Below are 57,671 nucleotides of genomic sequence, written 5' to 3'. Positions count from 1 at the left end.
CCCTTAGTTCAGTATTCACAGCGGGTACGTAACGTAGTGCTTCAGCAACCGACTTAACTCCTCGTAAGTCTAACGTATCTCTATCAACATCAGAGATTGCTTGAGGTGTATCCATAGGCGCTAGGGCTGTTTTTGTCGCTGTATTTCGATAAGCTTTACCAAAGACAGTCATTTGCTCTCCAGTATTATCGCGACTAGACTGCTCGGCAAAAGCTGAACTCGATAACGCGCAAATAATGGAAAACGCCACTGGGGATAATATACGGGCAGGTTGGTGCTTCATTAGGTCTCCAAACTTTAATTTATGCAAATGATAATTATTATCGTTTGCATTGTATAGAGAGATTTAGAGAAAAAATTAACAATTTGGTGCAATAATTAAAAAATTCAAATTATTTTAGCTTCTAGCTTCGATTGGTAACCAGTATTCCATATAAGAAGATGAGTCCTCAGGGTCATAATTTACCGGATAGATCTCTAATTCATAACCATCAACACTGTCATAATTTGAATCAGGTATCCAATGTGAAAACAACCAAGCAAGTACTTGTTCTAATTGTTTAATCGGACCTGTAAATGGAATAACGGCATACTCTTGTGCAGGTACATCTATAGTATCTAGTGACGTGATACCGAGTAAAGCACCCGCAGTGCTGCCCGCCCAATAAGGGATCGCATCTATATCATCATTGGCTTTAATCACTCCGATAACACCAATCAACTCTATATCCGAAGCCAGTGATGAGCTTTCACTCAATACGGACTGCATTTCAGCTTCAGGCAAGTTTTCAACAAATTCAGACCAAATGAGCGGGACTTGCTGTTGATAATTAGGTGTTAATGAAAACAATCCTGAAATAATGCCAGATGTGCAGTGAAGCGTAAATTCAGGGCGGGTTTCAATACGAATTTGTAATAATCTAGCCTTCAAATCAAAACTATCTAACACTCGAGAACAGAGTTTAATTGGGGTGCGTAAGCCAAGGCGTTTACCACGTCGTCGATACGCCATTGGTGAATACGAAAACATATTTTTAAACGTACGACTAAAGCTAACTTCAGAGCTAAAACCTAACGCCAACGCGATATCAACAATCCGAGTTTTACTGCCTAATAATTGCTCTGCCGCTAAACTCAGCTTCAGCTCTCGCACATACTGTGCAAGATTCAGTCCCGTTTCAAGATGAAATACACGCTGTAATTGCCAACGAGACCAGCAACTTTTATCCGCTAGTTGTTCAACTGATAACGGTTGATCTATATTTTCATTGATAAAATCCAACAACTTTCCGATGCGAGTAAAACGGCTAACTTGTTTTTGGTTTTCTTTTTGCATCGTACGCACAATACCTTTGGTAAATAACCGAGGAGAATAAGAGAATTCAGATAATCCATTATAAGAATAATTCTCATTTGTGCAATAAAGCGGAAGGATAAATGGTGATTGATACACGCATTAAAATAGATACACTAAAATGGGATATAAATACCGTACGCTCAAAACTTAACAAAGCGTACGGTAAATTAAGAGAACTAACTATCAAAGTTAATGCTGCATACACAAGTATCCTTTTCTGTATAAACATACATACTTTAGTCACTCTTAGTCAGTTTAACATTAACCACACTCCACTCGTGGAGTTTCGACGCAGGCTCTGTCGCACCTGTACACGTTGAGGTGTCGGTATGATAACAACCACCATAAGGTGTCGGCATAAACAGATGATCGGAATGGCGGTAAACTACAAAAGGCGTCACTACTTCCCAGTCTCCAGAGGTGAGAGCGTCAGTATTAAAAGGTATAAATGTAAGGTAACGGCTAGTCTCCGAACCAAAAGAAGGAGAACAACTAATGTCTTTATCCATTGACACAGCTTTTGCCGAACCATCCATAATACTTTCTCGAGAATACTCCAAACTGCAACCATCAAAACGTTGGACATAGAACAGCACTTGTTTAATATTGTCGCTACTGACTTCCTCTCCGACCGGTTTCATATTAATGAACAGATTAAGCCCTTTGCCTAATTTACTTAACTGGTCAGTTGCCGCTTTAGCGGTTCCTACTCCAGCAAAACTAACTCTAGTATTTTTCAAATATTTAAAAGAGGGGCCGTTGAGACGACTGCTGTAAAACGTTACAGTTGTCATATGGAAATCTACTCGTGAAACACTCACATCCAAATCAGCCTCACCTGGCGGTTTGATATTAACCCATTTAATGGCATCGTCCTCAAGGGCCTTGTAGTTTTGGCTTGCTGCTTCACTGATATTTACTACTAGTTCTCCCCCTTTTTCTAATCCACCAGCATAATTCAACAGGGTCAATTCACCTGTATTTGGATCGACTTTTGCCCAGATACTCCCTTGGTTACTCAAAGAAAAAACACGATTACCAATCGCTGCTGGTATATCCTGATTCAAATTGTATTTTTTCAATGGCCTATAGGTGAGATTAACTGTTGATGTTTCGATACCAGGGTGGGGAGCCTTTTCTACATTCCCATTAAAAATAATCTTAGTTTTCTTGTAGTTACGAGACCAGGCTGTAACGTTCAGACTGTACTGCCCAGCACCTTTAATTTTCAGCTCGCCAGTACTCTTCTTAACTAGCTCTACCGTTTGATAGCCACCAGTTAACACGAAAGACATATTCATGCCCTTCACATTATTGTCAACCTTGGGCAAGAAGCTCTTATTCGCGCTAAACACTTCTGCTAGATATTTAATCTCTAGTAGGTTATCAGCTTTTTCAATTGTGACGTTGAAAAAGGCAACGGCACCCTTCTGCTGCTCGGAGCCACTATCTGTGACTTGGATCGTTGCAGTACCCGCATTGAGCACTTTCATCTGACCACTAGATCCGACATCATCTAATCCAACAACGTCTTCCGCTGATCCTTTTGCAAATTCAAACAAAAGTGGACGGGTAACAATACCGCTAATTACCGGCATTGCTACAAACGCCTGACTCACATCGTAGACAGCAGTAACATCATTAGCCGTAAGAGTTCCATCTATTTTCTTGACGATCACAGGCAGGTTTACAGACTTAGACTGCTTATAGTTTACACTCACTTTACTATAGACAGTTAGTGTTGTGGACCCCGCCTTAAGCACATTGATACAACCCGATTCTTTATTATACTTAGCAACATTAGAATTGAGGTTTGTTGTTACCGTAAGCTCGCCTTTGTTACCTTTTACATAATCACTAATAGGAAAACAACGTTGTGCATAATCGGTAGTCAGTGAAGTCACCTTAAGCGCAGGATGCTCACCAGGAGTAATATCTAAAACGAGTTGTACAGTGTTAGAGTCAAAATAAAGATCATTACCGAGATCCTTGACGGAAAGTTCAATTTTCCCTGCCCTTTTGACCGTAATTGTCTCACCAGAAATCGATACCGCTGAAGAATCGCCAGTGATTTTCAGACTCCCCTTCTGTCCGACAATATCCAGATTAATTTTTAATCCATCGGCATAACTATGTTTAATTTCAGTACTTAACTTAAGTCCGGGATGTACAGCTTTAGTAATGTTATAGATAAATTCATTATTTGAACTTTCATAATTCGAATTGCTATCATCGATGACACTCAGATTGGTGGTACCTACGCCGATTATCTGCGGGTAACCCAATGTTTCGTTGATTTCAATAGCGTCGCTGTCACCTTTAACCCTATAACGTGGATGACCAACTTCATGCCTGACATCCGGCGTAATAATTTGCCCCTCGGAATAGGGAAACTCCTGATTTTCAACACTAACAGTCTGACGCTTTCCCTTCAAAATGTTGACATGAAAATAAACCATTTCAGGGTCTGTATTATATATATCGTCATAAATAACCGTAACTTCAACAGTTGCTTTTCCAACTTTTAGGGCCGTGATCAACCCGCTATGCTTGTCGATATCAATCACGTCTTTATGGCTACTAGAAGCCACTTTATAATTATATTGGACATCATCACTACTCATGCATTCAGCCGAGAAGGTATGTCCTTCAGAATATGGAACACCTGTGAAATTACTACATTGAGGTTTACCTGGAGTTAACGCCTTAATCTGAACATCAACACGAACGCTCGCAGCCGCATATTTTTCATTACCAGCATCTTCAATGATAACAATTGCGTCTCCCACACTCAGGGGCTCAAGTTTGCCACTTTCAGAATTGATATTGAGTCTGCTGAGGCTTTCATCAGCAACACTATAAGTCACTTTCCCTTTATAATTTTCAGCCTTAACGAAGTCATCGTTACTATTGACAGATATATGTTTAGGATCAGCACTCAATTTAGAGTTAATCCCCTTATTGATAGTAATAATAAAACGGTCATCTGAGTTTTTATACACCGTGCTGCTATCGGTTACTTCAACAGTGAGTACTCCCGGAGAGAACACAGTGATTTGACCGTTCGGATCAATAGACGCCATATTTTCAGGGATGCTGTCAATGACACTATAAGTAAGTGAGCCCATGACGTTTTCGATATGCGGGTGAATGATCATCCCATCATCATAGTTTTTTGTAGTATCTTCAGCTTCGAGTGCGTGGCGTTGAAGTTGATCAGGTTTTTTAGGAGATGAAGAACTTTCCTCACCCCCACTGTGACAACCAGATAATATAATCGCAGCCAGCGCAACAGCTAAATAAGGAATCATCGAGGTGAGTTTTTTATGCATTATCATACACAGACCCTAGTAATAGCGCTCCGTGCTAAATAAGTTGAACCATCTTACAGACATTAAAAGTATAGACATAACAAACACCACATCAAGTATTTTATCGCAACAGTTTATTTCGTAAAATCAATCATAGCCGATACGCACCAGTAATATGTTAACTCAGCAATAACTATTACTCATTTAGATAATAAGGTCGATCAATTATCATCCCTATTTATGCACTTTCTATTATGTATCGTTTTCATTTTTATGTTCAGCACCCGCTTTAGCGCGATCTAATATCTTAAAGGTTTCTCGAATAATAGCCTCAACATGGGATCTACTTTGAATTTTTTTAGGTAATGCAGCACGGTCTGCTTCAACACCTTCAATAAGGTTATTGATTAACCCTTGATTGTCCTCTTCGAGTCTCTGGATTATCATCGTTATCAAATATGAGCACGCATCTGCTTTGGGGTTCTTCATACATAGCCCTTTTTAACTTTAAGCTGGAAAATTAGAAACATAATTCGATATACAGTCTAAATGAAACAACCGCACCTGCCCAAGCATACCATGTAAAAACAATAACTTAACACACTTTGGATTTACGTATTTAATCTGATATATAAACGCATAAAATCATGAATTATCAGCATTAAAAAATATGTAAAACCTTAAACCGTAATATATTCTAATGGTGATTTACCCATTATTTTACGAAAGGCTGCGATGAAAGCACTCGGTGTGCTATATCCTAATTCTAGTGCGATGTATGTTACCGATTTTCCATCGTGTAATTGCTCAATGGCATAAAATAACTTTACTCGCATACGCCATTCTGTAAATGTCATACCGAGCTCTTTCTGGAACATTCTTGCTAATGTCCTTGGACTAACATGAATCGCCTTAGCCCATTGTTCAATAGTGCCTGTATTACTTGGTTCTTTAGTCAATGAAAATAGAATATCATTCAATTTATCTCTATTTGACCATGGTAATGATAATAAAATATTCAGATAAGGAATAAACAATGCGGGATCAATATATAAATTGGATATATCTAAAGCACTTGGGGAAACTAATTCATGGGTGACATTCAGAGGACGCTAGCATACTTGCTAGGGTGGAAGCCCACCCTCAGTATAAGTATGGCCTAATCACCTTTTGGCATATCGAAACTAATACCTTGCGCCAAGGGTAACTCACAGCCGTAATTAATGGTATTAGTGGTGCGACGCATGTAACTCTTCCATGCATCGGAACCACTTTCTCGACCGCCCCCCGTATCTTTCTCGCCGCCAAACGCACCGCCTATTTCCGCACCAGATGTACCAATATTAACATTCACAAGCCCACAATCAGAACCTCTTGCACTCATAAAAATTTCGGCTTCAGCCATGTCTTTAGTGAAGATAGCGGAAGATAAGCCCTGACTTACGCTATTTTGAATAACAATAGCTTGCTCAAGTGAATCATAGCTGTGCACATAAAGTAAGGGTGCAAATGTTTCTTGCTGAACAATCTCTGCCGTCGGTTCAATATCAATAATGGCAGGCCTAATATAAAAGCCGCATCCTTTTGTACCTTTGCCCTTTGAGTACTCCCCTTCATCGCCACCCGTAATGAGTATCCCTCCTTGCTCAATGCCCGTACAAATACTTGCTTTCATCGCATCAATGGATTTCTGGTTAATCAAGGGGCCCATTAAATTATGTTCATCAAAGGGGTCGCCAATACTCACTGTTTTATAAATCGCTTCAAGCTTGCTTAGTACTTGATGTTTAAGGCTACTATGCACAATCAACCTGCGCAACGTTGTACAGCGCTGCCCGCTCGTGCCCAATGCTGAAAACGTGATAGCCCGAATAGCTAACTCAAGATCCGCACTCGGACACACAATCATGGCGTTATTACCGCCAAGCTCTAGTAGTGTACGCCCCATTCTCGCAGCGACACGGCAATTAACCGCTCGCCCCATGGCGCATGAGCCTGTCGCTGATACCAAGGCAATATCCTTATGATCAACCAATTGTTCAACCTGCGTTTTCTCACCGAACACGATACTACTAAGTTCCTTGTGCCCCCCAAATTGTTTAATGGCTGACAATAATAATTGGTGGCAAGCTAACGCACTGAGTGGGGTTTGACTTGATGGTTTCCAAATAATGCTATTACCACAAATCAAACTCAATGTGGCATTCCAAGCCCATACCGCCATGGGAAAATTAAACGCAGTAATGATCACAACAGGGCCAAGAGGATGCCATTGCTCCATCATTCTATGATTAGGTCTTTCGGTCGCAATGGTTAATCCATAAAGCTGTCGTGATAGACCAACAGCGAAATCACACACATCAATCAGTTCTTGCACTTCCCCTAGGCTTTCTTGAAATGGCTTACCCGATTCAAGGCTAATCATGGTGGCTAATTGATGCTTTGCTGCCCGCGCTTTTTCGGCAAACAGTCGCACTAATTCACCACGCTGTGGAGCTGGGACACTACGCCAATGATAAAATTCGGTTTTAGCACTGCTAATGACCTGTTTGATCACATCGGGTTCTGCGTGACTTATTGAAGCAAATGATTGACCATCATTAGGGCTAACGACCTTCACACGGCTATCACTATCAAAACGTTGACCACCAAGATAAGCACTACCGTAGCACTTATCGTGAGCATAAAAACGACCAAGTACTGTTTTCAAAATTGCCTCATGCATGTGATTCTCCTCGTCATTACCGTTAAATACTTAATTCCGCGTCTCGATAAGCTTTCGCAAACTCATTGCCCAAAAAGTCTTCAATGTCTAACGTCTCTTGTTCAACGAAACCCTGTCTTGGTTCACTACTATTTAAAATTAAATCCACCGTGGTCACTGCAGCGCTGGCTGTCGATATTTGGATCGCACTTTGCTCTGCTGTGTGTCGAAGTAAAAATGTACGACTACACTGTCTTAATTTTTCGTCGACATAACCAGTCGCTACCACAGAGATCAGTACTAGATCTTGCATTGTAGTCGCGACAGAACTTTCAAATATCTCCATTAACATGTCTCGACGTTTACCCTCCTCCCCTAACCGTAAGTCATGAAATAAGAACTTCATCAGCTTACAATGCCCAGGGTAGCGGATTGTTTTATAAGTTAATTCTCGCAGTTGACCGTCTAAGGTATAACAAAGGTTTGCCAACCCTCCGGAAGTATTAAACGCTTCATATTCAACACCTGAGATAGAAAATACCTCTCTGCCTTCTAACGGTTCTGTTAATGTCGGAATATGATTTTTGATGGATTCACAGGGATTTGCATATTCGTTAATTAACCCTTCTGTTGACCACGTCAGGTTATACATCATTTGATTGGATGGATATTCAGGTAAGGCACCTACGCGTAATTTCAGACTATCTAGACGGTCAAAATTATGTCTAAAACTGTAACCCAAAATACCAATAAAACCCGGTGCTAAACCACATTGAGGCATGAATACCTGCCCCGGCGCTGCGGCTAATGCAATCTCTTTAATCGCTTGTGTACAACGTACATCTTCGGTTAAATCAAAGTAGCTACAACCATTGGCTAAGGCTGCCTGTGCAACGTAAGGATTATCATTGAATGATAGCGCTGAAATAACCGCGTTTTGCCCTGCAAGAATGTCATTATAATCGCGTATTTCAGAGGATGTTTTTGATAATAATTTAGTGGGGAATTGATGACTAAAACGAGCCACGGCATTCGGGTTTATATCTGCCCCTGTGACCTCATAATCGTCATGACTATGTAAAATTTGGGCAATTGCACCACCAATACGTCCAAGCCCTAAAACAACAATTCGTTTTGCCATTTCTAACTCCCTATGACTGACCTCTTATTGATAAATTAGTACAGTCTTATCCGTGTTCCATTTTTACTGATTCAACCTCGTTACCGATGAAATTACTTTTCTGATAAAGCAAGGCTACGAATAAATAAGTACGCTGTTCACGCCTAACTTTTATCATCGGAGGTACCACTGCTAAGTATCGATTTCATATTCGTCGATTCAAATATTTTATCTGCACTCATTGGTACAAACCCTTGGTATAAGTCGCCATTTTCTTGGTTAAAGCGCTGTGCAAATTCGTAATAACAACTACTTATTACTTGCTCTCCCGCATCTTTAAAATCAACCATGCAAGTATCAGCCATGGTTGATGCTTGAATTAATAAATCCGATGGCGTGCCTTTGATCAAGCCACCAGCATCATTAAGTTGATAACCTTCTTGCTGTAATAACGCCACGACTTGTGACAATTCAGGGGAACTTTTTAAGTGATTTACAAATAGAGTGAAATGGTTAGCACGTAACCCCCAGACAGATAACCAAGCGGCATATTCCGATTCCGCCAATAAGGTTTGATAGTCTGCATAACTGGGTAACAGCCACAACCGGCCTGCACTTAATAATGGGCTGAGCCCCTTGCTCGATTGCTCAAGTAAAGGGGACTTTAATGTCGCTTTTACCTGTTCGATAATGTCTTGAATAATGGCCTGAGAAGTCTCGGATAAAGACTGCCAACGCAGTTCACTAATGAATATTTTGGTCGGTGACTTGTCATGCACATAACAACGAGCATCTAACTTTTTAACGTCGAACTGGTATGAGTCAAGGTGCCGATAACCGAGTGCTAATATCTCATATTCTAATATATCTATGCCGATATGCGAATCGGCGAAGGTACGGAAAGCAACATGATCATTCACTAACTCTTCACCTCGACTTTCAAACAACTGATGTATATCGACGGCTTGTGGGCTTATGACGCTGTACTGCTGCCAGAGTTTGGTAAAAAATGCATCTAAAACAGACATGGGTTATCCCCTTAATTGCATTACCGTTATGAGAGGTGGTGTAATACTAAGATAGGTGATGAAGTCAGCTTTAGCTAGCAAGCAAGACGAGGTAAGAAACCTAGGAAGGGCTATGAACTTATTCTACGAATAAACAGTCTACAACGAAAAGTAGACTGTATTCGCTATCAAGGTTTTCGATTAACGCAGCAGGTCGAGGAATTCCACTGGTGCAGGCGCTTCAAAAGTCAGTCGTTTACCAGTATTTGGTCGCGTAATACTTAGGCTCAACGCATGCAGCCCCATACGCGGACCATCAGTGCCATAACGGGGATCACCAATCACCGCATGTCCTAACCAAGACATATGAGCACGGATTTGATGTTGTCGACCGGTCTCGAGTTTAACTTCAACCAGTGTCCGATCTTTTACAGTGCGCAAAGTTTTAAAATGCGTGACGGCATTTTTGGCTTCCGAATGTGGGCCAACAATCATTTGATACTTCTCTGGATCCATTCTCAAGGGCTGGTCAATGCGCCCTTTACTTGGCTTAGGGCTACCTTCAACGACTGCAAGATAGGTTTTTTCAGCCTCTGACCAACCCGCATTAACGGCTTCACGCATCTCACGAGACGTTGCAAACATCAACACACCCGATGTATCACGATCGAGGCGATGAACAGGCCATAAAGCAACAGAGTTTTTTGCATGTGAGAGTTGCTTGCGAAGAATAGCAAGCGCATGCTGTTTGTTTTCATTGGCTGATGCCACAGACAACAGGCCTGCAGGTTTGTTAATAACAACAAGATCATTGTCCGAATACAAAATTTCGAGGTGCCGAACACCCTGTTGCGTGTTCTTTCCCGCTGCTCTAACCTCTACATTGTCGCCAACTTCAAGCTCATGGTCATGCTTCATGATCTGCTGTTCGTTGACCAGTACGCAGCCTGTTTTCAGTCGCTGTTTTATGTTTTTTCGACTCCAGCCTTTTAGCTGAGTATTGAGGAAAGTCAGTAGACCAGAGGCCTCTTTCACTCGAAATCTATCAGACATAGTAAGTTATTCTCCAACCTGCTTTTTCCAGTAATGTTTTGAACATAATAACCATCACTTGACATTTATATAGTAGACGTCTCGATTTGATAAAACGAACCGACCTGTAAATTATTTGTTAATCTTTTAGGTTATACACTCAAGTTACTTGAGCATATGCAAGACTAATTATGAGCCTGAGTATATTGATATTAATTTTCAGCACAAGATAAACATGAGTGTTTGTCCAGAATACGAATAACACTGTATAAAACAATCCCACTCAGTATTATACGAAGGCACAAGCTTAACCCCTTCATCAATCATTCAGTGCCAAAACACCCACAAATATCAAGTGTATGAATTGAAGTTCACCCAGCTAAAGCAAGGTAATTCTTGTCGTCAACGGTTTAAGCATTGTGATATTAAATGACTAAAAAACACTGAGTAGTGTGTTGCAAAAATACCCACGTGAATACAGTATTCACATGGGTATTTTTATTTTAAATAACCGTTTCACTAAGCTTGAAGTGCGATGGAAGCCATTTTCATGATGCTTTCAAATGATTCAGCACCCGCAATAAATAAACCGTTATGACAGAACATTGCATCATCAATACCAGTCACTTCTTTAAACGCCTTATCAGACAAACCAGCCCATGGTTTAGGCAGTGACTTTCTGTCTTCAAATGAACCGAGTTCAACAGGTACAGCTTGAATTATCCATTTGCCAGATTGAGATGGGTAAACCATAAATAAAGCTTCTGGCGCTAAATTTAAAACCGTTGTTTTCCACGGCGTATATTGCGCTAATACAATCACTCTTGGATCGTCGGCATTATCAATTGCTTTAGCGACAATATCTTTCGCATTAATGCCACCAGCCGCAGATGCAATGAATCGCGTTAAAATGCGCGACGCAAAAGCAACCGCTTCATCAAAGCATGTATCCAAGTCACTGTCTTCTTCCCAAGTAGGGTTAAACATTGAAATAGTTTGGCTAAGGCTAATACCTTGAGCGACACCTTCAACATGACCACAATCAACCGCGTCAATAGTAGACACTAAACCAGCATCCACTGCATCTGCGATTTCTTGGTTACCTTGGCATATTTCGAGGCCGTACTTCTGCCAAATTAGACCAAATGATGAATAAGGAATACCATTTTCGCGCTCACCCGCTCCACCACGCTGGTGATGGTCAAAACGCCCTGTATCTGGATCATATTCACCACCTACATCGACCACAATATCAGCTTCGCCGATTATCTCTAAATCACGTGTGCGCACTAGCTTAAAAGCAGGCAAAATGTTTTTAAGTGCAGCGATACTAAAAACATCATCTGCATGAAACTTACCATTGTGCGTTACTATCGTTTTATCATTCATTTTTTATGTCATTTTAGAAAGGGATAAGAAAATGTTAATCAGTAAAATTATATGGCGGATTCTATACGAAGACGGCTAACAAAAATAGCTGATTTTTCCACGGACGCCATTTTTAGCTACGTAATAAGGCGCCACCTGGAAAACAACCTATTTTATTTCTTCTATCTCTGAATTATCGGAAATAGAGCCTCTGTACTGAGCAAAAAAGCACTGTACACACAACACTTCGAATCAAGTCCATTTTTTCAGGCGCCTAATATGAATGAATAAATTACTTGGCTAAAATACGCTTTGTTATGACTGACTTTCGAAGTATCCTGAATTCACCAAGTCATCTGTTTCCGACACACCTGGAACGATTGTAGCCCAGCCTTCCGTGATACTATTTCGAAACACCGAAACCGCTTGATGTTCTTCGGAATAATACCACTGTTTGGCAGCCTCAAAACTCTTAAATTTGTAAATAACCATACCTGGTAAAGTACTACCTTCAACGGTTTTTACTGGACTACCAACAATAACTTCTGCTTCATATTTTGCATTGATAGGTTTGACTAATTCAGTTAACTCATCGATTTTAGAACGATCTAATATTTTATAGTTGAACACTACATATGCAGACATAATTGATTCCTTTCATGTTTATGGGATATAACTCCGTGCCCAGCTTGCTGAGTATTAAATAACTGTACCCTGCCGACCATCTCGTCAATATGTTTCTGTTGATGCTCCATAGCATCATTAGGTAATGTACTTTGACATGACAGCCGTAATACGCCCAGTGCTACATTGTCCGTTTAAATTTCTTGTCAGCTATTACAACCGTTTTTCTAAAAAAACTATCGTTGTACTACCGAGTTTTTTTTGCTTAAACGGTTTGTAGCCTCTATGGCTGTACATAGTCAAATTTGCGGTGCTGTTTATACCTGTAAAAAGTTCAATCCGGTTTGCTTCACGAAAAGATAATTCCAATTCAGAAAGTAACGTAGAACCAATCCCCTTACCTTTAAGTTGAGGTGTTACAGCCATGCGGCCAATTTGACAGGTTGAATTAAATAATGTTGCCTGACCACTCGCGACAATTTTACCATCAATAACAATTTTGACTATTCGTCTCTTACCAAACTCAGCCTCTAACTCTGCTAAAGTTTGTGTCAAAGGTGGAATCTCAAAGTCATCATGCAGCTGAGCCTCTGAAATGTATGCTTCTTTTTGAATTGCGAGAATTACAGACGCATCTTCAACAGATGCTTCAAATACTTCCATGTTGATTTATATTCCTTTTGGCCGTTTGTTATTAAGTGTCAACGATAAAGATAGGAAGTTCCCATCATTTTCAACCACTCCATATCCAAGTCTTTTATAAAACCTCACCGCCTTATTATTACGAACAAAGCTTGATAACGTAACACTATTTCGGTGCTCACTTTGTGCAACTTTATGAACATAATCCATTATAGTTTCACCTAGTTTCTGATTTTGAAAGTCTGGAAAAACAACCAACAAGTGAACATGATAAGAATTATCGTATGGTTTGAAACACAACATTCCAACACGTGTTGATGCAGCGTAAACCCAGAAAAACCAATTGGGTTCATAATCTGCAATTAGACGATTTCGCTGATAATCATCACACCAACCAAAAACCGAATCTACATGAGAATACAGGCCTTCTTTTACCACCAAAAACAGCGACTCAAACTCACCTTCTAATATTGATTCTAACTTGATATCCATATGCGCCATAACGTTGTGCTTGCCTTGTTAAGCTTGTACATTTTGACCGAAACGCCATAGCACACCGCTTGGGTCGTAAAGTACGAAATCTAACATCCCCCATGGCTGCTCACTAATTTCAGAAAGCGTGATGCCGTATTTTACTTCGACGCCTGAACTTTTTACAGCTTTATGCCAAGAAGCAATATCCTCTACCAGTAGGTGCATAATTAAGTTTTCAGCAAATACTTTCTCGTAGAAGTCTTGAAGTAAGAAGCTACAATTTCCGTAGTGAAAATAAGCGATACCAGCTGAATCAGATGCTTTGGTAAAGCCTAAATCTAAATAGAACAGCTTAGAAATTTCGAAATCCTTTGCTGGAACAAACGCTTTAAGTTCAATGGTATTTAGATTGCTCATGTTATTATGCCCTTGAAAGCCTAACGCTCTAATCATGGCTAAAAAATGTCGACTAAAATGATAAAGCATAAGTGCCTTACCTAAATATTAATCACGCGGTACAAGATCACTGGTCACTTAAAGCTAGCTGTACTGCTTGCGCCGCGTGGATTTCAGTTGTGTCATACAAAGGCACATGAGTATCGACTTGTTGGACCAGCAATGCGATCTCTGTACAACCAAGAATGACGGCTTCAGCGCCCTGCTCATACAAGCTATTAATAATACTAATGTAATGAACTTTAGACTCTTGACGAATAATACCTCGGCATAACTCATCGTATATAACGTCGTGAATAATGGTCTGTTCGTCTGTATTTGGAACGACGACTTCAATACTAAAATTGTCCACTAAGCGGCTTTTATAAAAGTCCTGCTCCATCGTAAAGCGAGTACCCAGTAGACCGACTTTCGTAATACCATCGGCAACTAATTTACTCGCCGTCGCATCTGCTATATGTAAAATAGGGATTGCTATTTCACATTCAATTTCGGGAACTACTTTGTGCATGGTATTGGTACAAATAATAATAAAGTCTGCACCACCAGCCTCGACAGATTTAGCCGCTTGCGTTAGTATCTGCGCAGTTTTGTCCCAATCACCTTGATGCTGTAACTTCTCAATTTCGTCAAAATTGACGCTATATAAACAGATTTTTGCTGAATTGAGGCCACCAAGTTCTGATTTAATCCCTTCGTTAATGGCTTTGTAATAACTGGCTGTAGATTCCCAGCTCATTCCACCCAACATCCCAATTGTTTTCATTTTGACAGCCCTATTCATTCGTGTTTAAAAAGACAACATCACATAGTATTACGATTACAATAAGTCGCTTTTTCAAACTCAGCTACATTCATTGTTATGTGTGAAAAATCGGGGAACAGTTCAATAAGCCGAGTGACAACAAGGCGTGATAATGCGGCTTTTTGCTCTGTTGTTCGCCCTTGCATAATATGCGAAAAAATATGGATAAAATCTTCTCGCTGATTAGCCACTAAGTAAGTAGAAAACAGATTCATTCTGACTTTAATATCCTTTTCATTAAACAACCCGGAGTTATTAGCTAACACATGGATTTGTTCAAGAATATACGCTTCGCTGTAGTGTTCTAAAATGCTTTCCGAACAATCAATTACAAAATGTGGCATTACGAACCCCTTAAATAATAAAATATAAGCAAGTCCCAGCCTAACCTAATTAATAATTAAAACCAATAACTTAGTAATAAATCACAGCCGTTTACTACACCAAGCATGGATAAGTAATGTTTGTAAAAATAATATCGGTGAATCAAAACCACTTACGGCAAGCATTTCAGTTATCTCCTGTTGCGATAAGACAGCAATATCTTTACCAAAATTATCCTGATAACCTTGAAGTTGCTCTGCTGACATACCTGAGTATGCTAACATTTTCAGCCATACTTCAAATAAGCGCTTAAATTCAATACTTGCTGTATCTCCCGATAAATCTGCCGACACCAAAATCCCACCTGGGTATAACCGTTCCGCTATGTTCGCAAATAACGCCCTACGTTCTGTTTTGTCTAATATAAATTGAGAAACTAACAAACAAGTCGCGGCATCAAACAGCTCGTTACTCGGTAAAGATCCCAAGTATCCAAGATGGAAACAGCATCGAGAAGTAATACCGTTAACCTCAGCTCTTTGACGGCAGATATCTAGCATTGCTGGAGCAGGTTCCACGACAGTAAAACGCCATAAAGGAAATGCTTGCGCAAGATACATTAACTCCGCACCAGTACCAGCGCCAACACAAAGGATATTCGCGTTTTCAGGAAGATCTGACAGTAAAACTTGAATACTCAAATGAAGCACATCTTTCATCGGCGCTAATTTTGAAAATTTTTCATCATAACTCGCAGCTAAGTCTTTACTGAAAATAGCGGATAGTGGTCCATCACTCATAATATGATCCCTTTATACCTGTAATATATTAAATAAACATACGTGAATAAAGAATATAACAATTTATAATCAATCATATAGGTTAAAAAAGTATGGTTAAACTTACGATTTATCCGCCTAAATGACTTTGGTCTTTTGCTATGAGAACGTTGCTAAATTCTATTAAAGGTAAGGTAATTTATTGTTGAACACTATTTAGTATTAATGTCTACTGACTTGCTTAATTTCAGCTCCCTATCCTATCGGTTGTTTCTCTATGGTTGTTAGCTCTGTATTTTTGTTATTTTATATCAAACATGGGATGTTTGATAATTATCACCCTTGTGGTAGTTGTTAAGCATAATAATTAAATTTAAAAAACGTAAGCAATTGCCATACTGTAGCTGGTTAATCACGACTCTCGCCTCCCTCAAAACAACGCTAAAAATACCAATTAAGTATAGATGAAACGGTAGGACGCCAACCAAATGTTACACCAATGTTAACAACTTGTTGTTGAACTGGTGCATTATGTTTGCTATATTTTTTGGGCTTTCTCTTTAAAATCAACAGTAAATGGACGATTTACACTATCACTACTATATGGAGTAATAAATAATGGAAATACGCTATGCAACATATTTAACCACGTTTACATGTATCACACCTGAAGATACTATATCCGATAATACAAAACTTGCTTGTAGAATCGATGGCGGTGAGTGGGTGAATATTTTCGACCACGATATGGGCCCAGGTATGGTATGGACGTTAGACAAAAAATTAGTATTTAAGCACCAAGTTGAACTTCGACTTAGAGATTACGATTTCATAGGTTACGACGATGAACTCGGTACTGCTGTCATCGACCCAGATGCTTTCGAGGGACAAGTAGCGTTTACAGGCGACGGTGCTCACTACACACTTGACTGGTCCACTGAACCGTACCTAATCGAAGAGCTGGAAGCGGGAGAAGAAGACTTTAATCGCCGCCCTCTTCAACCGGATGCTATGCAAACCGAAATAGAAACAATGACGGATTTGAATAAAAAGGCATTGAATGCGTTACCATCCCTATTTTCAAATGGGTTTGTGGGCACACTTACATCACTTTTAGCAACGCACGCAAGAATGGGAGCCGGGGAGGAGGGTCTAGAACCGAGTCGTTTGGAACAGGCTAGAACGTTGCTTAGTAAACTTGAAATTAGTCCAATAAGAGGACTTATCAAGGAGTTTAAAAAGGAACAATATGGGACAATCATGCTCTGCGGGGATATAGATACTAGTACACTCCTCCCTGCCCGTATGGGTATGGGCTATGGAATAGCCATTAGCATTGATTTAAAATGGTACCGCGTGTTCGTAGACGCGGGTATCGGATTTGGTACGAATGTGGGGGCAAGTGGTAGCTTTTGGTTCGGGTTTAATCGTAACACACCAGATAATGTGGGGGGAGCAACCTTTGACGTCGTTAGGGGTTTCAACTGGGGGGGACTAAATGGGTCAATTGCTACGTCCTTTGACTTAGCTTTATCAGCTCCAAATATCCAAGAGGTGTGCTACGGTATGCAGGCTGGATCACCAATGGAGAGAAGTGGCGGCTTAACATATTGCTATGTATTTACTAAATACCTTATGTAACAAACACCTGATCGTATAACTTATTAATTTAAAATAAAAAAAGCCAGTTTCTACTGGCTTTTTTGTTTTGTTATTCTGACAGTACAACTTGAATACTCAAATGAAGCACATCTTTCATCAGCGTTAATTTTAAAAATTTTTCATCATAACTCGCAGCTAAGTCTTTACTGAAAATAGCGGATAGTGGTCCATCACTCATATAGGTTAAAAAAGTATGGTTAAACTTACGATTTATTCGCCTAAATGACTTTGGTCAATTACTTGAGTAAAACACTTGGTTATAGTGAGTAGGTATTTTACTTAACACTAAATTAATCGACTAAAGAGGATATTATTATGAGTTGTTGTGGTGGCTGCGGCGGACAAGATTTAGAAGACACGAAAAAAACTGAAGAGACTGAACAGGATTCAGAATAGTCAGTAATACTGACTCGCTCAATAAAGGCCTTACTTAACATCATTAGTAGGGCCTTTTGCTATAAGAACGTTGCTTAATTTTAATTCCCTATCCTACCAGTTGTTTCTCTATAGTTGTTAGCTCTGTATTTTTGTTGTTTTATATCAAACATGGGATGTTTGATAATTATCACCCTTGTGGTAGTTGTTAAGCATAATAATTAAATTTAAAAAGCGTAAGAAATTGCCATACTCTAGCTGGTTAGTCACGACTCTCGCCCCCTCAAAATGACGGTAAAAATACCTACTAAGTATAAATAAAACGTTCAAGCGTTAACCATGCGTTACTCACAAGCTGACCACGCGCCAACAAAATGCCAACCAGATGTTAATTAAATGTTAACAGCAAGTTATTGTACCAGTGCGTTATGTTTGCTATATTTTTTGGGCTTTCTCTTTAAAATCAACAGTAAATGGACGATTTATACTATCACTACTATATGGAGTAATAAATAATGGAAATACGCTATGCAACATATTTAACCAAGCTTACATGTATCACACCTGAAGATACTGTATTCGATAATACGAAACTTGATTGTAGAATCGATAGCGGTGAGTGGAAGAATATTTTCGACCACGATATGGGCTATGGTATGGAATGGATATTAAAAATAAAATTGGTATTTAAATACCAAATTGAACTTCGACTTCGAGATTACGATGATATAAGTGCCACCGATGAACTAGGTACTGCTGTCATCAGCCCTGATGATTTCGAGGGACAAGTAGCGTTTACAGGCGACGGTGCTCACTACACACTTGACTGGTCCACTGAACCGTACCTAATCGAAGAGCTGGAAGCGGGAGAAGAAGACTATAATCGCCATCCTCTTGAACCGAAGCTAATACAAACCGAAATAGAAAAATGTAAAAGTTTGAATAAAAAGGCATTTTTAGATTTGCCATACCTATTTTCAAATGGATTTGTGGGCACACTTACATCACTTTTAGCAACGCACACAAGAATGGCAGCCGGGGATGATAGTCTAGAAACGAGTCGTTCGGAACAGGCTAAAGCGTTGGTTCGTAACCTGCTCCCAGTAAGAGGACTTATCAAGGAGTTTGCAAACGAACAATATGGGACAATCATGCTCTGCGGTGATGTAGATACCAGCACCCTCTTTCCAGCCCGTATAGGTATGGGCTATGGAATAGCCATTAGTATAGATTTAAAATGGTACCGCGTATTCGTAGACGCATCTGTCGGATTTGGTACGAATGTGGGTGCAAGTGGTAGCTTTTGGTTCGGGTTTAATCGTAACACTCCAGATAATGTGGGGGGAGCAACCTTTGACATCGTTAGGGGTTTCGACTGGGACTCACTAAATGGGTCAATTGCTACTTCCTTTGATATTAACCTTGATTTCACTTTATCAGCTCCAAATATCCAAGAGGTGTGCTACGGTATGCAGGCTGGAGCACCAGTGGAGAGAAGTGGCGGCTTAACATATTGCTATGTATTTTCTAAATTCACTATGTAAGAAACACCTAACCTTATAACTTATTAATTTAAAACAAAAAAGCCATTTTCTACTGGCTTTTTTATTTTGTTATATAGGGAGTTCTGTAGTGATATTACTTTAATGCAAATAACTGTTGTAAACGCGCAGGTTCTCGATCAATTTGTTTTAATGCTTGCTTGAAATTCTGTTTTAAATAACTTTTCAAATTACGTGTCGCGTCCCCTATTGGAATACCTTTCAGTCGACAAAACAGCGCCAAGGCAAAGATGACATAGTCTTCAGATAAGGTTGCCTGTCGATTTGCTTGCGCGTTATAGCAACTGCCACATCCGCCTCTAAAAGTATAAGCTGAATTAGCCATCATCACGCCGAAACCCATAAAAATGGCAACAATTTCGGTACTCGCATTAAAATACTCAGCCCCACCAGGAGGGCGTTGTTGTGATTGTGCCACCACATGCTGGGCTAAATGATGCGCATAACTCGAAGCTAGATCGCCCGGTTTAGCAGCTTGCTGTGGATTATAAGTCATTGCTAAAGGCTGAGGTGCAACTAACACAGGTAAGGTATTCGCAGCTGAAGAATCTCGTTGTACTGCGGATAAATCAAGTAATGCAGGAGGTTGACCATTAAAAAACTGGGGCGCTTGTAACTGTAGTGGCCAATGACTCAATCCGGCATATTTAACCACATGATTAAATATAGTTTCAGCCATACCGTGTCGACTATCAATATTACCGGGAAAAAAATCATTCGTTGGTTGGATTAACCGAGTACGCAGAAAGAACTCTTGATGATCAAAATGTGTTAACGCCCACGCAAATGTGTCAAACATCCATTCACAACTGGCATCATCAATTAGTGGTTTAGAACGGAAAAAATTCAGCATAGGTTCATTTCAAAATATAGGTTCAGATAGCACTATCATATCCTAACTATCAATACCCATCTATAGCCAAACAACTTCAGGATGGTAACCGATGCCACTATTTTATCAATTTACGCCCTAAAGTTGCGTTACTTTATAACCAGCCGCTTCTAATCGTTGTAATAATCCATCCTTTCCGACTAAATGCAATGCCCCCACAAGTACGAACTCCGTACCTTTACTGTCAAACATTGCTTCAATCTGAGGTAACCAATTATTATTACGTTGCACTAATAATGACTGATAAATATCAGGAAAATCTGTAAGCAAAGGGGTAATCGCAAGATCAATAAGTGCTTGGCGATTACCATGACGCCAAGCTGTTTTCATCTCATGCATAAATGTGGGTAATGTTTTTATATCTTCTAAACTATAACGAATGAATTCATCTTCCTTACCTTTACCCATACCCACAATAAACGCTAACTGTTGTTCTACTGTTTCTAGTTTACCGAGTTCTTTAGCATCGATAACCGCTTTACTGTTGTAATATTTATCAACACCAAGACCCGTTAAATTAAGGCGTTGTAACTCTGCCATTGTTAACATCAACGAAATCATACTCGGTTTAAAATTATTAATAACCTGCATACCAATACCCCGTGACTCACAATACGCTGCTAACATCTTGTATGTTTCAGGTGTTAGGTTTTGCGTTAAGTCTTGCCCATCCGGGTATCTAAGCTGACTTAGCATAGAATTCTGAAATTCAGGGCTTTCTAATTTTGCCATATCCGTTTCGAATACCAAGGTCTCAGCCAACGCATACGCACGATCAAACTCTGCCGGAAACGGATAATCATCAAGCGATAAAACATGCACTGTTCCACCTAAATATAAACTGTGTTCTCCATGACTCACTTTCCATACCGACGATGTAGCATGTGCCGTATTAACTACACCCAAGATCAATATAGAAAATACATAACAAATTTTAGCCATTTTCATTGTAACCTCTATTTTATAATCGTGTTTACCGACATGCTCATCAGTATTACATAAATCTTGGTATTTTATAAATCTTGTCGTTGATAACTCATTGCTTTGTTGTCATTAGCGGCTTTATCAAAGATAAGAAAAATGCCGCAGAAATCACGGATGAACCAAACAGCATGCACATAATCATAATTTGGTATCGCACTGCAATGAATGGCGATACGCCGGATAAAATCTGGCCTGTCATCATGCCTGGTAAAGAAACTAAGCCAACAGCAAATAGTGCATTAGTAATCGGTATTAACGACGCTCTTAACGCGATACGTCGCGCAGTAAAATAGTCATCGCCACGCGTCATTTCCGCATGTAAACGTTCAGCAGACAAACTGACACTATTCATCGCATTGGCAAATGCCATCCCAGCAAGTGGCACCATATATTGCGGATTGTACCAAGGGTCTAGCCCCAGTACGCCAATACTCATCACAAATAAGGTAAACCCGCCCCCAAGTGCTACTGCGATTAATGCATATTTATACATTTCCCAGCGCTGTTCAGGCACTGCACCTAAAGCAATCCAGCTCGAGGCGACAACCATAACGATAAGCACGACAACAACAATGCCAGCACTATGTGACTCAAAAATATATGACAGGAAATAGCCAATTAACAACAATTGAATCAGCATACGTGATAACGCATACAAGCCATTTTTAATCGGTAATCGCCATTGCAACAAGATAGCCAGCGCGACTAACACAGGAATAAAGGCAAAGACCAAATGAGAAAAAGAAATCACCTGCACCGCATTACTCACCGTTTAGCCCCCCCGTCACTGATTGTACTGGTATATCAGCAGCGGCATACAAGGCGTCAATATTTACAATACGAATATGCCCTCTTTTTTCTTCGATCAAGCCTTCTTTGGCCAGTTTTTTGAGTAAACGTGAAAACGTTTCTGGTTGGATCGATAATAATGAAGCAAGTGTTCGTTTCGGTATATCTAATTCAATCACACCTTCATTACCGTCTTTGTCTTGAATATTCTGCATCAAGAATAACAGTAAACGGTTTTTGGCATTCTCGACCGATAACATTTCAATTTCGTAAAGATCATGATGTAAACGAATACTCATATTCGCCATAATTGAGATACCCGCCTCAGGGTTATTTTTTAGTATCTTTAAGTAGGTTTCATTATCAAATGTAATCAGTTCACTGGCTGATACCGCTTGCGCGGCCACAGGATAAAACGGTTTGTTATTAAACATTAATGCTTCCGCAAAGGTATTACCTTCACGCATCACTTCGACAACCTTCTCTTGCCCACTTGGACTGGTACGGTAAAGTTTAAGGTGTCCGCGTAGCACTAAATAAAATCGACTGGCTTTATCGCCTTGATGAAACACATTCTCTAGTGGTTCTATTTTACATGTTTTGGCGGTACTAAAGAGTTGTTGAAACTCAGCATCCGTAAGAGCTGAAAACAAATGATGAGCTGATACTGTATCGATGATATGACTGTCGGTGATCATGAAATCCAACTTTTAAATACGGTTGTTATCTGTATATACAGGGGATAGCGTTAAATAAATGATAAGCACCAATATAATGCCATGATTTTGGTTTTAAACAAGCACGATACGTATCATATCATGAGCACAAAATTGACCCGCTGCCTAAAAGTTGGGGTTTTATCTATTTTTAATATCAATGGTATAAACTTTATGCTACCGTCCAGCCGTTTATTTAAAAATGGAGATAAAAAAATGCAAATTCTGCAAGGTCTACAAATGCTATTCGTCGCATTTGGTGCCCTCGTATTGGTTCCACTTCTTACTGGTTTGGATCCAAATGTCGCGCTTTTCGGTGCTGGCCTCGGTACTTTAGTGTTTCAAGTTATCACTAAACGTTCAGTTCCTGTTTTTCTCGCTTCTTCTTTTGCCTTTATTGCTCCGATCATGTTCGGAATACAAACCTGGGGCATAGCGAGCACTATGGGTGGCTTGATGGCTGCTGGTTTCACTTATGTATTATTGTCCGCTGTGATTAAATTCCGTGGCGTAGCAATTATCCATAAGCTACTGCCTCCCGTGGTTGTAGGCCCAGTGATAATGGTAATTGGTCTTGGTTTATCACCTGTTGCAGTCAATATGGCCATGGGTAAAACAGGTGATGGCGCAATACAGTTAATTAATAACGACGTTGCAATTATCATTGCTTCTATCTCATTATTTACCACCATTATAGTGAGTGTTTTTGGTAAAGGTCTACTTAAACTGATTCCAATTATGGCGGGTATTATCGCCGGTTATCTTGCAAGTCTTGCTTATGGCATCATTGACTTTGCTCCAGTTGGCCAAGCAAGCTGGTTAGCACTACCAAACTTTACTTACCCAGAATTTAACATCAATGCGATATTATTTATGATCCCGGTTGCGTTAGCCCCTGCGATTGAGCATGTTGGCGACATTCTCGCGATCTCGAATGCGACAGGTAAAGACTACCTTAAGAAACCAGGTCTACACCGGACGCTTGCTGGTGACGGAATGGCGACAATGGCTGCGTCTATGTTTGGCGCGCCACCAAACACCACCTACAGTGAAGTAACTGGTGCAGTAATACTAACTAAGGCATTCAACCCTGTCATCATGACATGGGCAGCGGTTATCGCAATCGTGTTGGCTTTTGTGGGTAAACTCGGTGCGTTACTGCAAACCTTCCCTGTACCAGTGATGGGCGGCATCATGATCTTACTGTTCGGTACAATTGCAACCGTAGGTCTTAATACGCTTATTACTAATCGTGTTGATCTGCATAAGTCTCGTAATTTAATCATTGTTGCGGTGACATTAGTATTCGGTATTGGTGGTATGGCATTTGGTATCGGTGATTTCAGCCTTCAAGGTGTGAGTCTATGCGGTATCGTGGCGATTATTCTTAACTTAGTATTACCACATGACTTGGGTGATAATCATGTTGTTGATAATGTTGAAGTGAATTCAGATATTAACACTAAGTAATAATGCTTCTGACTAGGTAAATAATTAACAAGTTATAACGGATGGCTTATCGGTTATAACTTGTTAATTCATTATTATGCCGCTACTGGTTTTGATGTATCGTAAACCAACTCATAATAATGATTGTTATTATATTCAAACTCTTGAATAACGGTTAACCCTAATTTTTTAGTATGCGCTGCAGCATAAGCGAAAACAAGGCAGGCTAAATGAGTAAATCATCAAGCAGTTGCTTGGGTAAAACTCTTACTTTGGAAACCCTGCAAACGTCGGGGCAGCTAAAGCCGCATCATACCAAGCCGCACGCTCATGCCAAAATATATTATCTTGCGGTGCAACGTTAAACACCGTCTCTTCGTCTACATCCAATGAACCCGCAGGTACGATTAAGGTTTTACCTTTATTGACTAAATACGGCAATCCAGTTCCACACTCAGTGCAAAATACACGCGCAAAATGACGATTTGGGTAATCGAAACGTTTAGTTTTATCCATACCAGCCAACCACGTAATGTGTCCGGATTGGCAAAATAAATTAGATGCATGAGCAGAGCCAGTTATTTTTTGGCACTGCTGACAATGACACAAATGAAATTGACTAAAATCATTGGTAATTTCAAATTTAACTGAGCCACATAAGCAGCCCCCTGATATTTTACTCATCGTTTACATCCTTATAAATCAATTTATTGAAAATTTAGCTGTCTCCGATACGGAAACCTATTTTCAGCGTCACTTGAAAATGCCCAACCGCACCATCAACAATATGACCACGGGTTTCAACCACTTCAAACCAATCCATATTCTTTACTGTTTTACTGCACTCTGCAAGTGCATTATGGATGGCCTCTTCAATACTTGTTTTTGACGAACCAACCATTTCAATTTTTTTGTACGTATGATGATTTGACATAACTTACTCCAATTAATCATAAAATAGCCTAAGTGTAAATATAGTTCGATATTTGCATTCCATAACAAGATTACTAAAATTGATTATATTTATGGCTTTGGGCATAAGCGCGCAAATTAATCGCCGCCGTATTGCTATTATGATTAAATCAAGGAGGTGGTATGTTCAAATTATTAAACAAATTATTAACGAGAGCAGTTTATGCGCCGATCATTATCGCACAAGGGCAATATGTAAAAAAAGTAACACCAAAGCTACCAGAAGCGGCAGGAGAACGCTCTGGAATGGCAGGAAAAGGACAAAAAATACGACTGCTTATTGTTGGTGATTCTGCCGCTGCTGGTGTTGGTGTGGATAACCAGTCACAAGCGTTAACAGGACACTTGGTTTCGGCGCTGGCCGAGTGCTACCAGGTTAATTGGCAGTTATTGGCGAAATCGGGCCATACCACATTAGACAGCCTACAAATGCTATCGAAACAACCGCAACAAACCTTCGATATTATCGTGACCTCATTAGGTGTAAATGATGTCACGGCTACACTAGCAGCATCAACGTGGTTAACTCAGCAACAAGATTTGATCACGCTATTACGCGAACAATTTAACTGCCAACAAATCCTTATCACACAAGTCCCTCCGATGGGACAATTCTCAGTACTACCACAACCATTACGACGTTATTTAGGCGCAAGAGCAGCTCAGTTTAATCGTAAACTAGCAACCCTAATTGAAAGCCAAAGTGATTGTCAATTAATCGATTTCAATGCTGAATTAAATGATAAGGATATGGCTGAAGATGGATTTCATCCAGGGCCAATTATTTACCAGCAATGGGCTGATATTGTTGCCGATAAAATTAAATCACAACATAACTATGAATAATAAGCATAGGGATTATTTGTTTTCTCGCTATCTTGTTTTTCGAGGTCCAAGTGGCGTGCATAACTCCCGCGATTATTATAAACATTTTTAAAAAACTTGTGAGCCAGTACTTATATTGAAAGCTAAAATGTGACCTAGAACTTTCCATTTATTGGCGCTGAGACATAGACTAGTGACAGCATGAATTATTCAGCTATGGTTACAGGTATGCCTATGCATCTTCAGGATTTCGCGCGATTTAAAATCACCTTTACTCGCTTTTTATCAATGCCAACTACGTGGATGCTGTAATGTTACTCAAAAATAAGATCGCATTATCATTTATCGGATTAATTTTGTTTTTTTGGCTAACGACCACTGGCATCATGTTCTATAGCATGCAAAAGCAGTTTGAAATAAATACCGGATTACATTTACAACATAATGTTGAGAACGCAGCAAAGAAAGTCGATAACTTTATGCTTAAAGTACAGCTTAACTTTGAGCTACTCAGTAAAAGTCCGCTGTTCGCACTTGCCGACTATGTCGAAATAACCAATCATTTTGAAGACATCATTGACACCTATCCTCATTACAAATCAATATATTACGTAGACGTAAAAGGCAAAATTATAGCGGCATCAGAAAGCCATACAATTAACGACAATATTTTTTCCTATGCCGAAAACATAAAAAATGAATTTAATAAGGCACTCGCCGATCCATCCCATGCATATATTTCTCCTTTAACGCACTTAGGTGGTGAAACTAATAACCACTTTCAGCAACGTCATTTTGACTTTAAATTTGTGAGTGCGGTATTCGACCCTCGAACAGCGAAAGTCATCGGGGTTTTAGTCAGTGAAGTTAATATCACCGAATTATTCGATATCGTTGCTGACATAGACCAACAAACAATTGGTAATGAATATACCTATTTAGTCGATGATCTAGGGAATGTATTAATCACAACAGATCCTAATACGCGTTTATTAAGACCACACAAAGACTTAGCAATTGAATCACTACAAGCCAAGCTCGAAGGAGATATGGATGGTTATGCGATCTACAACAATGCCGATAATCGTAAGGTTATTTCTGGTTACGCCGATTTAGGTGAATACGGTGCCGAGATGACTGGCGACTGGTCTTTATTAGCCACGGCGCCTTATGACACCATCATGGCGCCACTATTTGATCTGTTTTATAAATTACTCTTTCTCGTATCTTTATGTATCCCTATTGTAGCTTGGATAAGTTATGTTATTGCTAAAAATATTACTGGCCCACTCACTGACCTGACTAAATTGGCAAACAATATTGGTAAAGGTGATTTTATCGATAAATTACTCATTGATCGCAATTGCGAAGTGGGTACCCTCGGTAATGCATTACTCAATATGAGCCATTCATTAGAGCATAAAACGCTAGAATTACAAGAAGCTGTGGATCATGCCCGCCACAGTGAAAAATCAAAAACCCGATTTCTGGCAAATATGAGTCATGAGATCCGAACCCCTATGAACGGTGTGTTAGGCATGGGGCAAGTTTTAACTAAAACTCAACTTACAGAAGAACAAAGCGCCCACCTAAAAACCATTATGGATTCGGGTAATCACATGATGGCATTACTCAATGATATTCTGGACTTTTCTAAAATCGAAGAAGGTCAATTAGATCTAGAAAACGCAAACTTCAATCTATCCGAAATTGCAGATTCTTTAGCGAGCACTTATTACACTCTCGGTATAGAAAAAGGCATTACATTCAAAGTGATTAATAGTTTAAAACACAATAGTTGGTACTTAGGTGACAAAGCCAAAATCAGGCAGATCTTGTTTAACTTAGTTAATAACGCACTTAAATTCACAAAACAAGGCGGTGTTACTGTCTCTTTTAATGAAACAAAAGTGGAAGGTAATATACACACCATTTCCATTGCCGTCAGTGACTCTGGAATTGGTATTTCTCGCTCACGAATGACAGCAATTTTTGACCCATTTACACAAGAAGAATCCTCAACAACCCGACGGTTCGGTGGAACGGGCTTAGGCTTATCGATTGTTAAACAATTACTTAATTTAATGGAAGGTAATATCAAACTAGAAAGCGTTAAAGGACAAGGCTCAACATTTACAGTCGAAATTCCGTTAGAGTGCGGCGAAGAAACAAAAATTGTGACCCCACTTAACCATGACATTACTGATTTTTCCGGCTTACATGTACTGATAGCCGAAGATAATAAAGTAAACCAACTTGTCCTGTCTTCATTCTTGAAACTCCGACAAATCAGCAGTGATATTGTTGAAAATGGCGCTCAGGCCATTGCAAAAGTACAGACTCAGCATTACGATTTGATATTAATGGATAATCATATGCCTGTTATGAATGGTATTGATGCGATAAGCGCTATACGTACATTACCACTCGATATTGCAACCTTACCCATATTTGCCTGTACTGCGGATGCCTACGAAGACACACGTATCCACATGCTTAACGCAGGTGCAGACTACGTATTAACAAAACCATTAAAAGAAGAGGCGCTATTATCAGCACTCATGCAGTTGAACAACCGCAACGGCTTACTTTTAAACAACCCACGCTTAACCCCATCGTTTGACCTTCCATTGTAAGTTCATCAATAACCTGCTCTAAATATAATTGATTAACCCACCTAAAAGCACTGTATGTAATACTGTATAAGCTACCAGTAATAAACGGAGTTCAGTTTATGTATATGGTGACAGCCCCACTAAAGTGATCGTCCACAAAAACAACAACCAAACAAAATAGAGTTAAATCAAGAAGTTACACAATAGCATTTCAGATTTACTCATTTAAAAGATAATAAATGCTTGCAAATATCACAACAAAATACTACTGTATATATAACCACTGGATATAAAGACAGGCGCACGACCATGCAAACTAAATCTTTTATATATAACGCGAATACTTCTACACAAAATAAGCCTTTGACTCATGTTGATGAAGCCGTAATTGAAGATAGCCATGGTCACTGGACTGCAATCATTGCACCACCAATGACACTGACTGCCGCATTATTATGGCAACATGGGATTAGCGCAGATAGTGCACTCATCATCCATAAAGCTAAAGTGAACAATAAATTTCATACTCTATTAAAAGCAGCTCAAAGCCCAACTATTTCAGCTATTGTAACTTGGGATGACGAGCTAACAGCTGACGAAATATTTCAAGTTAAGGCAACGATGAAGACGTATAACACTAAGTGTGTGATACAGAGCAACAAAAGATTACACTAACTAAACTGATACTTGCTATATTTAGTTATCAGAACCGTATTTATCGGACAACGACTAAAAAGAGCAAGGACTGCCGATGAAGATCCTCATAATCGATGACTCCAAGATTGAACGACTGATTATTCGATCTTACCTACAACATCTTAATCACGAAGTCTTCGACGCAGAAAATGGTGAAACAGGCATCGCACTATTTTCAGAATGTAATCCAGATATTGTGTTACTGGGTGTTGTGATGATAGGTATTAACGGTTATCAAGTAGCAAAACAAATTAGGCAAGAATTTACTGATTGGGTGCCCATTATATTTCTCAGTGGTAAAACTGAACCAGAAGATGTTATGGTTGGTATTGAAGCTGGTGGTGATGACTACTTACCAAAACCCATACAAAAACAGATTCTCATCGCTAAAATGACAGCGATGGAGCGCATTGCGACAATGCGTTCACAACTATTAAAAACCAAAAATGATTTGGAATTGGCAAATGAAGAATTAGAGCGCTTGGCCACGCTTGATGGCTTAACTGGCATTGCCAATCGTAGACACCTAGATGCTATGTTTTCAAAAGAGCTATCACGTGCCAAACGCCATGCTCAACCCCTTACCTTTATCCTTGCTGATATAGACTTCTTTAAAATATACAATGATCACTACGGTCACGTCCAAGGTGATGAGTGTTTAAAATTAGTCGCATCCACACTTAACAAGTCCCTGCGAAGACCTTCTGAGTTAGTCGCCCGTTATGGGGGAGAAGAGTTCTGTATGTTATTACCAAATACAGATACAAAAGGCGCTAAATTAGTTGCTGAAAAACTCGTTAATGTAGTGAGATCATTAGAGATTCAACATGCTGGAATCAATGAACATGCCATAATCACCATGAGTTTTGGTGTCGTCAGCGTAATCCCTGATAGGAAAATAACGGTAAAAAGCTTAATACAGCAAGCAGATAACAAATTATATCAAGCGAAAAAAAATGGCCGAGACCAATGGGTAATATAAACAAAAGGGAAGCCATATGGCTTCCCTTTTTCATTATAACAGTCCAGTCCTAAATAGAATTAAGTCCACTACAAACTCGCTTTAAACTCTGCAAATGCGATTTTTACGCGCTTAATAGATACAGGATAACTGGTCCCTAATTGTTGAGCAAATAACGATACACGTAGTTCTTCTAACATCCAACGCAGTTTTAATAACTCACTTTGTTGTGCAAGTGTTAATCGTGGCATCTTAGTTAACTGAACATAGTTTTCCAATAGCGGTTGCACTTCAACTGAATTACCACGATCACGAATAGGATCAATCTTAAGCTTATTCAATCGATGTTCAATCGCAGCAATGTAACGTTGTACATCTGCTAATTTTTTAACACCTGTATTGGTCACAAAACCACTGTAAATAAGCTTCGCTAATTGCGCTTTGATATCACCATTAGCCACGATCATATCAAGAGATACTTTGCCTTTAATCTGTTTATGCACTTGATGCGCGGCAGTGAGAATCTTCTCAACCTGCTTTGCGACTTCAACCGTCTCATCTGCGATATTGGCACGAACCAGTTCTTTTAATGCTTCAAAACTTTCTGCATCACTCGGAGCAGGCTGTTTTGAAATTATGCTATCAACAGCACAAGAAATACAATCGTGGATCAGATCAGTCACTTTACCAAACGGATTGAAATACAGTCCAAGTTTCGCTTTGTTTGGTAGTTTCTGTTCAAGGTATTTAATCGGTGACGGTACATTAAGTAAGATCAAGCGACGCAAACCCGCTTTAGCAGCAACAGCAGCGTCTTCTTGATGATCAAACAGCTTAATTTCAACCGACTTTTTATTATCAACTAAAGCGGGATACGCTTTAACTTCATAACCGCCATGTTTTTGTTTAAATTCAGTCGGTAAATGACCAAAGTCCCAGGTAATAAGATCTGTCTTCTCAATACCTTTGTCAGCCACCTTCACTAAGGTTTCTTGAATATTACCTTGCAGTTGCTGTTTTAATGCACCTAAGTCATCACCAAAACTAATTTGTTTTAGTTTTTCATCAACAACTTTAAAATGAATTTTAAGGTGCGTCGGCAGCGTCAAGTGCTCCCATACATCTTGATCTAAACGGACACCCGTCATGCGCAATAACTGTTTGTTCAGACTTACAGCTAATTCACCTTGGCTAGGGTCCATATTCTCCAGTGCTGCACCCGCATAATTTGGCGCGGGTACAAAATTACGGCGCAGTGTTTTTGGCAGCGCCTTAATCATGGTGATGATTAATTCCTCACGTAAAGCCGGAATCTGCCAATCAAAGCCTTGTTCATTGACTTGATTGAGGATCGCTAATGGAATAATAACCGTGATGCCATCTTCAACAGTACCCGGTTCGAAATTGTATTCCAATTTGAATTTAAAGCTGTTTTGACTCCAAAACTCTGGATAGCTATGTGCAGTAATCGCTTCTGCATTATGCTTCATCAAACGAGCTTGGGTTAGCGTTAATAAATCAGGTGTTTGCTTGCTCTCTTTTTTCCACCAGCTATCAAAGTGACGGCCAGAGCAAACGTGTTCAGGAATAATATCCGCATAAAAACCAAACAAATCATCGTCACTAACCAAAATATCACGACGACGCGACTTATGTTCTAACGCATGAATACGCTCGACTTCCGCCATATTGTGCTTAAAGAACGCATGTTTAGTATTAAATTCACCTTCAACTAAACCACTACGAATAAATATTTCACGGCATAATGCCGGGTCAATTTGACTGTAGTTCACCATGCGCTTAGCAACAATGACTAAACCATACAAAGTTACTTTTTCAGCAGCAACAACCGCACCACGGCGTTTTTCCCAATGCGGTTCGCTGTACGTTGATTTGTTTAAATGTGTAGCAAGCGGTTCAATCCATTCCGGTTGGATTTTCGCTGCGATACGGCCGAACAAACGTGACGTTTCCACCAGTTCCGCAACCATTACCCACTTAGGCTGTTTTTTAAATAAACCAGAGCCAGGGAAGATATTAAACTTACTGTTACGTGCACCTAAATAATCTTGGTCTTTATCTTTAAAACCAACGTGACTTAACATACCCGACAATAGCGCTTTATGAATATTATCGCCGTTACTGATCGCGCCTTCTTCATTAACTTCAACAGGCTTAACATTAAAGCCGAGTTCTTTCACCACTTGTGACAGCTGCGAGTAAATATCTTGCCATTCACGTACACGCATATACGCAAGGTAATCTTTCTTACATAAGCGACGGAACTGTGATGACGATAACTCGTCTTGTTGCTGTTTGACGTAATTCCAAAGGTTCAAGAAGGTGATGAAATCAGATTCTTTATCATAAAAACGACGATGTTGTTCATCTGCTGCTTGCTGTTTTTCTATCGGTCGTTCACGAGGGTCTTGAATCGACAATGCAGCCGTAATCACCATCACTTCATTCAAACAACCATTGGTGTTTGCTTCCATGACCATACGAGCAAGACGCGGATCAATCGGCAGTTTAGCCAACGCAACACCAATAGGCGTTAGGCGTTTATTATGATCAGCATTACTGATATCAATGGCGCCTAATTCTTCAAGCAGTTTTAGACCATCGGTAATGTTACGGCTGTCTGGTGGCTGTACGAATGGGAAATTAGCAACATCGCCTAATCCCAATGCATGCATTTGTAAAATAACAGAAGCAAGGTTAGTACGCTGGATCTCAGGATCCGTAAACTCAGGACGGTTATTAAAATCTTCTTCACTATAAAGTCGAATACAAATACCCGCACTAACACGACCACAACGGCCCATACGCTGATTTGCACTGGCCTGTGAGACAGCTTCAATCGGTAAGCGCTGTACCTTGGTACGATAGCTATAACGGCTAATACGCGCAGTACCTGGGTCAATCACATATTTGATACCCGGTACAGTTAACGATGTTTCTGCCACGTTTGTCGCTAATACCACTCGACGACCAACATGACTTTGGAAAATACGGTTCTGCTCGGCATTCGTTAAGCGCGCATACAAAGGCAGTACTTCGGTATTTCGAAGTTTTAACTTGTTTAACGCATCTGCAGTATCCCGGATCTCACGTTCACCGTTAAGGAATACCAAGATATCACCAAGGCCTTCGCTCTGCAGTTCATCGACAGCATCAACAATGCCTTGGATTTGATCACGTTCGTGCCCATCTTCTTGCTCAGCTAACGCGTTATAACGCACTTCAACAGGATAAGTACGGCCAGACACTTCGATCATAGGCGCATTATTAAAGTGTTTAGAAAAACGTTCTGGATCAATCGTCGCAGACGTAATAATCACTTTTAAATCGGGGCGACGGTTAAGTAATTGCTTTAAATAACCGAGGATAAAATCAATATTTAAACTACGTTCATGGGCTTCATCAATAATGATCACGTCATATCTACTTAAGAAGCGATCTTGTTGGATCTCTGCCAGTAAAATACCGTCGGTCATCAGTTTTATGTAACTTTTCTTGCTGACGTTATCGTTAAAACGGATCTTATAACCTACATGCTCACCAAGCTCTGAATCAAGCTCTTCAGCAATACGATTCGCAACCGTACGAGCTGCAAGTCGTCTTGGCTGTGTATGCCCTATCATGCCATCAATACCTAAACCGAGGTCTAGGCATATTTTAGGGATCTGAGTGGTTTTACCCGAGCCTGTTTCACCTGCAATAATAACCACTTGGTTATTTAAAATAGCATTAGCGATATCATCACGCTTTTGACTAATAGGCAGATCTTCAGGATAAGAGACTACTGGTAAGTTATCAATACGCGACTGACGCAGGCTCGACGATGCCGCAATATCTTGCTGCAGCTTATCAATAGCTTTTTCTTGCTTTTCAGAAGGTAATTTTTGCGCTGTTTGCAAACGACGTTTAAAACGAAAACGATCGGAATGCATACAGTTAGATAGTTCAGCCGTCAGGGATTTTAAGATACTCTGCATAATAGTTAGAAAGCGCCCATTAACTCTAGTTTTAAAAGCGAAATACTATGCCAGTAGCTCTAGAATTTCAAATGATTATTGGATTTCAAATGAAAAGTACTTCAGTCGCCTCGCTATAACCTCGATTGGTCATCGTTATGGCACACTTTTTAGGCTATTAGTTAAACACTGAACAAATATAAATTTAATGAAATATATGGCACAGATTATTTACACTACTTGACATATAAAGCCGAAAAACAACGAACCCACCACTAAATGAGTAGTCACCACCTAGATTAACACCCTGTCACGATTTATTTACAAACACCTAAACAAGCAACTAAATAACACATTCTTATTAACATACATCATTTATTTAATTATAAAAATATATTTATGTGATCTACATCACACATGTAATAGCCGAAAGAAAATAAAATCCACACGATTTTCGCTCGAACGAACTTCAAACCCTATGAAATGGTTATTTAAAACCATCAACACGTTGAAACTCGAGGTTATAAATGTTTGGTATTTTCAAACCGAAAGAGCACATTGCTCGTTTACCCGCAGACCAAGTTGACTCCACCTATAAATATTTAAGATGGCAGTTATTCTTTGGTATTTTCTTTGGCTATGCAGGCTACTACCTAGTTCGTAAAAACTTCAGTTTGGCCATGCCATACCTGATTGAACAAGGCTTTAGCCGTGGTGATCTGGGTGTTGCTTTATCTGCAGTCTCTATTTCTTATGGACTATCTAAATTCCTGATGGGTAGTGTCTCTGACCGCTCTAACCCACGCTATTTCTTAACCGCTGGCTTATTAATGTCAGCTGCCGTTATGTTTACTTTTGGCTACATGCCTTGGGCAACCGGCAGTATTACTGCGATGTTCGTTTTACTATTTTTAAATGGTTGGTTCCAAGGCATGGGCTGGCCAGCTTGTGGCAGAACCATGGTTCACTGGTGGTCTAAAAAAGAACGTGGTGAATTAGTCTCGGTTTGGAACGTTGCGCATAACGTCGGTGGCGGCTTAATCGGCCCTATGTTCTTACTTGGCTTATGGGCATTTAATGACGATTGGCATACCGCATTTTATGTACCAGCTTTCTTTGCTGTACTCGTCGCAGTCTTTGTCTGGCTCACTGTGCGTGATACTCCGCAATCTTGTGGGTTACCACCAATCGAAGAATATAAAGATGATTATCCAGATGATTACAGCACAGATCATGAACAAGAAATGACGGCAAAAGAGATTTTCTTAAAATATGTTCTTAATAATAAACTGTTATGGTCTATCGCAGTTGCTAACGCCTTTGTTTATATGATCCGTTACGGTGTTTTAGATTGGGCACCTGTGTACCTGAAAGAAGCAAAAGGTTTCACTGTAGATGGCTCTTCTTGGGCTTATTTTTTGTATGAATGGGCGGGTATTCCAGGCACCCTACTTTGTGGTTGGATTTCAGATAAATTATTTAAAGGACGTCGTGCACCAGCAGGAATACTATTTATGGCGCTAGTGACGATTGCTGTACTTGTTTACTGGTTTAACCCGCCAGGGAACCCAGCCATCGATATGGCGGCATTAATTGCGATTGGATTCCTGATTTACGGCCCGGTTATGTTAATTGGTCTATACGCACTTGAGCTTGCACCTAAAAAAGCGGCAGGCACAGCAGCGGGTCTAACAGGTCTATTCGGCTACCTAGGCGGCGCAGTTGCTGCCAATGCAGTACTTGGCTATACAGTCGACCATTTTGGTTGGGATGGTGGTTTCATGGTTCTCGTCGCCTCTTGCTTAGCTTCTATCATTTGTTTAAGTTACGCTTATTTTGGTGAAAAGCGTTTTCACGCTAACAAAACTGGTGATACTGCGGTTGCATAAGTAAAAAGTATTAATTGATAGCTTAGAGGCTGCAATCGTTGTAGCCTCTTTTTATTGCATTAGGGCTAGCTAAATATTTGCGGCATTTAAATAACACGCTTGTTGTTGTTTATCCATTGCTTTGAGTACATTTCGACGAGAAATGATCCCCACGAGTAAGCCTTCATCGTCAATCACAGGATAAACTTTAGGCTTGGCTTCTAGCATTTGCTGCGCGAGTTCAATAATACTGTCCGTCACCCGAACTGTGAGCACATCCTTTCTCATCAAGTCTTCAACTATCGCGACCTCTTCACAGTAATAACTCGATTCCAGTAACGATGCTAAGCAATCCTGTTCAGAAATCCAGCCAATGAGCGTATCACTATCATTCACCACAGGCGCTCCAATATGAGTAGATCTTAGTAATCTATCAACAGCCGTTGCCACAGGCATATCTGCAGTCAATTTAACTGGCCGTAACTGCATATAGTCAGATACCTTTAAAGAATTCATTCCCTCACTCCTTTAATCATTGATCTATTTAAAATAATACATGGTTACTACATCTTCTAAGCATAGGTTATATGGTTATTTCTACAATCATGACCTTAATATTGTAGAAATAACTTTATTTACCACGTTGAAAAACTAAAAAGTCGAAATATTAAACATATTATAAAAAACAAATAACCCCGCCAATGGCAAATATAGCAATGCATAAAACTATATATTTCAAATTAAACAGATTTATACTCCAATAAAAGTCAATAATGACAAACAATAACAAATTGGATATTTATAATTCCAACTATTTATGAAATTATGTTCTTGAAGAAGGTCACACAATTGTCATAGTATCAAGACATAAGAAAGTATAAATATCTCGCTTGATGGGAAGGGAAGCAAAGCAATGAAAAAGACAATGTATGAAAAAATTTGGGATTCACACTTAGTTCACGAACCAGAGAATGGAACCCCGCTACTCTACATCGATCGTCACTTGATGCATGAAGTAACAAGTCCACAAGCATTTGAAGGCTTAAAAGTACAAAAACGTAAGATCCGTAATCGTCATAGTATTCTAGCGACAATGGATCACTGTGTACCAACCGTTGACCGTCATCTACCAATTAAAGATCCAATTGCAGCAAAGCAAATTGATACGATGGCAAACAACTGTAGTGAACACGACCTCCTTATTTACGATATGCAAAACGTTAATAATGGTGTTATTCATATTGTTGTACCTGAACATGGTTTTATCCACCCAGGAATGACTGCTGTTTGTGGTGATTCACATACTGCAACACATGGTGCATTTGGTGCGTTAGCCTTCGGTATAGGTACGTCCGAAGTTGAGCATGTAATGGCCACTCAGACGCTACAACAGAAAAAATCTAAAACTATGCTAGTAAGTGTAGAAGGTACACTATCGAAGTATTCAACAGCCAAAGATATCGCGCTTGCTGTTATCGGTAAAATAGGTACTGCAGGTGGTACTGGCCATGTAATCGAGTTCGCAGGTTCTGCAATTCGAGACCTTACAATGGAAGGTCGCATGACCTTGTGTAACATGGCAATTGAAGGCGGCGCACGTGCAGGCCTTATCGCACCAGATGAAACAACATATGATTATCTGGAAGGTAAAGAGTTTGCACCACAAGGGGATCACTGGGCTGCAGCACTTGCATACTGGAAATCACTACCAAGTGATGATGGCGCTAAATTTGACACTGTTATCGAACTTAAAGCTGAAGACATTGCACCACAAGTTACTTGGGGTACGTCTCCAGAACAAGTAGCCGCAGTAAACTCAACGGTTCCTTCACCAAGTGACTTTAGTGATGAAATTAAAGCTTCGGCATGTAAAGGCGCCCTTGCCTACATGGACATTGAAGCCGGTGCAGCAATCACTGATATTAATATTGATCTTGTGTTCGTTGGTTCTTGTACTAACGGTCGTATTGAAGATTTCCGTGCTATTGCTGAATTAACCGTCGGTAAAAAGGTAAGCGCTTCAGTACAAGCAATTGCAGTTCCAGGTTCATACCTTGTTAAAGAACAAGCTGAAAAAGAAGGTCTAGATAAGATCTTAGTTGATGCAGGTTGGGAATGGCGTGAACCAGGTTGCTCTATGTGTCTAGCAATGAATGGTGACCAACTAAGCGAAGGTCAACGTAGTGCGTCTACGTCAAACCGTAACTTTGAAGGTCGTCAAGGTAAAGGTGGTCGTACACACCTTGTATCTCCAGCAATGGCTGCAGCAGCGGCAATTGAAGGCCACTTTGTTGACATCCGTAACTGGGCATAAGCTTTAGCACATTAGTGATCAAGGAATTAAAATGAAAGCATATAAAAATCATACTAGTGTTGCTGCATTAATGAATCGTAGTAACGTAGATACAGACCAAATCATTCCAAAACAGTTCTTGAAAAAAGTAGAACGTACCGGCTTTGGTATACACTTATTTCATGACTGGCGTTTTCTTGATGATGGTTCAGAAAACCCTGAGTTTGAATTAAACAAACCAGCATTTAAAGGTGCTAAGATTTTAGTTGCTGGCGACAATTTCGGTTGTGGTTCATCACGTGAACATGCACCCTGGGCAATTGAAGACTTTGGTTTCAATACCATCATTTCAACTAGCTATGCAGATATTTTCTACTCTAACTGCTTTAAAAACGGTATTTTACCAATTCGTGTAAACAAAGATGTTCTCGCCGCATTAATGGCTGAAATTGATGCTAACGAAGGTGTCGAGTTTACTGTTGATCTTCCAGCACAAACTGTGACAACACCCGGTGGTATTGTTATTAATATTGAGGTTGATCCATTTCGTAAGCAAAGCCTTATCGAAGGCGCTGATGATATCTCATGGACATTAAAACATGAAGCTAAAATCTCTGAATTCGAAGCTAGAAATAAGCAACAGTTTCCATGGTTATGGACTGAAGCAAGCTAACTTTTAGTATTGCTCTATTATAAAGCAAACTAAGAGACGGTTTAAAAGCGGATAGTCATCTTCTATCCGCTCTTTCCCTACAATTTGAAGCAGGTAGCAAATATGGAAATCATGCGCCCTCAAGTCCAATTAATGGACACAACTCTTCGTGATGGAGAACAAACCCAAGGGGTCTCTTTCACCCCCGACGAAAAAGTTAGTATTGCCAAAGCCCTACTCCAATCTCTTAATGTTGACCGAATTGAAGTCGCATCTGCGCGCGTTTCTCTTGGCGAAAAACATGCCGTATCCTCATTAATGCAATGGGCAGAACAAGAACAAGTGGCAGGGCGAATCGAAATACTGGGTTTTGTCGATCATACCAAAAGCGTTGACTGGATAACGTCCAGCGGTGCCAAAGTGATCAACTTACTCACAAAGGGCAGTGAAAAACACTGCACCGAGCAACTCCGTAAAACCCCTACGCAACATATTGAAGATGTCAGAGAAACTATTCACTACGCAATAGAGCAAGGGTTAGCGGTTAATATTTACCTTGAAGACTGGTCTAATGGTTACAGTGACAATCCTGATTATGTTTACAACATGATCAATGCACTTGTAGATTTACCAATCCAACATTACATGCTGCCAGATACACTCGGTGTAATGTCTCCAGATGAAGTGCATGTCAGTCTGTCTGATATGATTGGGCGTTATCCGCAACAGAAATTTGATTTTCATCCACATAATGATTACGGTTTAGCCACAGCAAATGCGCTCGCTGCAGCAAAAGTCGGCATTAGCGCTATTCATTGCACTGTAAACTGTTTAGGTGAACGCGCTGGTAATGCTTCACTTGCAGAAGTTGCAGTGGTCCTTAAAGATAAACTCGGTATCGAATCATCAATCAATGAACAACGCATCCATCAGATAAGCCAAATGATTGAAAATTTCTCGGGTAAAATAACGCCAGCAAATGCGCCTATTATTGGCGCAGACGTATTTACTCAGACTAGTGGTATTCATGCCGATGGCGATAATAAAGGTGGCTTATATCAAACGGTGTTAGGCCCTGAACGGTTTAAGCGTACCCGAACCTATGCGCTCGGAAAAATGAGCGGTAAAGCATCGATAGAAAAAAATCTTGAAGAGTTAAGTATAGACTTAAGCCCCGAGCAAAAGACTAAATTGCTCGAGCGTATTGTCACTTTAGGTGATCAAAAAGCAACTATAACACCTGAAGATTTACCCTTTATTATTGCGGATTTACTGGAAAGTAAAGATTACTCGCATATTGAACTGCTCAACTGTTCGATTACATCTGGACTCAATGTTGATTCCACCGCAAGTATCCGTATTCGCATCGGCGATGAGATATACAAATCAGCGGGATCCGGTAATGGTGGCTTTGATGCGTTTAGTATGGCAATTCAAGCCATCATGCACAAAGTTGGATTTGATTATCCAAATTTAGAAAACTATCAAGTACGTATTCCACCAGGCGGTAAAACCAGTGCATTAACAGAAAGCTTTATTACTTGGCAGCAGGGCGATCGAAGTTTCCGAACCCGTGGTGTTAGCTCTAACCAAGTATTCGCTGGTGTGCAAGCAACAATGCGTATGTTAAATAAATTGCTACATGAAACGATAACAGCATAGCACTTCCCCAAACAGGTTTACTTTAAACCCCCTTAACGTAAACCTGTCACTAAAATAATGCCCCCCTTTATAGCAAGGTCACCATTATAGCGATGTCACAATTCGTGAATATCAATTCTAAATAATATTTAATCACATCTTGATTAGACTATACTTTGTTTATATATTGTTATATCAATAAATAATAATACAAAATTCCGCAAAACAACTCTTACATCTCCTCATTCACTAATAAACGCACGATTACCTTTTAAATAATATATTGCAGCCATAATAAAAAATTAATAAAACGCTTATAAAACCGCAATTTAATTGCGCAATTTTAAAATCAAAGTCTAAATTTAGATTAGAAGTGAGAAATACTTCAGACTTGTAGATGCTAATGTTTGCGGATGCAAGTAATTACATTTTGGGGGTAACTATGAGTATTTTTGAACATTACCAGCAAAGATATGAAGAAAGTCGTGAAGAAGAGTATACCATTCAAGAATTCTTGAATTTATGCCGTGACGACAGAACTGTATATGCATCTGCAGCTGAAAGATTACTAAACGCAATTGGTGAGCCTGAAATGGTTGATACCGCAACCGACTCTCGCCTAAGCCGATTATTTTCCAATCGTGTTGTAGCACGTTATCCAGCCTTTGAAGATTTTTATGGTATGGAAGATGCCATCGAGCAAATTGTCGCCTATTTAAAACATTCTGCTCAGGGCTTAGAAGAAAAAAAACAAATTCTGTATCTACTTGGCCCAGTGGGCGGTGGTAAATCATCACTCGCCGAAAAATTAAAAGACTTAATGCAGAATTTACCAATTTATCGCATTAAAGGATCTCCCGTTAACGATCACCCCTTTAGCTTGTTTGACGTGAATGAAGATGCCAGTATTCTGCGTAACGAATACGGTATCCCAACCCGCTGCCTTGGTCATGTAATGTCACCTTGGGCTGCTAAACGTTTGAAAGAATTTGGCGGTGATATAAGCCAGTTTAAAGTAGAAAAAGTGCGCCCATCTATACTCCATCAAATTGCCATTGCTAAAACTGAACCCGGTGATGAAAACAATCAAGATATTTCCTCGTTAGTCGGTAAAGTTGATATTCGTCAGTTAGAACATTTTTCACAAGATGACCCCGATGCATACAGCTACTCAGGTGCACTTTGTAAAGCGAACCAAGGAATGATGGAATTTGTCGAGATGTTCAAAGCTCCCATCAAAGTGCTACATCCTCTACTCACTGCAACGCAAGAAGGTAACTACAACAGTACCGAAGGTCTATCAGCCCTGCCTTTCGAAGGTATTATCCTTGCTCACTCCAATGAGTCTGAGTGGCAAACATTCCGTAATAACAAAAACAACGAAGCCTTCTTAGACCGTGTCTATATTGTTAAAGTACCTTACTGTTTACGCGTGAGTGAAGAACAATCTATATACCGTAAACTATTAGAAAACAGTGCGCTATATAATGCAAAATGCGCACCGGGTACACTTGATGCGCTGTCTCAATTCACCGTTTTATCGCGCCTTAAAGATCCTGAAAATTCATCAATCTACTCTAAAATGCGTGTTTACGACGGCGAAACGTTAAAAGATACCGATCCAAAAGCAAAGTCATATCAAGAGTATCGTGATTATGCAGGCGTCGACGAAGGTATGTCAGGCCTATCAACCCGTTTTGCTTATAAAATTTTATCAAAAGTATTCAACTTTGATCATGCGGAGGTTGCAGCAAACCCAGTTCATCTTTTTTATGTATTAGAACAACAAATTGAACGAGAGCAGTTCCCTCAAGATATTGCGGACCGATATTTAGAATTTTTAAAAGGTTATTTAATTCCCAAATATGTGGAATTTATTGGCAAAGAAATCCAAACAGCTTACTTAGAATCTTATTCTGAATATGGCCAAAACATATTCGACCGTTATGTAACTTATGCTGACTTCTGGATCCAAGATCAAGAATACCGAGATCCTGAGACCGGCCAGCTATTTGACCGTGAAGCATTAAATAATGATCTAGAGAAAATAGAAAAACCAGCAGGTATCAGCAACCCTAAAGACTTCCGTAATGAAATAGTTAACTTTGTACTCCGTGCCAGAGCCAATAACAGTGGTAAAAATCCGTCTTGGGTTAGCTATGAGAAACTCCGTACTGTAATCGAAAAGAAAATGTTCTCCAATACAGAAGAGTTGTTACCCGTTATCTCATTTAACGGTAAAACATCCACAGACGAACAGCAAAAGCATGACAACTTTGTAGACCGCATGATGGAGAAAGGCTACACCAAGAAACAAGTTAGACTATTGTCAGAATGGTATTTGCGCGTACGTAAATCATCATAACTGTATTCTTTAGGGGGATGAGATGGCACATTTTATTGATCGCAGATTAAACGGAAAAAATAAAAGTACCGTTAATCGACAACGCTTTATGCGTCGTTATAACTCACAAATAAAAAAGGCGGTATCTGATGCTGTAAACAATCGTAGTATTCAGGATATTACATCTGGAGAAAGTGTCAGCATTCCAACTCGTGACATCTCGGAGCCAACTTTTCACCAAGGTAAAGGCGGCAAACGTACAGTTGTTCACCCTGGTAACGACCAATTCATTACTGGTGATAAAATTAACCGTCCACCACCAAGAGGCGGTTCAGGTTCTGGAGGAGGAGAAGCCAGCGATAGTGGTGAAGGTAATGATGATTTTAATTTTAAAATTTCAAAAGACGAATACCTTGATCTTTTATTTGAAGATTTAGAGTTACCAAATTTACAAGAAAATCAGTTTAACAGTATCGTTGAAATGAAAACCCGCCGTGCAGGTTATACTTCACATGGTAACCCCGGCAATATTTCGATTATTAAATCATTACAAAATTCATTGGCGAGGCGTACTGCATTATCCGCTGGCAAAAAAAGAAAAGTAAAATCGCTGCAACAGCAAGTTGATGAATTAACGAATCAGGACGAAATTGAAGGCCAATTTGTTCACGAATTAAAAAAAGAAATTGCGGAATTGAAAGAACGGATCAGTAAAGTGCCGTTCATCGACACTTTTGACTTACGCTATAACAATTTTGAACAATATGCAGTACCAAATAGCCAAGCCGTCATGTTTTGCCTAATGGATGTCTCAGGCTCGATGGATCAGCCAACTAAAGACATGGCTAAACGTTTCTATATCTTACTGTACCTGTTCTTAACACGTACTTATAAAACGATTGAAGTAGTTTACATCCGTCATCATACTCAAGCAAAAGAAGTCGACGAACATGAATTTTTTTATTCACAAGAGACGGGTGGCACAATTGTATCGTCCGCTTTAAAACTAATGGATAAGATTGTGACCGATAAGTACCCCGCGAATGAATGGAACATTTACGCTGCACAAGCTTCTGATGGTGATAACTGGGCTGATGACTCACCACTATGCCGTAAGCTATTGCTAGATAAAATTATGCCAAAAGTCCGTTATTTCAGCTATATCGAGATTACCAATCGTGCCCATCAGACTTTATGGCGAGAATATGAAAAAGTAGCAAAAGAATACTCACAGTTTGCCTTACAGCATATTCGCCAACTGGAGGATATTTACCCTGTATTCCGAGAACTATTTAAAAAACAAGCCGCTTAGGGAGAGTCTATATGTTAAGAGATGAAGTGAAGCAGCTCAACGATGGCCCCGATTGGAATTTTCCACTACTAGAAGAGTATCATATCGAAATTAAACGTATTGCAGAATACTACCGACTTGATACTTACCCCAATCAAATTGAAGTCATCACAGCAGAGCAAATGATGGATGCTTACTCTTCTGTAGGGATGCCTATTGGTTATAATCACTGGAGTTTTGGTAAGAAATTTATTCAAACAGAACAAAGCTATAAACGTGGTCAAATGGGGTTAGCATATGAAATTGTTATCAACTCTAATCCGTGCATTGCTTACTTAATGGAAGAAAACACCATTCCAATGCAAGCATTAGTTATTGCACACGCCAGCTATGGACATAACTCTTTCTTTAAAAACAATTACTTATTTAAATCATGGACAGATGCAGATTCAATCATTGATTACCTACTATTTTCCAAGAATTATATTGCTGAATGTGAACAAAAATACGGTATCGATGCTGTCGAAAATATTGTCGATTCATGTCATGCATTAATGAATTATGGCGTTGATCGTTATAAACGCCCAAGTGAACCATCACTCAGTGAAGAAAAACGACGCCAACAAGAACGCACAGATTATTTACAAACTCAAGTCAATGAATTATGGCGTACCCTCCCCCAATACAACCAAAAATCAGAGCCTGTTGAACCAAATTACCCAGTAGAACCCCAAGAAAACATTCTCTATTTTGTAGAAAAAAATGCGCCACTGTTACAATCTTGGCAGCGCGAAATAATTCGTATCGTTCGCAAAATCAGTCAATATTTTTATCCACAAAAACAAACTCAAGTCATGAATGAAGGTTGGGCAACATTCTGGCATTATACCATCACTAACCACATGTATGACGAGGGATTGGTGTCGGATAAATTCATGTTAGAAATCTTACATAATCATACTAACGTCATTGCACAACCGGCTTATAATAGTCCGTATTATTCAGGAATGAATCCTTATGCATTAGGATTTGCCATGTTTACAGATATTCGACGAATTTGCGAAAACCCGACCGAAGAAGATAAAGCTTGGTTCCCTGATATTGCGGGTAGTGATTGGTTAGAAACCTTGCATTTTGCAATGCGAAATTTTAAAGATGAAAGCTTCATTAGCCAGTATTTGTCACCTAAAGTAATGCGTGACATGCACTTTTTTTCAATCGAAGATAACGAAAACAGTAAATATATTGAAGTATCTGCGATTCATAATGAAGAAGGGTATCAACAATTGCGAAATAAGCTATCAGCCCAGTATAATCTCAGTAATAACGAGCCTAATATTCAGGTATTTAATGTCGATAAAAAAGGGGACCGTTCTTTAACACTACGCTATGTGCCTCACCAAGAGATACCACTAGACGCGAAATCAGCACAAGAAGTAATAAAACACCTTCATCGATTATGGGGCTTTGATGTTCGGTTAGAACAAGTTCAAGCTAATGGCAATGTGGAGATTATCAGCCAAAGTTCCCCCCCTAAGCTATAAACTGTCCCGCGGATATAAAAAAACCAGTCAATGACTGGTTTTTTTAGAAGATTATTGCGTAATCATTATTTAATACGTTGTTCAAAAGCGACGCAAATATCATCCCATGTTTCATCACGGTACTGCTGCCAAAGTAGGCCTGAGTTCATACCATAGTTACGGATAACATTTAAACTCTCATCCGCTTGATTATTTTGGGCTATCTCTTTCAATTCTCTGTAGAAATTTCGTGCTAATACACGAGCTTCGGGATAATCAAAATAAATTTTACCCAAAATACGGTACATATTATCAAAACCATTCAGGATCAAAGCATAAACTAAATTACCTGATAAAAAGGCCAATTTATGTAGCATACTATAATCATACGCAGTAAAGGCTTCTTTATCATCAGCAAGTTCTTCGGCTTCATTTAGAATTTCTACAACACGTTCAGGATCGCGTTTGATCGCAGCTCGAATAAAAATAACACTAATATTAGTACGGGCAGATAATAAATCACTCACCAATTCAGGTAAACGCTCAGGGTCCAATCGCACTAAATCTTCTAAGATAGACAGGCTCGACGTTTCCCAAAAATTATTAACCTGAGTTGGTTTCCCATGACGGATAGTCAGCCAACCGTCACGCGCTAAACGTTGTAATACCTCACGTAGCGTAGTACGAGTAACACCAATAAGCTCAGAAAGTTCTCTTTCTGCTGGAAGAATTGAACCTGGAGGGAAGCGATTTTTCCAGATCGATTCAATCAGATACTCTTCGGCAAATCCTGCTGGGCTTTTCGCCTTAATAATACCGTCATTCTGACGCTTTTTCTTCGTTGTTTTACTATCAGTAATATCCATTTAACTTCTCATTTGGAAATATAACAGGTTGTGTCCATTAGAATCTTAGCATCCTGATGCAAGTCCGACCAGATTTTAATTAGATACTATCACTAGAATAATTATTTTCCGATTTAAATAGTAAAATAAATTTAATTGCTATAACAATAATCTGTATCAATAAAAAGTATGGCGCACCACACGGAATACGCTTAGAATATCCCCGTTTTTAAATCCCTTAAACTTAATCTTAATAAAATATTGGACAAGCCCTCATGGACATAAGCCTTAGTACGGCGGCAAAATTAAACTTCTTAGGTAATTCACCTCAGTGGTATAAAATTGCAATCATTGCATTCCTCATTATTAACCCGATTGTTTTTTCAATTGACCCGTTTATTGCTGGTTGGTTATTAGTTATCGAATTTATTTTTACTTTAGCAATGGCCCTAAAATGCTATCCTCTTCAACCCGGTGGCTTGCTTGCTATTGAAGCGGTTGCCATTGGCATGACATCTTCCGAACAAGTCCAGCACGAACTTGTGAGTAATATCGAAGTATTATTATTATTAATCTTCATGGTTGCTGGTATCTATTTCATGAAGTCATTATTGTTATATGTCTTCACTAAGCTATTGATTAACATTAAGTCTAAAGCATTGCTGGCTTTATCATTTTCAGTTGTTTCAGCTTTTCTTTCTGCATTCTTAGATGCACTAACTGTAATTGCAGTTGTGATCAGTGTCGCGATTGGCTTCTATAGTATTTATCACAAAGTAGCATCAGGCCGTGACTTTAAACATGACCATGATCATACCGACGATGCAAATGTGAATGAGCTCAAACGTCAAGATCTTGATGAATATCGCGCTTTCTTACGTAGCCTTATGATGCATGCAGGTGTTGGTACTGCACTTGGTGGTGTATGTACTATGGTAGGCGAACCACAAAACCTAATTATCGCTGAACAAGCAGGTTGGGATTTTATTGAATTTGCATTACGTATGGCTCCCGTAACGGTTCCTGTATTCTTTTTTGGTCTATTGACTTGTGTTCTGGTCGAGAAATTAAAAATATGTGGTTACGGTGCTGAATTACCAGCAGCAGTACGTACTATTTTGGTTGATTTTGATAAACATGAAGATGCAAACCGCAGCCAACGTGAACGTGTAAAACTTTATACGCAAGCGGCTATTGGTGTTTGGTTAATCATAGGCCTAGCAATGCATTTAGCTGCTGTAGGCCTCATTGGTTTATCTGTCATCATTCTTGCTACTGCATTTAACGGGATCACTGAAGAGCATGCTTTAGGTAAAGCATTTGAAGAGGCATTGCCTTTTACTGCATTACTTGCGGTATTCTTTACGATTGTTGCTGTAATTATTGATCAACAGCTGTTCATTCCATTGATTAATTCGGTTCTAGCTGCAGACCCACATCAACAGCTACCACTATTTTACTTAGCGAATGGTATCTTGTCGATGGTGAGTGATAACGTATTTGTTGGTACTGTTTATATTACCGAAGTAAAAGCTGCTCTGGTAAACGGCACTATCACACGAGATCAGTTCGACCTACTTGCTGTCGCAATTAACACAGGTACAAACCTACCTTCCGTTGCAACGCCAAATGGACAAGCTGCATTCTTATTCTTATTAACGTCTGCAGTAGCGCCACTGTTACGCTTATCGTATGGCCGTATGGTTATCATGGCATTACCATATACGATTGTGATGACGTTAGTTGGTCTTGGTGCCATTATCTACTTATTAGAACCAGCAACAGCAACGATGCTTGATATGGGGTTAATTACCGCCCATGTAGAATCTGCAGCTGAAGCGGTTAAATCAGCTGCCCACTAGTCTAGCTAAAACATAAAAAAACGCCGCTATTAGCGGCGTTTTTTATACAAGTAATCACTTTACATAAGCATTTATTTTTACACATTTTTACACTCTGCATCTCATATCTAGCGCCACAATATGTTATAAAAGTAGATAGTTATTAAATTCATTTGAGACAATATATGTACCAGTTTATTTCTAACCTACCAAAACAACGCCTTCCTTGGGTTTTACTCGCTCTAACAGGTTTGGGGTTAGAAGCATCAGCCCTCTTCTTCCAATACGTGATGGAATTAAGCCCTTGTGTATTATGCGTATATGAACGTGTAGCAATAATAGGCATTATTATTGCGGGCTTAGTGGGTGCGATAGCCCCTGCGAATCCAGTGATACGCTTAAGCGGTTTTACATTATGGTTTGTCAGCGCGGGTTACAGTTTAAGCCTCGCAATTGAGCATACCGACATTCAACTGAACCCTTCGCCATTTTCAACGTGTGACTTCTTCCCTAATTTCCCGACTTGGGCACCGCTCCATGAATGGGCTCCTGGGTTGTTTAACCCAACCGGTTTTTGTGATGAAATTAACTGGCAGTTCTTATCGTTTACAATGCCACAGTGGTTAATTGTAGCCTCTTCTATTTACTTAGCTGTTGCAGTTATCGTTTTAAGTTGCCATATTACAGGGCTGATTAAGTCAGCGAAATAACAAGGAATTGATAATGAGTAAACCAGAATTAACTCAAATTCAACAAGATCAGTTGGACGCGAAAGTATTACAACGTTTATTAGCGCATTTAGATGATAACAAACAAGTTCAAAATATTGATTTAATGATCTTGGCTGATTTTTGCCGAAACTGTTTAGGTAAATGGTACAAATCTGCTGCAGATGAACTGGAACTAGACGTGACAGATGAACAAGCGAGAGAACGCATCTACGGTATGACTTATGCTGAATGGAAAGAAAATCACCAGCTTCCAGCAACTGAAGAACAACTTACAGCATTCAATTCGAAACCAAAAAAATAACGCTAATTAATTTAATAATAAAAAGGGAGAGTGAACTTGACGTTTACTCTCCCTTTTTCACAAACCCATTAACCGTATTGGCAAAGGTACGCAGTTTCTTGCGCTACTTTAACTTGAAACTGACTGTCGCTAGGTACATTAAACTGTTCTCCAGCATTGAATGTTTGCCACTCAGATTGTCCAGGGAGTAACACCGTTAACGCACCAGTAATCACAACCATCACTTCCGCTAAGGCTGTACCAAACTCATACTCACCGACAGCCATCACGCCAACACTGGCTTCTTTATCCGCTTCTTTAAACCCAATAGAAGCAACTTGACCATCAAAGTACTGATTTATCTTAAACATTTAAAATCCTTTTATACGATTAACTAATCTTTTAGAGCTCAGAATAACCGAAAAAATGTCTAATTAACAGCATCCCCCTATTGCTAAGGTAAGTAGTGCAAAGGTAAATACTTCATATCAATTAAAAATTATAATAACCAGTCAATTGGATCATGTTGTCATCGTTATAACTTTTATTCGCATAGTCATCATCATTGATATTAAACCACCAACCTTCAACGCCAACAGAAAGTGCTTTCGTCACATTCACTTTTGCCTGAACAAAACCATTCTGAGAGCCAAAGTCAAAATCATAATTATGGCCCATAAGTAATTCGCTATTGTTTAAACCATTCAAAGTAACTCTTACACCCGCGAATATGTCATTTTGAAAACTATTATCAAGTGCTTTTTCACCATGTTGATCCCAGCTATATTCACTCAGTAAGTTAACACCAATATTTTTAGTTTGTAGTAAACTAAACTCCGCACCTAGTACCGCAGCACGCGTAGATTTACCTTCAACGATCTTATATAGCACTTCACCTTTTAAAATAATCTGGTTCAGATCAGCTTTAATATCTATTGATATCTGGTCAACTAAATTCACATACCAAATTGGTTCGCCCACCGCTGAATTTCGCAATTCGGGGGTACGTGTATGTCCGCCAAAATAACTCACACCAACATCAATATTGTTGACACTTTTACTGTAGCGTAATGCAACATCTGGGTGATACTCTTCGCCCCAACCCGCATATTCATAGCGATAATCATTCTCGAAACTAAAACGAGCGCCAAGTGTAGGTAAGGCTGGTTCTCGGTAACCCACCAGCAGCATGGCTTCCAGTAACGCACCTTTTAGGTCTATACCCAGCCTAAGCATAGGCTGACCTAGCTTATCCTCTCCATTTGGTGATTCGAGGTAATCCGTTTGATTAACAATATCAACTAAATGGTGGTTTTCCATCACCCCCCAATGAACTTGATCAAAACCAATAGATGCTTCCCACTTTTGAGTGACAAGCGCAGCTTTAAACTCTCTCAAATCAATATGTGAACGTTCATCATCACGTTCATCAATACGAACAAAGGGATGTACTGTATATACCATATTGTTTTTTTTAGATGACGCTTCTATATGCGGGGATAAAGCCGCTGATATTTGATGATAAACAGGATAAGGGTAATCATTCACTGGATATGTCGGTTGTTCAGGACTATCTAGGAAAATACGCTGCTCCAAGCTCGCACTACCCTTTACTTTTATTTCAGCATTCACATTTGTCATAACGCTCGACGTTACGAGGCCGAAGGTGATTAAACCACAGCATTTTATTAATGATTTCAATTTCATTCCCCATCAAAGAAACCAGTAACTAGGGCGAAGTAATAAACAACGGTCCTTGTTGTCTCATTAGTATGTCTTTGTATGTTGATTCGAAGCAATTTTTTTAGCCAAAATCATACCTAATAAGTATCAAATACTAGAACCAAGTAATGAAAACGCATTAGATTCACACCAATCAAGCATTAAATTTACTCGTAACTCACAATGCTGGTATAATTAATGCTTAACCTATATTTATTCACATTTTCAATCAATAACGACATAAGAATGACAATAATGACAATAATGACAATAAGGAAAACACATGCGTTTTAAGTTATGCAGCATTATTTTACTGACTTTAAGCCAAGTTAACCCAAGCTTTGCAAGCGGCTGGTTATTTGGTATGCATAATGACGTGATCTCAAATGAAGATGGTAATTACACCAATGCTGTTTTCATCAATTATACAACTGAAGAACCCGCATTAAATAACCGCTTCTGGCAAGCGTTAACGCCGTTTGATCCAAACCCACTGAAATATGCCGTTAATTACCAAATTGGACAACAGATGTGGACACCGAGTGATATTTCGGCGACGACACCACAACCAGATGAACGCCCATACGCAGGGCTATTATTTGGTGAAGCTAGCGTATTAGGCTATAGCGCCGTCAGCTCTTACCGACTCTCTTTGCTACTGGGAACAGTCGGAGAACAGTCAAAAGCAGGTGATACACAAACCAAGGTTCATGAATGGATTGGTGCAACGCCACCACAAGGCTGGAAATATCAAATTGAAGATGAAGTCGTATACCAACTCACAGTAGAGGCGGATCAACTTGTCGGCCGCCCACAAATGCTTATTGGTGAATCAGATTTGTCAGTTTATCAACGCTTAGCTGTAGGTAATTTTCAAAGTGAAGTCGCACTTGGTTCGACAGTACGATGGGGACCAGATTTAGGCGCTAACTATAATAACCTAAGCCTACACCCTCAGCGGCTACAAGGCATGCTACTGGCACCAAACAGCTCAGGTATTATGCTTTATGCAACGGCCGAAGTTCGTTATCGTTTCAACGATATTACGATTGAAGGTTATACACCTGATGAAGTACCGGACATTACGTTAAATAACGTACAAGTAACAGTTGCCGGAGGTTTACTTGCTTATTACCACAATATCGGCATCAAATTTAGTGTCGTGGCAATGAGTCCTGACTATGAAGAAGACGCACATAAAGAATACGTAGTCGGTAGCCTGGGATTATTCTGGCAATTTTAGTAGAATCTCCTCACAAAGTGGTCGAAATATGCCCGTTTCTTAAAATAGCTAAAAGTAGTTATCTGTTACTAATTAGCCGTGTTAGTATTCCGGTAAATTAGTCACTTTTCTGCTTTAAGATACGTTATGCATGATTCTTCATTAACATATACACGCCGCCCTAAAGGCACACTTGCCATATGCAGCCTGTATGCCTTTACTGGCGCAGCCATCACTGCGTCAGTAATATTCTCACTGCTACTCTTTTTATCTATTCACGATAAATTACTCATGCAGATTTTATTCGGCAGTTTGGCCGTCATTTTCGAACTCGGTAAATTTTTTGCTTGGTATGAATTTGGTGAGCGTATTGCTCGCAAAGCATTTCATGCCGCATTTATCGCACTTGGATTCTATTGTATCCTTGCCATTATTTCGATAGGTGGCAGTATTGGCGGCATTAACAGTGCAACCAATGTGGCACAACAGTATGTTGATCAACGCGATAACAGAGTAAATGCAATTACTCTGCAAATTTCCGCGATCGACGATGAAATTGCACTTAATAATAAAGCTGCAGATAAATACCTAGAGCTACAAATGATTTCGCTTGGTGTCTCTCGGATCCAGAAAGAAAATCAAGTTCTACGTGAAAAGCAAACACAGCTTAGAATTGAGCGTGATAGCGTTCCGGTCTCTGAAAAAGGGTCTGTTATCAGTTTGATCGCAAGCCTTGCAAAAATTCTGAATACGACAACAGAAGATGCACAATCATGGTTAGTCATATTCTTATCGGTATTACTTGATATTTTTGCAGCTTTCTTTGTTGGTTTAATAGGTGAGGAACTGCGTTTCCGCCATTCAATTAGCCGTAAAAAAGAACAAGAGAAAGCAGATAAAGCTGAGCATTTACGTCTTTTAGCAACGCAAAGCTATATTGAAATTGAAGCGCCACCTCAATTAGAAGATCAGTCCTTATTAATTGAAAAACAAATGTCAGTCAGGTCTTCTGCCATCTTACAAGCTGCGCAAGAACAAGATTTAAAATGCTCGAAAAAATACATTGCAGACATACTACAACTCAGCATAGAAGAAATCGATCACGCTTTCGAAGAGTTTCTATCGTTTGGTATTGTTGAGAGAAAACGGAATAACCATTTACGTTGGATAAGACAAGCTGACGTAGCTTAACGCCTCGACTCTTTTCGATATAAAACCAACACAGTGATAGCAACTGCTGCTGTGTTGGTTTTATTTTTAATCAAACATATACTTCAAGATCAACACTTCCCGCCATATTGACCTGTTATTAAAAAGCTTAAGTAATATGAATCTCGACAGGGTTGCTAAAGGCTGTATTAATATTTTTATCCTTGATAACATAGTACTATATAGAAGCGTACCTCCCTGTTATCGACTTATGAGTTAGTCCGAATGATAAAACAACAATTACATATTGCCCTCGTTGAAGATGAAATCAATATCGCAGAAAATTATCGTGATGCGTTGCAACGTATTGGCTATCGGGTTTCACTTTTTTATAACCGCCAAGACGCACTCGCTGCTTTTACCCTTGCGTTACCTGATATGGCGATTATCGATGTCGGTTTACAAGATGAATACGAAGGCGGTTTTGACCTCTGCCGTACATTACGACAATTATCAGAGACGCTTCCAATTATTTTTTTAACCGCGCGCAGCAGCGAGTTAGATGAGATCTCAGCATTACGCCTTGGTGCTGATGATTATTTAACAAAAGACGTCAGTATTCATCAAGTATTAGCGCGCGTCTCTGCATTATTTCGTCGTATTCAAGCACTGAAAAAGCCACAATCCGCAGATGAACAAGTACTCAGTAGAGGTTCATTACGCATCAATATTGAACGTATTGAAACTTACTGGCAAGAGCAGCCTGTGATACTCACTTTAACCGAATTTTGGATTGTGCACACACTTGCTAAGCACCCTGGCCAAGTTAAAAACCGAGACCAGCTCATGGATGCTGCACATGTGGTATTAGATAACAATACGATCACAACGCACATCAAACGTATACGTAAGAAATTTAGCCACATCGATAGCGAATTCAACGCCATAAAAACAGCTTATGGTATGGGTTATCGATGGGTCATGGAGTGATAATTCACTTTAGTCTAAAAACTCAACTGCTACTTGTTGCCAGCTTAATGCTATTACTACCATGGGCGGGCTGCCAAAGCGTGAGTGTTTTAGAAACGAGTTTACGTCAAAGTCATAGTCAGTTACTTGATGTAAAAATGACCGCCGCCGCACAGCAAATAGAACGTAAACTTAATCAATCACAATACCCTAACCTTAATACCAACCAAGGCAACTATTACGCCCCGCTCACTGACAGTAAAATGTTATTAGATGGGTTTGATGGAGAAGAAAGTGATTGGGAAAATATAACCACACCTTGGTTTCAACTTAATACCTATAATTATGTAGCTGGGCTATCAACAGAAGCCAAACCATCCACAACAGTTAAATTTAAATTAGCTGCAAATGATAAATTACTCTACATCTTAATTCAGACCTCCGCTCTAACACCGCATTATTTTAACCCTATGCAACCAAAAAAAATCGCAGACCAGCTCAATATTCGCAGTATCAATAATACCGGGCTTATTTCACGTTGGCAGATCAATCCGCAAGGCTCTGGCCGGGTAGAAATGCATAATATGAGTAAAACGATGAAAACAAGTCGAGATGCAGGTACATGGTTATGGCGAGATGGTCATTATAATATTGAAATCGCAATACCGATTAACCTAGCAAGCAATGCGATTGGGTTTGATCTCGTGCTTAATGACCAACAACAAAATCAACACTTTAAATCGAAACCAGCGACAACGTACGAGCGTAGTTTAGTCCGTGAACAGTGGGCATTAAATCAGCAACTCGCTAACTATATACAACCGGGTCTCAGTTTATACCTACTCAATAGTCAATATTGGTTGGTTGGACAACTAAATGCAGAGCAAGTAACAGACGATAGTTTAGAAAATGACGATATCCAAGAAGAACCATCTTGGTTAATGCACACCATCTACAATAAGTTGTTCACTTCAGATTCCTTACCTTATTGGCGAGAACCAACTAGCCTAGGCCGCTGGAGATCACCACAGCAATTAGAACAAACAGCTTGGTATCAAGACTCACCGATTAATAAGCAACTTAATAGTAAAGTGATTATCGTTAATGGCCAACAATTCTATGTTGTTGCAGTACAAGATTCACGACAAAGTTTACTCTCTGCCAGCGACGCGTTAAACCAGTTATTGATATTACTGTTTACTATCATCGCCGTTATTGTGACTGGCTTATTTGCATTTGCCTCGTCTTTGTCTTGGCGTATTGTTCAAATGAAGAAACACTACCGCGCAGCAATCGATAGCGACGGTAAAATAATGGCAGTGCCAGCCGCCAGTCGCCTCCCTGATGAATTGGGCGATTTATCCCGAGTGATGCAACAACTGACTATTAATCAAGGTAAGTACACTGACTATCTGGCCACATTGGCAGATAAGCTTTCTCACGAATTGAAAACACCTGTTGCCGTTATTCGAACATCACTCGAAAATATGGAACTATCAAATTTAGATCCAGAAGCAACGAAATATCTCACTCGCGCAATGCAAGGTACTAATCGCTTAAGCCAGACATTAAATGCCCTAAGTGAAGCGAATAGGTTGGAACAAAGTTTAGAATATGCGCAATGGCAAATCGTCCCATTAGACGATATGTTAGAAGAGTTAACGGAAGCTTATCGACAGGTTTATAACAGTTATCAGTTTCAATTAAAGTATGATAATAACCTTGAGTATGCTATCAATTTGGCACCAGAACTCATCGTACAATTACTTGATAAACTCATCAGCAATGCCGTTGACTTCTCGCCAGTCAATGACGCCATTGTATTTACCCTAACCAAACAAGATAAACAACTAAAATTAACGATTGAAAATCAAGGTCCACATTTTAGTAGCGATAATATCTCGCAGCTATTTGATTCTATGGTATCCATACGCCAACAATCTGAGACACCACATCTAGGTTTGGGTTTACATATTGTCAAGCTAATTAGCGACTTCCATCACGGCAACATAAATGCGAAAAACTTATCGGGTGATAAAGGCGTTATATTTGAGCTATTATTACCTATAGAAAACAAATAATAGCGTTTAGCGAGGAGGAACCTCATGTTAATACGGCCTATCGCAAAACGTAATGGCATAACAGTGACGATTATTGCAGCCCTGTTAATTTTCAGCAGTATTATTTCGTTGTTAACTACATCCGCAGACACAGGCAATTACCTCTATTTTCCTCTGGCAGCAGGGGCGCTTATTATTGGCATATGTTTGTTAATTGTCGGCATCGTGAAAATTAATGACCTATATTACCGTTTCTCACTGACAAAAGAAGGGATTCATTATTTCACCTCACGAGGTGGTTTTACTATCCTTTGGGAAGATATACAACGAATCGATATACCAAAGATAAATGAGGGATTAGAGTTAAAAGAATTACCCTACATAGGTATCCGCCTCAAACACCGAGAGCATCTTATCAATAGCGCGTCCCTACCCACTTTATCTCACATGTTATTAGAGCAAAGAGCCCTTATCATGCTCACAGCACCCAACTCGACCCTCTATGGCAATGCCGATAATATGCTTTATCCAGACGTAAAAGTAACCCATAATTATCGAGGACTACAAGCCATGTTTATTAACCGAATGCAGTACCTCCATAATACGCTTGGTTATGATATTTACTTCCCGAACGATGATCTCGATCGCGCACCCACAGAATTTGTTCAACTATTACGCGAGTTTAAAACAGATTGCTCTAGATCATTATAAATAGTAATTATTATCAATTAGAGTTGCATTTGGTATATTTATATGGATAAT

General features: G+C 39.6%; 50 protein-coding genes (1 of these 50 only partly in view). 22 read left to right on the top strand and 28 right to left on the bottom strand.

All coding sequences use genetic code 11. The annotated features are described in order from the left end of the window. From HWV03_RS09640 to HWV03_RS09560, 17 genes are all read right to left on the bottom strand, one after another. Window positions 1-283: the 5' end (the start) of a TonB-dependent siderophore receptor gene (locus tag HWV03_RS09640; RefSeq protein ID WP_211679500.1), read on the bottom strand. It extends 1,841 nt beyond the left edge of the window; the window shows 283 of its 2,124 coding nt (coding positions 1-283); its start codon is at window positions 281-283; the stop codon falls past the left edge of the window. Between the two features lie 114 nt (window positions 284-397). Beyond that, complete coding sequence (locus tag HWV03_RS09635) at window positions 398-1,336, bottom strand: AraC family transcriptional regulator (RefSeq protein WP_211679499.1); 939 nt, start codon at window positions 1,334-1,336, stop codon at window positions 398-400. Window positions 1,337-1,593: 257 nt separating this feature from the next. After that, window positions 1,594-4,695 (bottom strand): hypothetical protein, encoded by a 3,102-nt coding sequence (locus HWV03_RS09630; RefSeq protein ID WP_211679498.1) that lies wholly within the window; start codon window positions 4,693-4,695, stop codon window positions 1,594-1,596. Window positions 4,696-4,920: 225 nt separating this feature from the next. After that, entirely contained in the window at window positions 4,921-5,157 is a 237-nt protein-coding gene (locus HWV03_RS09625; protein WP_211675169.1) for a hypothetical protein, read from the bottom strand. A gap of 191 nt (window positions 5,158-5,348) precedes the next feature. Beyond that, window positions 5,349-5,648, bottom strand: a complete 300-nt coding sequence (locus HWV03_RS09620; protein ID WP_211679497.1) for a helix-turn-helix transcriptional regulator — start codon at window positions 5,646-5,648, stop codon at window positions 5,349-5,351. 179 nt (window positions 5,649-5,827) lie between these two features. After that, window positions 5,828-7,393, bottom strand: a complete 1,566-nt coding sequence (amaB, locus tag HWV03_RS09615; RefSeq protein ID WP_211679496.1) for an L-piperidine-6-carboxylate dehydrogenase — start codon at window positions 7,391-7,393, stop codon at window positions 5,828-5,830. A gap of 22 nt (window positions 7,394-7,415) precedes the next feature. Then, window positions 7,416-8,513, bottom strand: a complete 1,098-nt coding sequence (locus HWV03_RS09610) for a saccharopine dehydrogenase family protein (protein WP_211679495.1) — start codon at window positions 8,511-8,513, stop codon at window positions 7,416-7,418. 143 nt (window positions 8,514-8,656) lie between these two features. Continuing rightward, window positions 8,657-9,520, bottom strand: a complete 864-nt coding sequence (locus HWV03_RS09605) for a DUF1338 domain-containing protein (protein ID WP_211679494.1) — start codon at window positions 9,518-9,520, stop codon at window positions 8,657-8,659. Window positions 9,521-9,700: 180 nt separating this feature from the next. Next, the gene (locus HWV03_RS09600) at window positions 9,701-10,552 is read right to left on the bottom strand and encodes an RluA family pseudouridine synthase (protein WP_211679493.1); all 852 of its coding nucleotides are present in this window, start codon (window positions 10,550-10,552) and stop codon (window positions 9,701-9,703) included. Window positions 10,553-11,050: 498 nt separating this feature from the next. Continuing rightward, window positions 11,051-11,920 (bottom strand): MYG1 family protein, encoded by an 870-nt coding sequence (locus HWV03_RS09595; protein WP_211679492.1) that lies wholly within the window; start codon window positions 11,918-11,920, stop codon window positions 11,051-11,053. A 294-nt stretch (window positions 11,921-12,214) separates the two neighbouring features. Continuing rightward, window positions 12,215-12,544, bottom strand: coding sequence for a DUF1330 domain-containing protein (locus HWV03_RS09590; RefSeq protein ID WP_075478020.1), 330 nt, complete (start codon window positions 12,542-12,544; stop codon window positions 12,215-12,217). A gap of 192 nt (window positions 12,545-12,736) precedes the next feature. Further along, entirely contained in the window at window positions 12,737-13,186 is a 450-nt protein-coding gene (locus HWV03_RS09585; RefSeq protein ID WP_211679491.1) for a GNAT family N-acetyltransferase, read from the bottom strand. Between the two features lie 6 nt (window positions 13,187-13,192). Further along, complete coding sequence (locus tag HWV03_RS09580) at window positions 13,193-13,657, bottom strand: GNAT family N-acetyltransferase (protein ID WP_211679490.1); 465 nt, start codon at window positions 13,655-13,657, stop codon at window positions 13,193-13,195. A 27-nt stretch (window positions 13,658-13,684) separates the two neighbouring features. Further along, complete coding sequence (locus HWV03_RS09575; protein WP_211679489.1) at window positions 13,685-14,056, bottom strand: VOC family protein; 372 nt, start codon at window positions 14,054-14,056, stop codon at window positions 13,685-13,687. Between the two features lie 106 nt (window positions 14,057-14,162). Continuing rightward, window positions 14,163-14,861 (bottom strand): aspartate/glutamate racemase family protein, encoded by a 699-nt coding sequence (locus HWV03_RS09570; RefSeq protein WP_211679488.1) that lies wholly within the window; start codon window positions 14,859-14,861, stop codon window positions 14,163-14,165. A gap of 38 nt (window positions 14,862-14,899) precedes the next feature. Continuing rightward, complete coding sequence (locus tag HWV03_RS09565) at window positions 14,900-15,244, bottom strand: 5-carboxymethyl-2-hydroxymuconate Delta-isomerase (protein WP_211679487.1); 345 nt, start codon at window positions 15,242-15,244, stop codon at window positions 14,900-14,902. Between the two features lie 81 nt (window positions 15,245-15,325). After that, a complete protein-coding gene (locus tag HWV03_RS09560; RefSeq protein ID WP_211679486.1) occupies window positions 15,326-16,024 on the bottom strand; it encodes a class I SAM-dependent methyltransferase in 699 nt (232 codons plus the stop codon). Between the two features lie 597 nt (window positions 16,025-16,621). Between HWV03_RS09560 and HWV03_RS09555 the strand changes: the two genes are divergently transcribed. After that, window positions 16,622-17,644: a hypothetical protein gene (locus HWV03_RS09555; protein ID WP_211679485.1), complete on the top strand. Its 1,023-nt coding sequence runs from the start codon at window positions 16,622-16,624 to the stop codon at window positions 17,642-17,644. Between the two features lie 911 nt (window positions 17,645-18,555). Beyond that, entirely contained in the window at window positions 18,556-19,584 is a 1,029-nt protein-coding gene (locus tag HWV03_RS09550; protein ID WP_211679484.1) for a hypothetical protein, read from the top strand. A 94-nt stretch (window positions 19,585-19,678) separates the two neighbouring features. On the opposite strand, the gene HWV03_RS09545 is transcribed toward HWV03_RS09550, so the two are convergent. From HWV03_RS09545 to HWV03_RS09530, 4 genes are all read right to left on the bottom strand, one after another. After that, window positions 19,679-20,455, bottom strand: coding sequence for a hypothetical protein (locus tag HWV03_RS09545; RefSeq protein WP_211679483.1), 777 nt, complete (start codon window positions 20,453-20,455; stop codon window positions 19,679-19,681). A 117-nt stretch (window positions 20,456-20,572) separates the two neighbouring features. Further along, entirely contained in the window at window positions 20,573-21,436 is an 864-nt protein-coding gene (locus tag HWV03_RS09540) for a TraB/GumN family protein (protein WP_255547143.1), read from the bottom strand. A 94-nt stretch (window positions 21,437-21,530) separates the two neighbouring features. Then, on the bottom strand, window positions 21,531-22,247 hold the full coding sequence (locus HWV03_RS09535) for an ABC transporter permease (protein WP_211679481.1): 717 nt from the start codon (window positions 22,245-22,247) through the stop codon (window positions 21,531-21,533). Next, entirely contained in the window at window positions 22,240-22,965 is a 726-nt protein-coding gene (locus tag HWV03_RS09530; RefSeq protein ID WP_211679480.1) for a Crp/Fnr family transcriptional regulator, read from the bottom strand. The genes HWV03_RS09535 and HWV03_RS09530 overlap by 8 nt, the downstream gene beginning before the upstream one ends. A 234-nt stretch (window positions 22,966-23,199) precedes the next feature. Here HWV03_RS09530 and HWV03_RS09525 point away from each other — a divergent pair, with 234 nt between their 5' ends. Beyond that, window positions 23,200-24,453 (top strand): uracil-xanthine permease family protein, encoded by a 1,254-nt coding sequence (locus HWV03_RS09525; RefSeq protein WP_211679479.1) that lies wholly within the window; start codon window positions 23,200-23,202, stop codon window positions 24,451-24,453. Window positions 24,454-24,699: 246 nt separating this feature from the next. Here the strand turns inward: HWV03_RS09525 and HWV03_RS09520 are convergent, their stop codons facing one another. Both HWV03_RS09520 and HWV03_RS09515 read right to left on the bottom strand, forming a co-directional pair. Further along, window positions 24,700-25,116, bottom strand: coding sequence for a GFA family protein (locus HWV03_RS09520; RefSeq protein ID WP_211679478.1), 417 nt, complete (start codon window positions 25,114-25,116; stop codon window positions 24,700-24,702). Window positions 25,117-25,150: 34 nt separating this feature from the next. Continuing rightward, window positions 25,151-25,366, bottom strand: a complete 216-nt coding sequence (locus tag HWV03_RS09515; protein WP_045110689.1) for a dodecin — start codon at window positions 25,364-25,366, stop codon at window positions 25,151-25,153. A gap of 161 nt (window positions 25,367-25,527) precedes the next feature. On the opposite strand from HWV03_RS09515, the gene HWV03_RS09510 reads away from it, so the two are divergent. From HWV03_RS09510 to HWV03_RS09495, 4 genes are all read left to right on the top strand, one after another. Then, on the top strand, window positions 25,528-26,250 hold the full coding sequence (locus tag HWV03_RS09510; protein WP_211679477.1) for an SGNH/GDSL hydrolase family protein: 723 nt from the start codon (window positions 25,528-25,530) through the stop codon (window positions 26,248-26,250). A 290-nt stretch (window positions 26,251-26,540) separates the two neighbouring features. Further along, entirely contained in the window at window positions 26,541-28,865 is a 2,325-nt protein-coding gene (locus HWV03_RS09505; protein WP_211679476.1) for a hybrid sensor histidine kinase/response regulator, read from the top strand. A 288-nt stretch (window positions 28,866-29,153) separates the two neighbouring features. After that, entirely contained in the window at window positions 29,154-29,519 is a 366-nt protein-coding gene (locus tag HWV03_RS09500) for a hypothetical protein (protein ID WP_211679475.1), read from the top strand. Between the two features lie 76 nt (window positions 29,520-29,595). After that, window positions 29,596-30,522 carry a GGDEF domain-containing response regulator gene (locus HWV03_RS09495; RefSeq protein WP_211679474.1) on the top strand — a complete coding sequence of 309 codons (927 nt, stop codon included), beginning with the start codon at window positions 29,596-29,598 and terminating at the stop codon, window positions 30,520-30,522. A 68-nt stretch (window positions 30,523-30,590) separates the two neighbouring features. Here the strand turns inward: HWV03_RS09495 and hrpA are convergent, their stop codons facing one another. Further along, window positions 30,591-34,499: an ATP-dependent RNA helicase HrpA gene (gene hrpA / locus HWV03_RS09490; protein ID WP_211679473.1), complete on the bottom strand. Its 3,909-nt coding sequence runs from the start codon at window positions 34,497-34,499 to the stop codon at window positions 30,591-30,593. A gap of 506 nt (window positions 34,500-35,005) precedes the next feature. On the opposite strand from hrpA, the gene glpT reads away from it, so the two are divergent. After that, window positions 35,006-36,367: a glycerol-3-phosphate transporter gene (gene glpT, locus HWV03_RS09485; protein ID WP_211679472.1), complete on the top strand. Its 1,362-nt coding sequence runs from the start codon at window positions 35,006-35,008 to the stop codon at window positions 36,365-36,367. Between the two features lie 69 nt (window positions 36,368-36,436). On the opposite strand, the gene HWV03_RS09480 is transcribed toward glpT, so the two are convergent. Further along, window positions 36,437-36,862, bottom strand: a complete 426-nt coding sequence (locus HWV03_RS09480; protein ID WP_211679471.1) for a CBS domain-containing protein — start codon at window positions 36,860-36,862, stop codon at window positions 36,437-36,439. A 397-nt stretch (window positions 36,863-37,259) separates the two neighbouring features. Here HWV03_RS09480 and leuC point away from each other — a divergent pair, with 397 nt between their 5' ends. The 6 genes from leuC to HWV03_RS09450 all read left to right on the top strand — a co-directional run bounded on the left by leuC (window position 37,260) and on the right by HWV03_RS09450 (window position 46,111). Beyond that, a complete protein-coding gene (gene leuC, locus HWV03_RS09475) occupies window positions 37,260-38,660 on the top strand; it encodes a 3-isopropylmalate dehydratase large subunit (protein ID WP_211679470.1) in 1,401 nt (466 codons plus the stop codon). 31 nt (window positions 38,661-38,691) lie between these two features. Further along, on the top strand, window positions 38,692-39,312 hold the full coding sequence (leuD, locus tag HWV03_RS09470; protein WP_211679469.1) for a 3-isopropylmalate dehydratase small subunit: 621 nt from the start codon (window positions 38,692-38,694) through the stop codon (window positions 39,310-39,312). Between the two features lie 102 nt (window positions 39,313-39,414). Beyond that, complete coding sequence (locus HWV03_RS09465; RefSeq protein WP_211679468.1) at window positions 39,415-40,953, top strand: alpha-isopropylmalate synthase regulatory domain-containing protein; 1,539 nt, start codon at window positions 39,415-39,417, stop codon at window positions 40,951-40,953. A 421-nt stretch (window positions 40,954-41,374) separates the two neighbouring features. After that, complete coding sequence (locus tag HWV03_RS09460; protein WP_211675139.1) at window positions 41,375-43,297, top strand: PrkA family serine protein kinase; 1,923 nt, start codon at window positions 41,375-41,377, stop codon at window positions 43,295-43,297. 22 nt (window positions 43,298-43,319) lie between these two features. Beyond that, a complete protein-coding gene (locus tag HWV03_RS09455) occupies window positions 43,320-44,588 on the top strand; it encodes a YeaH/YhbH family protein (protein WP_211679467.1) in 1,269 nt (422 codons plus the stop codon). An 11-nt stretch (window positions 44,589-44,599) separates the two neighbouring features. Beyond that, window positions 44,600-46,111 (top strand): SpoVR family protein, encoded by a 1,512-nt coding sequence (locus tag HWV03_RS09450; RefSeq protein WP_211679466.1) that lies wholly within the window; start codon window positions 44,600-44,602, stop codon window positions 46,109-46,111. A gap of 65 nt (window positions 46,112-46,176) precedes the next feature. On the opposite strand, the gene fadR is transcribed toward HWV03_RS09450, so the two are convergent. Further along, window positions 46,177-46,956, bottom strand: coding sequence for a fatty acid metabolism transcriptional regulator FadR (fadR, locus tag HWV03_RS09445; RefSeq protein ID WP_211679465.1), 780 nt, complete (start codon window positions 46,954-46,956; stop codon window positions 46,177-46,179). 254 nt (window positions 46,957-47,210) lie between these two features. On the opposite strand from fadR, the gene nhaB reads away from it, so the two are divergent. From nhaB to HWV03_RS09430, 3 genes are all read left to right on the top strand, one after another. Next, on the top strand, window positions 47,211-48,797 hold the full coding sequence (gene nhaB / locus HWV03_RS09440) for a sodium/proton antiporter NhaB (protein ID WP_211679464.1): 1,587 nt from the start codon (window positions 47,211-47,213) through the stop codon (window positions 48,795-48,797). A 164-nt stretch (window positions 48,798-48,961) separates the two neighbouring features. Further along, window positions 48,962-49,486, top strand: coding sequence for a disulfide bond formation protein DsbB (gene dsbB, locus HWV03_RS09435; RefSeq protein WP_211679463.1), 525 nt, complete (start codon window positions 48,962-48,964; stop codon window positions 49,484-49,486). Between the two features lie 13 nt (window positions 49,487-49,499). Continuing rightward, entirely contained in the window at window positions 49,500-49,808 is a 309-nt protein-coding gene (locus HWV03_RS09430; protein WP_211679462.1) for a DUF1244 domain-containing protein, read from the top strand. A 68-nt stretch (window positions 49,809-49,876) separates the two neighbouring features. Here HWV03_RS09430 and ppnP read toward each other — a convergent pair whose 3' ends face one another. Then, window positions 49,877-50,158 (bottom strand): pyrimidine/purine nucleoside phosphorylase, encoded by a 282-nt coding sequence (gene ppnP, locus HWV03_RS09425; RefSeq protein WP_211679461.1) that lies wholly within the window; start codon window positions 50,156-50,158, stop codon window positions 49,877-49,879. A 121-nt stretch (window positions 50,159-50,279) separates the two neighbouring features. Then, on the bottom strand, window positions 50,280-51,494 hold the full coding sequence (locus HWV03_RS09420) for a hypothetical protein (protein WP_255547142.1): 1,215 nt from the start codon (window positions 51,492-51,494) through the stop codon (window positions 50,280-50,282). Between the two features lie 298 nt (window positions 51,495-51,792). Between HWV03_RS09420 and HWV03_RS09415 the strand changes: the two genes are divergently transcribed. The 5 genes from HWV03_RS09415 (at window position 51,793) to HWV03_RS09395 (ending at window position 57,620) form a co-directional block, all read left to right on the top strand. Continuing rightward, window positions 51,793-52,752, top strand: coding sequence for a lipid A deacylase LpxR family protein (locus HWV03_RS09415; RefSeq protein ID WP_211679460.1), 960 nt, complete (start codon window positions 51,793-51,795; stop codon window positions 52,750-52,752). 126 nt (window positions 52,753-52,878) lie between these two features. Further along, window positions 52,879-53,922 (top strand): Preprotein translocase subunit SecY, encoded by a 1,044-nt coding sequence (locus HWV03_RS09410; protein ID WP_211679459.1) that lies wholly within the window; start codon window positions 52,879-52,881, stop codon window positions 53,920-53,922. Between the two features lie 243 nt (window positions 53,923-54,165). After that, window positions 54,166-54,870 carry a proteobacterial dedicated sortase system response regulator gene (gene pdsR / locus HWV03_RS09405; RefSeq protein WP_211675129.1) on the top strand — a complete coding sequence of 235 codons (705 nt, stop codon included), beginning with the start codon at window positions 54,166-54,168 and terminating at the stop codon, window positions 54,868-54,870. After that, the gene (locus HWV03_RS09400; RefSeq protein ID WP_211679458.1) at window positions 54,867-56,930 is read left to right on the top strand and encodes an ATP-binding protein; all 2,064 of its coding nucleotides are present in this window, start codon (window positions 54,867-54,869) and stop codon (window positions 56,928-56,930) included. The genes pdsR and HWV03_RS09400 overlap by 4 nt, the downstream gene beginning before the upstream one ends. A gap of 24 nt (window positions 56,931-56,954) precedes the next feature. Next, window positions 56,955-57,620: a DUF2982 domain-containing protein gene (locus tag HWV03_RS09395; RefSeq protein WP_211679457.1), complete on the top strand. Its 666-nt coding sequence runs from the start codon at window positions 56,955-56,957 to the stop codon at window positions 57,618-57,620. Window positions 57,621-57,671: the final 51 nt, after the last annotated feature.

Source organism: Moritella sp. 36 (assembly GCF_018219415.1).
Lineage (GTDB): Bacteria > Pseudomonadota > Gammaproteobacteria > Enterobacterales > Moritellaceae > Moritella.
This window is presented reverse-complemented; position numbering and strand designations above follow the sequence as displayed.

Bases quoted from the DNA above. Each gene is read 5' to 3' on its own strand.
- HWV03_RS09495 (WP_211679474.1), top strand. From the start codon at position 29,596: ATGAAGATCCTCATAATCGATGACTCCAAGATTGAACGACTGATTATT.
- HWV03_RS09560 (WP_211679486.1), bottom strand. From the start codon at position 16,024: ATGAGTGATGGACCACTATCCGCTATTTTCAGTAAAGACTTAGCTGCG.
- HWV03_RS09510 (WP_211679477.1), top strand. From the start codon at position 25,528: ATGTTCAAATTATTAAACAAATTATTAACGAGAGCAGTTTATGCGCCG.
- HWV03_RS09580 (WP_211679490.1), bottom strand. From the start codon at position 13,657: ATGGATATCAAGTTAGAATCAATATTAGAAGGTGAGTTTGAGTCGCTG.
- HWV03_RS09550 (WP_211679484.1), top strand. From the start codon at position 18,556: ATGGAAATACGCTATGCAACATATTTAACCAAGCTTACATGTATCACA.
- hrpA (WP_211679473.1), bottom strand. From the start codon at position 34,499: ATGCAGAGTATCTTAAAATCCCTGACGGCTGAACTATCTAACTGTATG.
- ppnP (WP_211679461.1), bottom strand. From the start codon at position 50,158: ATGTTTAAGATAAATCAGTACTTTGATGGTCAAGTTGCTTCTATTGGG.
- HWV03_RS09465 (WP_211679468.1), top strand. From the start codon at position 39,415: ATGGAAATCATGCGCCCTCAAGTCCAATTAATGGACACAACTCTTCGT.
- HWV03_RS09450 (WP_211679466.1), top strand. From the start codon at position 44,600: ATGTTAAGAGATGAAGTGAAGCAGCTCAACGATGGCCCCGATTGGAAT.
- HWV03_RS09555 (WP_211679485.1), top strand. From the start codon at position 16,622: ATGGAAATACGCTATGCAACATATTTAACCACGTTTACATGTATCACA.
- HWV03_RS09415 (WP_211679460.1), top strand. From the start codon at position 51,793: ATGCGTTTTAAGTTATGCAGCATTATTTTACTGACTTTAAGCCAAGTT.
- HWV03_RS09545 (WP_211679483.1), bottom strand. From the start codon at position 20,455: ATGCTGAATTTTTTCCGTTCTAAACCACTAATTGATGATGCCAGTTGT.
- HWV03_RS09530 (WP_211679480.1), bottom strand. From the start codon at position 22,965: ATGATCACCGACAGTCATATCATCGATACAGTATCAGCTCATCATTTG.
- HWV03_RS09570 (WP_211679488.1), bottom strand. From the start codon at position 14,861: ATGAAAACAATTGGGATGTTGGGTGGAATGAGCTGGGAATCTACAGCC.
- HWV03_RS09460 (WP_211675139.1), top strand. From the start codon at position 41,375: ATGAGTATTTTTGAACATTACCAGCAAAGATATGAAGAAAGTCGTGAA.
- leuC (WP_211679470.1), top strand. From the start codon at position 37,260: ATGAAAAAGACAATGTATGAAAAAATTTGGGATTCACACTTAGTTCAC.
- HWV03_RS09540 (WP_255547143.1), bottom strand. From the start codon at position 21,436: ATGGCTAAAATTTGTTATGTATTTTCTATATTGATCTTGGGTGTAGTT.
- HWV03_RS09505 (WP_211679476.1), top strand. From the start codon at position 26,541: ATGTTACTCAAAAATAAGATCGCATTATCATTTATCGGATTAATTTTG.
- HWV03_RS09420 (WP_255547142.1), bottom strand. From the start codon at position 51,494: ATGAAATTGAAATCATTAATAAAATGCTGTGGTTTAATCACCTTCGGC.
- HWV03_RS09590 (WP_075478020.1), bottom strand. From the start codon at position 12,544: ATGTCTGCATATGTAGTGTTCAACTATAAAATATTAGATCGTTCTAAA.
- HWV03_RS09585 (WP_211679491.1), bottom strand. From the start codon at position 13,186: ATGGAAGTATTTGAAGCATCTGTTGAAGATGCGTCTGTAATTCTCGCA.
- amaB (WP_211679496.1), bottom strand. From the start codon at position 7,393: ATGCATGAGGCAATTTTGAAAACAGTACTTGGTCGTTTTTATGCTCAC.
- HWV03_RS09595 (WP_211679492.1), bottom strand. From the start codon at position 11,920: ATGAATGATAAAACGATAGTAACGCACAATGGTAAGTTTCATGCAGAT.
- HWV03_RS09455 (WP_211679467.1), top strand. From the start codon at position 43,320: ATGGCACATTTTATTGATCGCAGATTAAACGGAAAAAATAAAAGTACC.
- pdsR (WP_211675129.1), top strand. From the start codon at position 54,166: ATGATAAAACAACAATTACATATTGCCCTCGTTGAAGATGAAATCAAT.
- HWV03_RS09610 (WP_211679495.1), bottom strand. From the start codon at position 8,513: ATGGCAAAACGAATTGTTGTTTTAGGGCTTGGACGTATTGGTGGTGCA.
- leuD (WP_211679469.1), top strand. From the start codon at position 38,692: ATGAAAGCATATAAAAATCATACTAGTGTTGCTGCATTAATGAATCGT.
- HWV03_RS09630 (WP_211679498.1), bottom strand. From the start codon at position 4,695: ATGATAATGCATAAAAAACTCACCTCGATGATTCCTTATTTAGCTGTT.
- HWV03_RS09565 (WP_211679487.1), bottom strand. From the start codon at position 15,244: ATGCCACATTTTGTAATTGATTGTTCGGAAAGCATTTTAGAACACTAC.
- HWV03_RS09430 (WP_211679462.1), top strand. From the start codon at position 49,500: ATGAGTAAACCAGAATTAACTCAAATTCAACAAGATCAGTTGGACGCG.
- glpT (WP_211679472.1), top strand. From the start codon at position 35,006: ATGTTTGGTATTTTCAAACCGAAAGAGCACATTGCTCGTTTACCCGCA.
- HWV03_RS09600 (WP_211679493.1), bottom strand. From the start codon at position 10,552: ATGTCTGATAGATTTCGAGTGAAAGAGGCCTCTGGTCTACTGACTTTC.
- HWV03_RS09605 (WP_211679494.1), bottom strand. From the start codon at position 9,520: ATGTCTGTTTTAGATGCATTTTTTACCAAACTCTGGCAGCAGTACAGC.
- dsbB (WP_211679463.1), top strand. From the start codon at position 48,962: ATGTACCAGTTTATTTCTAACCTACCAAAACAACGCCTTCCTTGGGTT.
- HWV03_RS09635 (WP_211679499.1), bottom strand. From the start codon at position 1,336: ATGCAAAAAGAAAACCAAAAACAAGTTAGCCGTTTTACTCGCATCGGA.
- HWV03_RS09575 (WP_211679489.1), bottom strand. From the start codon at position 14,056: ATGAGCAATCTAAATACCATTGAACTTAAAGCGTTTGTTCCAGCAAAG.
- HWV03_RS09480 (WP_211679471.1), bottom strand. From the start codon at position 36,862: ATGAATTCTTTAAAGGTATCTGACTATATGCAGTTACGGCCAGTTAAA.
- HWV03_RS09525 (WP_211679479.1), top strand. From the start codon at position 23,200: ATGCAAATTCTGCAAGGTCTACAAATGCTATTCGTCGCATTTGGTGCC.
- nhaB (WP_211679464.1), top strand. From the start codon at position 47,211: ATGGACATAAGCCTTAGTACGGCGGCAAAATTAAACTTCTTAGGTAAT.
- HWV03_RS09500 (WP_211679475.1), top strand. From the start codon at position 29,154: ATGCAAACTAAATCTTTTATATATAACGCGAATACTTCTACACAAAAT.
- fadR (WP_211679465.1), bottom strand. From the start codon at position 46,956: ATGGATATTACTGATAGTAAAACAACGAAGAAAAAGCGTCAGAATGAC.
- HWV03_RS09515 (WP_045110689.1), bottom strand. From the start codon at position 25,366: ATGTCAAATCATCATACGTACAAAAAAATTGAAATGGTTGGTTCGTCA.
- HWV03_RS09520 (WP_211679478.1), bottom strand. From the start codon at position 25,116: ATGAGTAAAATATCAGGGGGCTGCTTATGTGGCTCAGTTAAATTTGAA.
- HWV03_RS09625 (WP_211675169.1), bottom strand. From the start codon at position 5,157: ATGAAGAACCCCAAAGCAGATGCGTGCTCATATTTGATAACGATGATA.
- HWV03_RS09395 (WP_211679457.1), top strand. From the start codon at position 56,955: ATGTTAATACGGCCTATCGCAAAACGTAATGGCATAACAGTGACGATT.
- HWV03_RS09410 (WP_211679459.1), top strand. From the start codon at position 52,879: ATGCATGATTCTTCATTAACATATACACGCCGCCCTAAAGGCACACTT.